We start from the raw sequence: 57671 nt of genomic DNA on the forward strand, positions 1-57671 counted from the left end.
TCCGCTTTTTACGGTAATATTTTTCCCAAAAGCATTATAATTTGTTCCTGAAATAATAGGGTCAATGGCAGTATCTGGAATAACAATACAGTTACTAGAAGTAGGTTTTCCAATTGGCTTCCAGTTGTTGTTATCGTCCCAAACAGAACTTCCGCCATGCCAAACTTTAGAATTATTTGTTACAGTTATTACTTGTGATTTTGTACAACCGTTATCTAATACTGCGTTGACAGTGAAATTAAAACTTCCAAGTTCTAATTGCGCAAATGTCGGCTTTACGTATATAGTTGAAGCAATATTATTAGAATCATAAGCAATAGTACAAGCAGCATCAGTAAATGCCGGAATAGTTGTTGTCCAGTTGAAATCAATATTCGGTCGATTACCAAATAAAATAATATCATCTACAGCGATCCCATCACACCAATTGTTATTATAATATTTTACTCTAACTTTAAATTGGCTCACTCCAACATAGGACGATAAATCATATGTTAAAGTTTCAAATCGTGTTCCAATACCAACATCTTCTGTAAATCGTTTTATTTCTATCCAATTTGTTCCGTTATTTGTAGAAACATCAATAGTAATGAATTCTTCAGCCGGAAAGTCACCGTCTTTAAAATATCTAGAATAATACAATCGTAAACTTAAACTTAAGTTCGTGAAGTTTAATGTGCTTACCGTTGAAGAAGCTATTTGATTGTGAACGAAAGGTATTGCATTTGCAAAATCAGAAGTTGCCATTACAAATTTATCACCATTTATTCCTGATGAAATAGCTGGATACCATGTGTTTACTCCTGAAATAGCAGTAGGAATGTAAGTACTTGTTCTATTTTGCCAAGCAGTATCGGTATCACGAACACTAGAAGAAATGTTAGTGTTCGTAAAGGTTCCTAATCCGCTATTAAACTTTTCATTAATTAAATAAACTTCTTCCAAATCTCCAGTTGCAGATAATTGAACTCCTACATCTTCTCCGCATGAAATTGGGTTTGTTGGCGCAAAAGAAACATTGGGTACAGGATTGACAAATGCATTAATAGGGGTTCTAACTAGTGATTCACAACCATTGAAAGCCGTTACAAAATAGGTAGTTGTAGCATTTAGAGATGGCGTAGTCCATGTTCCGGTTGATGTTGTGCCAAGAAGTGTTGACCCCGTTGGTGTTGAATACCATCTAAATTGGCTAACTGCTGGCACAACTACTGAGCTTGTTGCGTTTAGAACTACCGTGCCGCTTCCACAAGTTCTTCCATTAGTGATACTAGAAATTTGAGCATTGCAACTTGTAACAACTGTAAATAAATAATCTTCGGTCTCTCCTCCATTGTTAATGTTGCCACAAGAGGTAAATGAAGAAGATCCTCCAGCACTTGCATCAACTCGAATACGAATTCTATAACTTCCTAAGGCTTGCCCTGAGGGTATTACAAATCCAAACGTAGTTGAGGCTGTTGCAATACTTCCTGAATCATAAACTAATTCTTTTGTTGGTAAAGTGTCATTAAAATCACCATCTTTATTCCAATCTACCCAAGCTTTTGTATAAGAAGAGAAAAGAGCCTGAATAGAAACATTTACACCTTCACCTTGAGATTGACTAGATATATTTGTCAAACCAGTAAAATCTTGATACCCGAGCGGACTTGAAGAAAAAGTTGAAAAATTAGAAACATCGTTCAATGTTCCAATGAAATTGACTTCAGATAAATAGTTCTCATCTTCTCTACCATTAGTAACCGAAGCAGTACAATAATTGGATGCAATAGTAGCAATATTGCCAGTTAATGGACTTATGAGATTGTACTTTGTTCCTCCAGTACAAATGGAGTTATAGGAAAAAATAAAGAAATAATAAGTTGTTGAGATGGACAGTGAAGTTGCTGTAAATGAAGTGTTCGAATCAATGTCAACTACAGTTCCTCCAGTTATTGCACTTCCAATAGTATAATTTGTTCCATTTGTAGGTGAAGGTGTCGTTCCTGTTGTGTTGCTAACTACTAAATAATTATTTGGCACAGGTGATGCCGCGGTAAAACTTCCAGAAATAGTTGTCCCAGTCGAACTTAAAATCAGAGAGGTTGGCTGTGCAATTGGAGCAACACATACTACAGAATCTGCTATTGTTACAGTATAATCTTCAGTTTCGCCAAAAGATCCTGTCATAGCACAGGACATACTTGAAGTTAAGTTAATTTGACGACCATAACGAACTCTCATTCTAGTTGTTCCTAACGATGCTCCAGCTGGGATAGCAATGGCTACTGTATTGGTAGAGTTCGCAATAATATTATTGCCTATTAAAAAGTACTCCCCAGCATCTATAAAATCGCCATCTTGATTAAAATCAAACCAAACTGCGGCGCCATGTTTTTTGCTTCCTGGACCAGTTCCAAGATTTAAATTAAAAGTATTTCCTCTAATTAATGTTGTAGTTTGATTTCCTGATGCTGCATAATTTATATAGCCACCAGGAGAACAAGTGCTACTATTATTAAGGGTATTAATCGTTACATTACCAATATAATCTCCATTAGTAAAACAATCTAGACTTCCTGTCGGGATACAATAACTAGTTGTTAATGTACTAGTCGAACCATTTAAAGGACTTATGCTTAGGAATAAAGGCAATCCAGTACATAAAGAATTATAGGAAAATACAAAAATGTAATAAGTAGTAGAAACTGTCAATCCCGTTGCTACAAAGTTTGTGTTAGAATCAATATCTACTACTGTTCCTCCAGTTATAGCACTTCCTATTGTATAAGTAAATCCGTTTGTAGGAGTAGGGATTATTCCTGTAGTATTAATAACTACTAAATAATTATTTGGTGCAGGCGAAGCAGCAGTGAAACTTCCTGCTAAAGACGTTCCACTAGGAGATAAAACCAATGCAGTTGCTTGAGCATTAGGAGTCTTACATGCAGGTGGTGCAACAATATTGACTGTATAATCTTCTATCTGACCATACGTTATAGTACCACATACAGGAGCATATCCGGTTAATATTCTATTGATAACCCTCATTCTTGTTGCTCCAATGGTTGCCGAAATAGGAACATTTATTGTAGTGGTAAAAGCGTTAGTTGCTGTATTATTGCTGCCTAATTGTATTTCTTCACCAGCTTCAAATGTCCCATTGTTGTTCCAGTCAAACCAAATACTAGTATAGTGAGTATTCCCATTTAATCCAATTATTGAAACTGTTATTGTATAACTAGTTCCAGCAGTAAGGGTTGTAGAAATTGAACTAAAATTTTCATATCCAGTAGTTCCAACCACTGCATTATTTATAGTGTTAAAACTTACAGAAGAAATAGCGTAAACATTAGTTGCTGTCGAAGAACAATAATTCCAACAGCCTGTTCCAATTGGCGAAGTAATAACCACGTCGTCTGAAGTACTTCCACATCTTCCATTATCAATAGTCCAACGTAATGTTGCGGAACTTCCAATTGGTAATCCCGTAATTGTTGAGGTTGGGGAATTTGGAGAAGTTATAGTTGCAGTTCCTGATATAAGAGTCCAAGTTCCAGTTCCGAATGCCGGAGTGTTTCCAGCTAAAGTAGCAGTAGTTGCACAAGCAGTTAAGCTTTGATTTGACCCTGCGTCTGCTATTGTATTTGTTGGACAGGTGAAAGTTAATATTATGTACCCACCAGCACCATTTCCTCCTAAACTATTTTTAGTACCACCACCACCGCCACCACCATAATTTCCTCCAATTATTCCATCGGCAAAGTTTACGGTATTTCCAGCTCCACCAGAACCAGCATTTCCTCCTCCAGAAGCACCTCCAGGAGCTCCTGTAGTCGTACCGCCGTTTCCAGTTGTTCCAGCTCCTCCTCCACCTCCTCCACTATATGTTGTAGTTCCCGCAGCTCCCGTGCCTCCAGTTGATGTTCCGCCAGTACCACCTGCGCCACCGGTTGGAATGTTGTTATATCCTTTTCCTCCAAAACCAGGATTTGCAGTTATAGATGTGACTGCAAATACAGCTGTAGATGCTGTTCCGTTAGAGCCATTAGCTGTTGTGCCATTACTTGTAGTTCCGCCAGCACCTCCAGTTCCAACGGTTATTGTATATGAAGTGCCGGGTATTACAGCTACTGAAGTATTTTTAGTATAGGCGCCACCGCCACCGCCACCGCCACCGTATTTATTGGTACCTCCACCATATCCACCTCCACCTCCACCTCCATATGCTTCAACTTGGATAGAAGTTACTCCTTGAGGACAAATCCAAGTACCTGATGTTGTATATGTAGAAGGTGATTGTGCGTATAATGAATTTCCATAAAAAATAGAAATTAAAGCAATCAAAATTATTTGATATTGTAAAATTAATTTTATATTATTTATCAATACGCTATCGAAATAAATATAGATTTTTTTCATAATTTCTCTATTATGTTTTTGACTTACAAAAATATTTAAATAAAAGCCAACGGAATCTTTTATTAGATGACAAACCATAAAAATCGTTGAAATACATTTTGTTAAATTTATAATTGACAATCATGGTGTAAAGGCTTACAAATCTTCGAATTATGCTTAATTTAATATATCGATTTCGTAATTTTTTATTGCTTAAATAGTAGTTTTTTTGATTCATTTATATTGAATAAGTAAAATCAATCTTTATTTTACTACTTTTGAATTTCAATTTTTTAGAATGAAATATTTAATATTAAAGTTGTTTTTATTTCCACTATTGGTTGTGGCTCAAACTGATTTTGATAAAGCAGAAAAGTACTATGAGAAAGGACAAATTTCTCTAGCAAGGGTTCTTTTTGAAAATATTGTTAAAGAAAATCCAAATCACCTAAAAGCCTTAGAGTATTTAGGGGATATTCAAGGAAGTATAAAGAATTGGGACAAGACAATTTTTTATTACGAAAAAATAAAAAATCTAAAACCTACTGTAGCTAACTATCATTATAAATACGGTGGAGCATTGGGAATGAAAGCCAAAGAAAGTAATAAATTCAAAGCATTAGGAATGATCGGAGAGGTAAAAGCTTCATTCGAAAAAGCCATACAATTAAATCCTAAGCACATTGATGCCCGATGGGCATTGATAGAGTTATATTTGCAATTGCCAGGTATTGTTGGAGGCAGTGAATCAAAAGCAAAAAGATATTCAAATGAGTTGGCTTTAATTTCGCCAGTTGATGGTTCTCTTTCAAGAGGCTATATCTCAGAATATTTTGAAAGATACGAAGATGCTATAAAACAATATAAACTTGCCATTGAAATAGGGAAATCTAAAGTTTGCTATCAAAAATTAGCCGATTTATATAAGAATAAGATGAATCAACCTGAAAAAGCGAAACAAGTTTTAGAAGAGTTTGAGAAGAAAAAAGGGTAATTTATTTGTAATTTGAAAGACTTAAAAGAGAAAATAATAATGCGTACACATTTCATAGCCATTGGCGGAGCTGCCATGCACAATTTAGCTTTAGCGTTACATAATAAAGGATATCAAGTAACAGGTAGTGATGATGCTATTTTTGAACCATCAAAATCTCGATTAGATAAAAAAGGGTTGTTGCCACAAGAAATGGGCTGGTTTCCAGAAAAAATAACTGAAAATGTAGATGCAATAATTCTAGGAATGCATGCTAAAGCCGATAACCCTGAATTATTAAAAGCGCAAGAGTTAGGTCTAAAAATTTATTCGTATCCAGAGTTTTTGTATGAACAATCAAAAAATAAAACCCGAGTAGTTATTGGAGGTTCTCACGGAAAAACAACCATAACTTCTATGATTTTGCACGTCATGCATTTTCACGGCATCAATGTCGATTATATGGTAGGAGCACAGCTAGAAGGTTTTGATACCATGGTTCATCTTACTGAAAATAATGATTTTATTGTTTTAGAGGGTGATGAATATTTGTCCTCGCCCATAGATAGACGCCCTAAATTTCATTTATATCAACCCAATATTGCCTTAATTTCTGGAATTGCATGGGATCATATCAATGTTTTTCCGACTTATGATTTCTATGTAGAACAATTTCAAATTTTTATTAGTAAAATTACTAACGGAGGAATATTAGTATACAATGAAGATGATTCCGAAGTAAAAAGAGTAGCAGAGGCTGCGACAAATCCAATTCGGAAATTACCGTATTCAACGCCAAAGTATAAAGTAGAAAACGGAAAGACATTATTAGCAACTCCAGAGGGCGATATGCCAATTGAAGTATTTGGTGCCCATAACTTAAATAATCTTGCTGGTGCAAAGTGGATTTGTCAGAATATGGGAGTTGATGAAGCCGATTTTTACGAAGCAATAGCTACTTTTAAAGGGGCTTCTAAACGATTGGAAAAAATTGCTGAAAGTAAAACCAAAGTAGCCTATAAAGATTTTGCACATTCGCCAAGTAAAGTTTCAGCTACAACAAAAGCAGTCAAAGAACAATATCCAAGCCGAACGTTAATTGCTTGTCTAGAATTACACACCTATAGTAGTTTGAATGCCGAATTTCTAAAAGAATACCAAGGAGCATTAGAGTTCGCCGATGTTGCAGTTGTGTTTTATTCTCCTGATGCAGTCAAAATTAAACAACTAGACGAGGTGTCTTACGACCAAATAGCGAAAGCTTTTAACCGTGAAGATTTAATTATTTATACCAATCCAAAAGACTTTAAAGACTATCTTTTCAATATCAATTTTGAAAATTCTGCACTGTTATTGATGAGTTCAGGAAATTATGGCGGATTAAATTTTGATGAGGTAAAAGCATTAATCACTAGTTAATAATTATTTTAAATAAATCAGCAATGTCTGAAAGCGCATCATTTCCTATAACAAATTGGAACGAAGACGATAAGCCTCGCGAAAAGCTAATGCTAAAAGGCAAACAAGCGTTAAGTGATGCCGAGTTGATTGCAATTTTAATTGGTTCAGGAAGTCGAAATGAAAGTGCTGTTCAATTGAGCCAACGCATTTTGTCAAGCGTTGATAATAATTTGAATACCTTAGGAAAAATGTCCATTCAGCAGCTCATGACCTTTAAAGGAATTGGGGAAGCAAAAGCAATAGCTATTCTTGCTGCAATGGAATTAGGGCGAAGACGACGAGCTGAAGAAGCACTTGAGTTGCAAAAAATTACTTCTAGTAAATCTATTTATGAATTAATGCAACCTATTATTGGCGAATTAGCGCATGAAGAATTTTGGATTATTTATTTAAACAATTCCAATAAAGTGCTTTCAAAATCTCAATTGAGTAAAGGCGGAATTACAGGTACACTTGTTGATGTTCGTTTGGTATTTAAAACAGTTTTAGAAACAGGTGCTGTAAGTATTATTCTCTGTCACAATCATCCCTCAGGAATGCTAAAGCCGAGTGAAGCTGACAAGCAAATCACGCAAAAAATAAAACGAGCTGGAGAAAGTCTAGATATTAGGGTTTTAGACCATTTGATAGTTGCTGAGAATCATTATTATAGTTTTGCTGATGAAGGGATACTTTAAAAATAATACATTTAGTACAAAATAAATACACTTTGAAAACGATTATTACAGATGTTTTTTTTGATTTAGATCATACGCTTTGGGATTTTGAAAAGAACTCTGCATTGGCTTTTGAAACTATTTTCAAAAATTACCAGATTGAGATTGATTTAGATAAATTCCTCGTACATTATGTTCCAATAAACCTAAAATATTGGGAAATGTATCGTACGGAACAAATTACCCAAACCCAATTAAGATACGGAAGATTAAAAGATACTTTCGATTTAATACAATATCAAATTGATGATGATAAAATTAATTTTTTATCAGATAAATACATTTATTATTTGCCTAAATACAATCATCTTTTTGATGGTACTATAGAAATTTTAGAATATCTAAAACCAAAATACAAGTTACATATAATTACCAATGGTTTTGCAGAAATTCAAAACAACAAATTAAATAATGCGAATATCAATCATTATTTTCAAACCATTACAAATTCTGAAATGGCTGGTGTAAAAAAGCCAAATCCAATTATTTTTCAACATGCTTTAGTTAAATCAAAAGCTAAAAAAGAAAATAGTATTATGATTGGCGATTGTATAGAAGCTGATATTTATGGAGCCATTCATTCAGGATTTGACGCTATTTTATTTAATGAACATAAGAAAACCATTCCTGAAAATATTAAACAAGTACATCATTTATTAGAATTAAAAGAGCACTTATAAGCTATGAAAAAAAACGTTTTTATTATTTTATTTTCTCTAGCTCTAAACCTCTCTTTTTCGCAATCTGTTAATGAGTATAAATATGCTTTAGTTCCATCAAAATTCAGTTTTCTAAACGAAGTTGATCAATACAAATTGAATACGTTAACAAAATTATTAATGGGTAAATATGGATTCGTTGCTTTTTTAGACAATGAGGATTTTCCGGAGGATGTTTTAAAGAATAACTGTAACAAAGTATATGTAAATGTTTTAAAATCTGGCGGCGTCTTTACCACTAAATTGAGTATTGTTTTAAAAGACTGTAAAAATAATATTTTGTTTACAACTACCGAAGGAAAGAGTAGAGAAAAAGAATTTAAAGTCGCTTATAATGTAGCACTTCGTGATGCATTCAAATCGTTTGAAACTTTAAAGCATGAGTATTCTCCCAAAGATTCGTTGCCAATTGTAGCAAGCATAGAGAATCAAAAAAATAAAATAGAACAAAAAGATTATTCTTTGCAAGAAAATAAAGAGATGCTTTTAGCTCAACCTATTTCAAATGGTTTTCAGTTAATTGATGCAAGTCCTAAAGTAATTTTAAAGATATTTAAAACCTCATTGCCAACTACTTTTTTAGCAACAAAAGAACAAGTTCAGGGAGTTTTGATTCAAAAAGACAATCAATGGTTTTTTGAATACTACCAAAATGAAACATTGATTTCAGAATTAATTTATGTTAAGTTTTAAAAGGACTAAATATTTATTATCTATATGAATAGTTAAAAAACAATTGATTTAGTATATTTTGTTCTCAGTTTCTAAAATAATCACAGCAGATTATATCGCCTATTTCATCTTTTTTATTTTTATAGTTTCTTTAGAATTTGTGAATTTTCGGTTTAAAATTTTACTAATATAAAAACCGCAACATCACTGTTGCGGTTTCAAAAATATTTTCAAAGAATTTCTTATTCTACAATTTTTTTCATCGCAGTCATTGCAGCACGAAGTTCAGCACCGCAAATTTCGATAGAGTGGTTACGGATAGCCGCATTCACTTTTACCAATTCGAAATTGTCCACTTGTCCGTTACTAGTTGTATTGTAGTTTTTCCCAATGATGTTCGTTTCGACTGTTTTCATAAAATCAGTCAAAAGTGGTTTACATGCATGGTCAAATAAATAACAACCGTATTCAGCTGTATCAGAAATAACGCGGTTCATTTCGAACAATTTCTTACGAGCAATTGTGTTAGCAATAAGTGGTGTTTCGTGTAACGATTCGTAGTAAGCCGATTCATTTTTAATACCAGAGCAAGTCATGGTTTCGTATGCTAACTCAACCCCTGATTTTACGAAAGCAACCATCAAAGTAGCGTTATCGAAATATTCTTGTTCAGAAATTTCAACGTTCCCAGCAGGCGTTTTTTCGAAATCAGTTTGACCAGTAGCTTCACGCCAAGTCAATAAGTTTTTGTCTCCAGCCGCCCAGTCTTCCATCATTGTTTTAGAGAATTCGCCAGACAAAATATCATCCATGTGTTTCACAAACAACGGACGCATGATATCTTTTAATTCTTCTGAAATTTTGAAAGCTTCAATTTTAGCAGGATTAGAAAGACGATCCATCATATTCGTGATACCACCAATTTTTAAGGCTTCGGTAATTACTTCCCAACCGTATTGTACCAATTTTGAAGCATATCCGGCATCAATTCCTTTTTCAACCATTTTGTTGAAACTCAAAATAGAACCTGTTTGCAACAATCCACAAAGAATGGTTTGTTCTCCCATTAAATCTGATTTTACCTCAGCAACGAATGAAGAAAGTAAAACTCCAGCTCTATGTCCGCCAGTTCCTACGCAATATGCTTTTGCAATATCAAGTCCGTCACCGTTAGGATCGTTGTCTGAGTGAACAGCAATTAGTGTTGGCACACCAAAACCACGTAAATATTCGTGACGCACTTCAGAAGCTGGCGATTTTGGCGCAATCATTACCACTGTTAAATCTTTACGGATTTGAGTTCCTTCTTCAACGATATTAAAACCGTGAGAGTAAGAAAGACATGCCCCTTGTTTCATCAAAGGCACGATTTTGTTGATTACTGATGTATGTTGTTTGTCTGGAGCTAAATTAGATACTAAATCAGCAGTTGGAATTATTTCTTCGAAAGTTCCTACTTCAAAACCGTTTTCTACCGCATTTTGATACGATGCTCTTTTGTTATCGATAGCTTCTTGACGTAAAGCGTATGCTACATGAAGTCCGCTATCGCGCATGTTTTGACCTTGAGCCAATCCTTGAGCACCGCAACCTATGATTACAATTTTTTTTCCGATTAGTTTTTTAACACCATCTGCAAATTCGCTAGTTTGCATAAAATCACATTTTCCTAATTCCTGTACTTTAAGACGGTGTGGAAGTGAATTGAAATAATTTGCCATTTTTTTTGTTTTAATTTTAAGTATTTATTAATTCTATTGTCTTTTCTCTTTATTCTATTATCTATGCTCTTTTGAAGCTACATTTGAAAAATCATACTTTTATGATTCAAAAATTCGTTGTTTATAGGTTTTTTTGTTGGGTCATTTATCTCCATATTCAAAACCCTTTTATGAACACCTTCACTCGATTTAATAATGGCTATGCGAGAACTTTTTACAAATTCTATTAAACCATATTTATCTAATTCTTTCAATAAATTATCAATCTCTTCGTCTTGACCGGTAGTTTCAAAAACAGTATAATCTTCTCGAATTACTACTGTTCTAGCTCCATATTTTCTTAATAATCGTTCTACTTTTACTTCTTTCATGATTACAGAAGTAGGTACTTTATAGAGTGCTATTTGTTGCCAAATAATTTCATCATTCGTGTTGTAATTTACTTTGAATACATCAACCATCTTTTCCATTTGGCGCGCCAAATTTTTAACAACAACTTCGGTTTCTTCTACAACAATCGTAAATCGATGGATATTATCAATTTCGCTTGGGGATGTATTTAAGCTCTCTAAATTAATCTTTCTTCTAGAAAACATAATGGCTAATCTGTTAAGAAGACCCACCTGATTTTCAGTGTAAACGGTTAATGTAAATTCCTGTTTCATTTTGATTATTTTAGATTTCTTCTTTACTTAATACAATTTCAGCCACTCCTTTTCCTTGAGGAACCATAGGGAATACATTGTCTTCATGAATTACAGCTACTTCTAAAAGAAACGAACTTGGATGATCTAACATCTCTTTTACACTTTCTCTTAACTGGTCTCTTTCTGAAACGTGTTTTCCAGCTATGTTATAGGCATTTGCCACTTTAACAAAATCAGGACTTGTAATGTCAGTATAGGAATATCTTTTTTCATGAAAAAGTTCTTGCCATTGACGCACCATTCCTAAAAAGCTATTATTAAGAATTAAGATTTTTACATTAGGCTGAAATTGCATGATCGTTCCTAATTCTTGAAGATTCATTTGTGCGCCACCATCACCCATTATAGCAACCACATGTCTTTCTGGTGCTCCAAATTTAGCTCCAATAGCTGCTGGAAGAGCAAACCCCATTGTGCCTAATCCTCCACTAGTAATATTACTTCGTTTGATGTTTTGCTTGGTATATCTGCAGGCTACCATTTGGTGTTGCCCCACATCGGTTACAATTACCGCATCTCCACCTGTTAAGTCATTTAATACACTTATAACTTCTCCCATAGTTAATCCTCCTTCAGTAGGATTTAACTCTTTTTGGATTACTGTTTTTTCTTCTTTTTCTCTTTTTTTATCGAATTCGGCAAACCATTCTGGGTGCGATTTTTTTTCAATTAAAGCAGTAAGCAATGGTAACGTTTCTTTGCAATCTCCCCATACGGGTACTGTAGTTTGTACATTTTTATCTATTTCAGCTGGGTCAATATCAAGATGTACGACTTTAGCTTGTTTGGCATATTTGTCTAAACGACCAGTAACTCTATCATCAAAACGCATACCTACTGCAATCAAGACATCACATTCATTGGTTAAATAATTTGGCCCATAGTTTCCGTGCATGCCTAGCATTCCCACTGCTAACGGATGATCAGTAGGTATGGCGCTCATTCCCATAATAGTCCAAGCAGTTGGAATTCCTGATTTTTCAATAAAATCAATAAATTCTTGTTCGGCATTTCCTAATAAAACACCTTGGCCAAAAATGATAAATGGTTTTTTTGCTTGATTAATTAAAGCAGCGGCTTTTTCTATATATTCATTACGAATAATTGGTTTAGGTCTATAACTTCTTATATGTATGCAAGGTCTATAGCCAATGTAATCAAACAATTGCATTTGAGCATTTTTTGTTATATCAATTACAACTGGACCTGGGCGTCCGCTTTTTGCTATAAAAAAGGCTTTTGCTAAAATTTCAGGAATTTCTTTAGCATCAGTTACTTGATAATTCCATTTGGTAATAGGTGTAGTTATATTTATAATGTCAGTTTCCTGAAAAGCGTCGGTGCCTAAAAGATGAGCAAAGACTTGGCCCGTAATACATACTAAAGGTGTAGAATCAATAAGCGCATCAGCCAAACCAGTAACCAAATTTGTAGCGCCTGGACCACTTGTTGCAAACACGACTCCTGTTTTCCCGCTCACTCTAGCATATCCTTGTGCAGCGTGTATTGCCCCTTGTTCGTGACGTACTAATATGTGATTTAACTTATCACTAAAATCATATAGCGCATCATATATTGGCATAATCGCACCGCCAGGATATCCGAAGATAGTATCTACTTTTTCAGATAAAAGAGCATCAATTACAGCTAAACTTCCAGTTGTATTTACAACTTGTTTATTTGTGTTTTTTATATCAGAGCTTTGCAATATTTCCATTTTTGTTGAATTTATGATTCATCTGTAACGCATCCCTCAGAAGCGGTTTTAACCAATTGAGCATATTTATATAGAACTCCATTTGTAGCTTTAAGTTTAGGAGTAACGAATGATTTTCTTCTTTCTTCTAATTCTTTATCACTAATGTCAAGTTGTATTTTATTGTTTACAGCATCTAAGATTATAGTGTCGCCATCATTTATAAAGGCAATTGCTCCACCATCATAAGCTTCAGGTGTAATATGACCAACAACAAATCCGTGCGTACCACCACTGAATCTTCCATCTGTAATTAACGCGACACTTTTTCCTAATCCAGCACCAATAATTGCTGATGTAGGCTTTAACATTTCTGGCATTCCTGGACCTCCTTTAGGACCAACATAGCGAATAACTACAACATCTCCAGCTTTTATTTTTTTGTCTTCAATGCCTTGAATTAATTCTTTTTCGCCATCAAAAACTCTTGCAGGACCAACAAATTTTTCCCCTTCTTTACCAGTAATTTTTGCAATTGAACCTTTTTCGGCTATATTTCCGTATAAAATTTGAAGATGTCCAGTTTTTTTAATTGGATTTTCAATAGGACGAATTATGTTTTGATCTTCAAAATCAATGTCTTTCACGTGTTTTAAATTTTCTGCAAGTGTTTCCCCAGTAACTGTTATACAATTTCCGTGTAACATCCCTTTGCTTAACAAATATTTTAAAACCATAGGAACTCCACCTTTTTCATGTAAGTTTTGCATTAAATAATTTCCTCCTGGTTTAAAATCGGCAATTAATGGAGTTTTGTTACTAATTCTCTGAATGTCATCAATTGTAATATTAACTCCTACACTTTTTGCCATTGCAATCATGTGTAAAACTGCATTCGTACTTCCTCCAAGTGCAACAATAGCAGTAAGTGCGTTTTCAAAAGCTTCAAAAGTCATGATGTCTTTTGGGCAAATATTTTTTTCTAATAGAATTTTAATATAGTGAGAAGATCGTTTGCATTCTTCAATTTTTTCATCACTAATAGCTGGATTCGAGCTTGAATAAGGAAGACTCATTCCTAGTGTTTCTATTGCAATCGCCATGGTATTAGCAGTATACATTCCGCCACAAGCGCCAGCACCTGGACAAGAATTTTTTACGATATTCTTAAATTCCTCTTCAGATATTTTACCAGCAATTTTTTCTCCTAAAGCCTCAAATGCAGAAACGATATTTAAATCTTTTCCTTGATATTTTCCCGGAGCAATCGTTCCTCCATAAACCATAATTGATGGACGATTCAATCTTCCCATTGCGATAATTGCTCCAGGCATATTTTTATCGCAACCAGGCACTGCAATAACAGCATCATAATAATGTCCCGCAACAACACTTTCTATACTGTCAGCAATTATTTCGCGACTAACTAAAGAATAACGCATACCATCTGTTCCGTTTGTAATTCCGTCACTGATGCCAATTGTATTAAAAATAAGACCAACCATTTCCGCAGCATTAACCTCTACTTTTATATAGGAAGCCAAATGATTTAGGTGCATATTACAGGTATTTCCATCATAACCCATAGAAGCAATTCCTACAAAAGGCTGTGCTAATTTTTTTTCATCAAGTCCAATTCCGTATAGCATAGCCTGAGAAGCAGGTTGAGTTGGGTCTTGCGTTACTGTTTTGCTGTATCTATTTAATTCCATTTTTTTTAATCGTTTTTAACTGTTTTTTATAGAGAATGCAAAAATAGTGTTTTTTTATGCTTTTTATAAAGTTGTTTTTTATGCATTACAGTGTTAAACTATATGTAAATATTTATAAGCTATTGTTTTTTAATGTTTTACGTAAAGAAGTATTACGACGGTAAAATTTCCTGTAGGCTATTTTTATTCCAAATTTCTCTAAAAATAATTTCAAATAATCCCTGTTTTTTTTGCATTAATTTTAATATATTGAGATTATAAAAACAAAATCCCAACTTTTTAGTAAAAGTCGGGAAAGTATTGAGGATTTTATAATTATGCTATTATAATTACTTTTTTATAATTGGTGGGTATAAAACTAGAATTTTAGAAACGAAATTTTTAATATTTTCGTCTTTTTTATTGGTATCTTTTGTTAAATTTCCTTCACCCTCGCCTTGCCAAATAAGTTCTTTTTTCTTTGCATCAATTAAGTCTATGATAAGAATGCCTTCTATTGAAGTTGATACCATCGTATTTCCACCCCAAAAAGGACTCCAACCCCAACCCCAGCCAAATCCCCAACCATAATTAAATTGGTTCACATCAACATTTTTTTCTGCTTTAGTATTAATGTTGATGAGCATATCTGGAGTTTCACTTTTAGTAAATCCTTTTGAAGTCATTTCTTCATCAATAGAACGAAGAATCCTTTTTTTGTCTAAATCAGAAATCTCTACGTTATCAATTCCTGTTTTATAAAAAGCATAGGTCTTGTAAATTGAAAAGTCTACATTCTTATCGTAGTCAGAATACACTCTAACAGAGCTACATGAAGCTAGAAAAAGTATTAAAAAAAGAAGTGATGGGTGTTTTGTTTTCATGATTAAATTATTATGACTAATTTATATTTATTGGTCAATTATTACAATTTTAGTAAGTATTCTTAACAAACAATTCCCTAAAAGATTTATAAATCTTAAGGATAAATTTATTTGAAAAGTTAAATTATAAAACACAATAATCATACCAAATAACCCGCTTAAACATGCAAAAAAAATAGAGGTAAGACTTGTTTTTTAAGTATTTAAACTCGTATAATTTTAACACAAATCATATTTAATAATGCCAGACTAAACTATTAGATAATTCGATTGTTTAATGTACAAAAATATAGTTAAGTTATTTTTTTACTTCTCCAGTTTTTTTATCAAAACCATAGGGGCAATGTCTACAGCCACTTTTGCAACAATACCCTCTTTTTAGATGGTATTTTTCGGTAAAACATTTATAACCTTCGGGGGTATAATAGAAATCTTCTGTGTCAACTGAAATATTTTCTTTATTTTGCTCGTTCATATAACAAATTTATAAACTAAATAGATAATGTTGATTATTATTTCTAAATTTTTAATTCCGAAAGGGTTTAGAGCAATGACAATTTTTCCTTTTATAGTAATTAGAAAAGATTTAGACGCTAAAAATTTAGTTTTAATCAATCATGAAAAAATTCATCTTCGACAGCAATTAGAATTATTGTTTTTACCGTTCTATTTTATCTATATGTTAGATTATTTTCTAAAAACAGTTCGATATAAAGACAAGAAGATTGCTTATAGAAATATTATTTTTGAAAGAGAAGCCTATTCAAATGAAAGCGACATGAATTATTTAAAGAAAAGAGCATTTTGGAATTGGCGAAAATATTTATAAGGAATAGCTGTTAAATGAAAATGTTTTCAAGACTTTTTCTAAATTAATTTATATTCTTTTTCTTACATAATTATGTTTGCAAAATCTTAAAAATCAGATGAAAAACAAATTTAGTAGACGAATAAGCAAAAGTATCGATTTGTTTTAAAATTTTAAAATCTATATATATTTTTTGCTAACTTTGTGGCTTGTAGTACAATTATGAAAAAAATTATTTCCTATATATTTTTATTTTTTGCAGGCCAAACAATAATCGCACAACTTTATGTAAGTCCTAACAGTTATATGTATGTTGCAGATAACTATGTTTATGTAAATCAAGATATAAATATTCAAAATGCTGGAAACATTTACTTTAGAAATGAATCACAATTGTTACAAGGTACTACCAGTGTTTCAGCAAATCAAGGAACAGGAAAATTATCAGTTTTTCAAGAGGGAACTGAAAATAATTATGCCTATAATTATTGGTGCTCTCCTGTTGGAGAATTAGCTAGTTCAGGAAATGGCCTTTTTGGAGTTTCTATGTTACATAGACCAACTGATTTAACAGCTAGTACTCCTGCAATACTTATACCTACTTTAGACGGAGTAGCAACAAACTCAAGTTTGTCAATCGCTTCACGTTGGGTTTTTAAATTTTTATCATCTACAAATTATTCGCAATGGTTTCAAGTTGGTTCGGCTTCAACTATACAAGCAGGCGAAGGTTTTACAATGAAAGGAATTGGGGGTTCGGACAATACAACCGTACTAGATGGTAGACTTTTATCAGGATTGCCTTCAGGGACTGGAATTCAAAATAATCCTGGTTCTAAACAACGTTATGATTTTAGAGGAAAACCCAATGATGGGAATATCAATATAACTGTGGGTGCTGGAGGTTTACTAACTTTAACTGGTAATCCGTATCCATCAGCTATTAATTTAAACATGTTTTTACATGAAAATAGTGTTGGAACGGGAGTTATTTCAGGAGCTGCTTATTTCTGGGAACACGATCCGGGTGTTAATTCTCATGTATTAGTTGCCTACAGAGGTGGTTATGGCATTTATGTAGCGAATGGACCTGACCCAATTTTAGATCCTGGAACCTACACAGCAGCAACTTGGGTATATTATAACGGCGATGGTACACAAAACTTATCTCCTCCTGGTGCAACTCCTACTGGCGGTACTTACAAAAGAATGTTTTCTCCAATTGGTCAAGGGTTCATGGTTGATGGCACATCAGGTGGAACAGCAGTAATGAAAAATTCGTATCGTGTTTTTAGAAAAGAGGGTGTGGCTAATGATTCACAATTTCATAGAAGTGCTAAGCCAAGTGAGTTTTGGGATGAAATACCAAATGTAGCTGGAATAGATTATACCAAACATTCAAAAAAAGAATTACCTCAAATAAAAATTCATACTATAATTAACAATGATTTCGTAAAGCAAATGGTTTTGGCTTTTAATCCAAATACAACTGATGGTTATGATATAGGAAAAGATGCAAAATCTGCCGATAAAAATTTAGCAAGCGATACTTATTTTCCTTTAGACAATAAAAACGAGTATGTTATAAGTACTTTGCCTTTTGATGTCGAGAAAAGAATTCCTTTTGCAGTTAAATGTAAAGAAAGAACAATATTTAAGTTTATGGTCGGGAGTTTGCCAAATTTTGATTTAGCAGATGAAATCTACGTTTATGATAAAGTAACGGGTCTTTACCACGATATTATAAATGGGTATTACGAAGTAACTTTGGATAACGGTTCAGAAGACCGATTTGAAATTACATTTAAAAACGCATCTTTAAGTTCAGCAGATTTGTCTAATATTAAAAGTTGTATGGTTTTTCAAGATAATGACTCTGAATTGTTAACGATTGATAATCCGAAATTATTGGATTTAAAAACATGTTCCATTTATGATATTTCAGGAAAGTTAATCTTCAATACGAAACAATTAGGTTCAAATAATCGATATACTTTTACATCTTCATCTTTTAGTGACGGTGTTTATGTTGTAAAATTGAATACCAAGGACAATCTAGAAATTACTAAAAAAATTATTATTTCTAAAAAATAACTGTAGTATAAATTTGAAATCAAATCTCCTCGAAAGGGAGATTTTTTTTTTGAAATATATCCTGCTTAAATACTTAAATTTGCTTTATGCAATCCATCAATCAAAAGATAGAATTACCTTTTTCATCTAATTGTACCCTTTATATAAAAAGGGAAGATTTGATTCATCCAATAGTTTCAGGAAATAAATTCCGAAAATTAAAGTACAATATTCTTCAAGCGAAAGCAGAAAAGAAAACAAAAATACTCACTTTTGGAGGAGCCTTTTCCAATCACATTGCTGCCGTTGCCTTTGCAGCAAAAGAAAATGGTCTTCAATCGGTAGCAATAATAAGAGGTGATGAACTCGAAAATGAAGTTAGTGAAAACCCAACTTTATCATTTGCTCGAAATTGTGGTATGCATTTTGAGTTTGTTTCTAGAGAAAACTACAGAAAAAAAGCGGAGCTGGAATTTATCGAAAATCTAAAAGAAAAAAATGGTGATTTCTATCTTATTCCTGAAGGTGGTACCAATGAATTGGCGATTAAAGGCTGTCAGGAGATTTTGAATGAAGATGACAATGCATTTAATTATATTTGTTGTTCAGTAGGAACTGGAGGTACAATTTCGGGAATCATAAACAGTACAAATAAGCATCAAAAAGTTTTAGGATTTTCGGCTTTAAAAGGCGATTTTTTGAAAGATGAAATTCGTAAATTTGCAAATAATAATCGATGGGATTTAATTCCTGATTATCATTTTGAAGGGTACGGGAAAATAAATAATGAGTTAGTTGCGTTTATAAATACATTTTACAAACAAACTAAAATTCCTTTGGATTCCATTTATACAGGAAAAATGCTTTTTGGTGTTTTCGACCTAATAAAAAAAGGATTTTTCCCTGTGAATTCTAAGATTTTAGTCATTCATACAGGGGGAATTCAAGGAAACCAAGGAATGAATATTAAATTAAAATACAAAAATTTACCATTAATTCAGTATCATGATTAATAAAATTATAATTTTTCTTTTTGTTATTATGCTTGTAGGATGTTCAACTCAACAACCAATAGTTAGAACAACCAAGCCTCCGTATAAAAAGCCAACTGCAGTAGTTGTAAATACACCTAAAAAGCCAGTTCCTACAAAAACTGAAACTACTACAAAGTCTTCAACAACTAAAACATCTACAACTAACCAAAATACAAATCAGAATTCGCAGTCAGAAATTCTAGAAGCTACAACGCGAGTAAAAGTGACAACGGCTATGGTTTTAGACTATATTTCAAAATACAAGGATGTCGCTAAAAGTAATATGAAGCAATACGGTATTCCGTCAAGTATCATTTTAGGTCAAGGCATTCTTGAATCGGGTGCTGGAACGGGACCTTTAAGCTCATTAGCCAACAATCATTTCGGTATTAAATGTCATAAAGGATGGACAGGACCAAGTGTTAAGTATGATGATGATGAGGCTCAAGAGTGTTTTAGAAAATATGAATTACCTAACGAATCTTATAAAGACCACGCCTTATTTCTTACCAGTAGAGCGTGGTATTTACCCTTATTCGACCTAGAAAAAGACGACTATAAACAATGGGCAATAGGGTTAAAAAAAGCAGGTTATGCCACAGATCCTAAATATCCTGAAAAATTAATCGGAATTATAGAACGTTATCAACTCAATAAATACGATTCTGAAGTTTTAGGAACGGAGTATATTCCTTTAAACACTAAAGACCAGATTTCGTTAAAGTCTAATTTATATCAAGTTAGTCAAGGAGATACTTTGTATTCTATTTCAAAAAAATTCAATATAACTATTGAGGATTTAAAAAAGAAGAACAATATAGGTGAAAACACAATCTCATTAGGTCAAAATCTTATAATCAAATAATTGTATGTTGTATCAAAGAAGCAGTCAGCTTTTTGCTGAAGCTGAAAAAGTAATTCCCGGAGGCGTCAACTCTCCTGTTCGTGCCTTTAAAGCAGTAGGAGGAACCCCAATTTTCGTTAAAAGTGCTAAAGGAGCTTACCTTTATGATGAAGACGGAAACCGATTGATAGATTATATTAATTCTTGGGGGCCAATGGTTTTAGGTCATGCTTTTGAACCGGTTGTAGAATCGGTAATTAGTCGTGCTAAATTAGGAACTTCTTATGGAATGCCTACAGCTTTAGAGACAGAAATTGCTGCTTTGGCTGTTGCAATGGTTCCTAATATTGATAAGATACGATTTGTAAATTCAGGTACTGAAGCCTGTATGAGTGCAGTTCGTTTGGCTCGTGGTTTTACCAAAAAAGATAAAATTATCAAATTTGCAGGTTGCTATCACGGACATTCCGATTCATTTTTGATTCAGGCTGGCAGCGGAGCGGTTACTTTTGGAACTCCAAATAGTCCAGGAGTTACAGCAGGAACTGCGAAAGATACTTTATTGGCTCGTTATAATGATTTAGAAAATGTTACCCAGTTAATTGAAGCCAATAAAAATGAAATTGCCGCAATTATAATAGAGCCCGTTGCTGGAAATATGGGATGTATTCCTCCAAAAGAGGGGTTTTTAGAAGGATTAAGAAAACTCTGTTCTGCTAATGATATTTTATTGATTTTTGATGAGGTCATGACAGGATTTCGTTTGGCTAAAGGCGGTGTTCAGGAATTATATAACATTAAGGCCGATATTGTTTGCTTCGGAAAAGTTATTGGCGGTGGACTTCCAGTGGGTGCATTTGCTGCTCGTTCAGCAATTATGAATTATTTAGCTCCTATTGGTCCAGTATATCAAGCAGGAACGTTATCAGGAAATCCTTTGGCTATGGCAGCGGGATTAGCCATGTTACAAGCATTAAATACCGATGCTGCTGTTTTTCAAAGATTAGAAGATAAAACGGCTTATTTAGAAAACGGTATCCGAAAAGTGTTAACTAAAAACAAAGTAACTTTTACCATAAATAGGGTAGGCTCAATGATTTCTGTTCATTTTGATGAATCGCCTGTTGTCGATTTTCAAAGTGCTGCTAAGGGGGACAATGAAACTTTTAAAAAATTCTTTCACGGATTATTGAATGAAGGAATTTATATTGCACCTTCTGCATATGAAACATGGTTTATAACTGACGCTTTGACATATGAAGATTTAGATTTTACCATTCAAGCTATTGATAAAGTATCGAAAACATTTTAGAAGCAAAGGCTTTCTTCTTTCTCTCCTTCGGGAAGGGGCGGGTTGAGAAAAAAAACTTCCGGTACCAGCCGGAAGTTCTAATAAATAACCTATTTAATCTTGTCTTTTACTTTGAGGTTTCCCTTTAGATTTACCTTGACGATTCTGTTGATGCTCTTCCTTTAATGAAGCCCATTTTTCAAATTGTTTTGCATTCAGAATTTTTTCCATTCTTTTTTTAGTAGCAATTTGTTCGTCCAACATTTTCATTTGCATTGCAAATCGTTCGTCATTTGTAAGTTTAACCTCTTTATCTTTTTTTGATTTCATTTCGGACTTCATTGCTTCTTTTTTTGCTATTTTTTCCGAAATAATGGCACTCACTTCTTTCTGTTGAGAATCATTCAAATCCAATTCTAGTGTCATTTTTTTCAACATTAATTGGATTTGTTGTTCAGGAGAAAATTGTCCCATTTCATTTCCTTGCTGATTTCTGTTTTCTTCTTGCGCTATTGTAGTAATACCAACTATTAATAATGCCAAAACAAATAATTTTTTCATAATAAATATTTTTTAAGTTTTAATAATAAGACCTTTTTAAGTTTTAAAGGTTTAAATGTTAACAAAAATTTATTATTTTTAGTTTATTTCAAATGAGTAGTTAGGTATTGATTTTTACAAATCCACCACGGTTTTCATTTCTTTCTATAGATTGCTGTACAATTAGTGTTCCAATGGCAATCATGTTTTTTAATTCATAAATAGCTTTAGTGATTTGTTGGTCTTTACAAATTTCATCTATTTCAATTTGCCATTTAGAAAGTTGTTCCTTTGCTTTAAGCAAGTCAGTATCATTTCTTACAATTCCCGCATTTTGTCTCATCAAGAGTTGTAATTTCGATTTAAATTCAGAAATATACTTTGAATCAATCATTGGTTTTTCAATTATTTCCCAATCAGAAACAGTAGTTATTAAATTGATGTCATTTATAGGTTGATGCACTAAATATTCATAAATCTTGTCCGAATACACCAAAGCTTCTAATAAAGAATTTGAAGCTAGTCGATTAGCTCCGTGAAGCCCAGTTTGAGAACATTCACCACAAGCAAATAAATTGTGTATTGATGTTTTTCCGTTTTTGTCAACTACAATTCCTCCACAAAGATAATGTTGAGCAGGGACTACCGGAATCCAATCTTTTGAAATGTCTATTCCAACATTTTTACAATGTTTGTATATCATTGGAAAATGTTTCATAAATTCCTCTAAATTCAAATGAGTACAATCTAAATAGACGCAATCGTCTCCTGATTTTTTAAGCTCTAAATCGATACTTTGTGAAACAATATCTCTAGAAGCCAAATCACCCCGAGAATCATAATCTAGCATAAAACGATGTCCATTTTTGGTGCGTAAATAGGCTCCAAAGCCACGAACAGCTTCTGAAATTAAGAAGGAAGAAGATCCAGACTTGTTTTCGTATAATGCTGTTGGATGAAACTGAATAAATTCCATATCTTTTATAACGGCATGTGCGCGATACGCCATTGCAATTCCGTCACCAGTAGCAATAATCGGATTTGTGGTATGACCATAAAGATGCCCAATTCCACCAGTGGCAAGTATGGTAAAATCTGATTTATAAGTTAAAATTTCATTGGTTTTCTCATTCAAAGCATACGCACCGTAACAACAATTATTATCAGTAATTAAATCTAGTGCGAAATAGTGATCTAAAACAGTAATATTTTCTTTTTGACTTACTTGTTCTAAAATAGCTCGTTGAATTTCCTGACCAGTTTGGTCTTTATGATGCACCACTCGGTTTTCTGAATGTCCGCCTTCTTTTCCTAAATCTAGTGTTCCTTTGCCATTTTTATCAAATTTAGCACCCCATTCAATGAGTTCTTTTAATCGTTTCGGACCTTCAGTAACAACCATTTTAACCACCTCCTCATTGCATAGTCCGTCACCACAAATTAAAGTGTCTTCAATATGTTTTTGATAGGAATCTTCTATCTTGTCAGTTACTATCGCAATACCACCTTGAGCGTACTTAGTATTAGATTCGCCTGCATTTGATTTTGTAATAATAGTGATTTTCTTTTCGGGAAATTGCTCTGCAATTTTTATGGCAAACGTTAATCCAGCGACTCCTGAACCTATAATTAAATAATTGGTTTTTATCATTATTTAGATAATTCTAACATGCGTTCAATAGGTGCTAAAGCTCTTTTTCGTATGTTTTCAGGAACAGTTACTTCAGGAGTTTCATGTAACAAACAATTGTAAAGCTTTTGTAAGGTATTCATTTTCATATAGCCACATTCGCTGCAAGCACAGGTGTTATTTTCTTTAGCTGGAGCAGGAATTAATATTTTATGAGGCACTTCTTGTTGCATTTTGTGCAAAATTCCTGCCTCAGTAGCTACAATAAATTTATGATTTGGATTAGTTTTTACATAATCAATCATTCCTGAAGTAGAACCAATGTAGGTAGCTGTTTCTAAAATATGTGTTTCTGATTCTGGGTGGGCTATAATTTTCGCATCTGGATGCTCTTTGTAAACGGCAATTAATTTGTCTAATGAAAATGCTTCGTGTACCACGCAAGATCCATCCCAGAGTAACATATCTCTGCCAGTTTTGCTTATAATGTATTTTCCTAAATTCTTATCTGGAGCAAATATAATTGGTGTCTCTTTTGGAACGGATTCGACAATTTTTATTGCATTAGATGAGGTACAAACTATGTCGCTTAACGCTTTAATTTCAGCTGAGCAATTTACATATGTTATAACTATATGATCTGGATGTGCATCAGTAAATTTTTTAAATAAATCTGGAGGGCATGATTCAGCAAGCGAGCAACCTGCTTTTAAATCTGGAAGAATAACTTTCTTAGTTGGATTTAATATTTTTGCAGTTTCGGCCATAAAATGCACCCCAGCAAAAAGAATAATATCAGCATCGGTTTTAGCGGCCTCTATCGACAATCCTAAGCTATCACCAACATAATCAGCTACATCTTGAATATCAGCTTCTTGATAATAATGTGCTAAAATAACAACATTTTTCTTTTTCTTTAACTCTAGTATTTGCTCTTTAAGACTTTTCATTGTGGTGTATTAATAATAATTCGGATGTTTAATAAATTTTAAATTAACATTTCATTTTTCTAAAATAACAAACAACAACACAAAAATAATACAAAAACGTGTAATCCCCTTTTTATTTAAGATTATAAATGCACAAATATTGATTTTTTCTATCAATGTAAAGGCAATATGATATTTATCAGGTTTTAAATCATCTGTTTTTTTCAATTTTGTAGTTTATTTTAATTTGCTATAGCATGATGATTAATAAACCATTACATACCTTTCACATTCCTGTTATGGGATTGGCATATACAATAGATAGCCCGATTAGAGTTGCTAAGTACGGAATTTCATCAGTAATTTCGATCGCTGATGATGAACTTATCGAAAAAATGAGAGCTTTTTATAGCGAAAAATTCGATATTCCTTATCAAGAAATTAGTCAAAAAATTCACGATTATCGAGCAAAACGAATTACTTCCTATTTAAACTTGGTTGATACTATTGTAAAAGAAAAATTCGAAAGTTTCAAAAATGAACTCTCAGAAAGTAAAGAGGCCTTAGAAAGTTTTATTACAATGTTGCCTAATAAATCAGATGTAAAAAAAAGGCTGCAAAACATACTACATGAAGGTCTTGTTATTAAAGAAAATATAAAAAACTTTCTAGAAAATCATCTACATCCAGGAGATATTGATGTTAATATCATGACCAAATTGGACAAAGATAATTTTAATAAAAATAAGCAATTACCTGTAGAGTTTAATGATGCGCATGCGGCGCTTCGTGGTTTTGCAAATAGTAATTTAACTTCTTCAATAGTTCTTTCAGCGGGAATGAATCCTAGATTGTTCAGTTATTTTGAAAACTTTGATGCTTTTTTTCCAGATTCAAGTAGTAAATTGAAAAAGAAAATCATCTTAAAGGTTAGTGATTTTAGATCGGCAATGATACAAGGGAATTTTTTAGCAAAAAAAGGTCTTTGGGTGTCAGAATATAGAATAGAATCAGGCTTAAATTGTGGTGGACATGCATTTGCAACAGATGGGTTTTTACTTGGTCCAATTTTACAAGAATTCAAAGATAAAAAAGATCAATTAATTGAATCAGCACACGGTTTAATGGCAAAGGCTTTAATGCAAAAGGGATTGCCAATTCCCTCTGCGCCATTAGCATTGAAAATTACAGTTCAAGGTGGAGTAGGAACGGCAGAAGAACACGATTTCTTACTAGACTTCTATAATTTAGATTCTGTAGGGTGGGGAACTCCATTTCTTTTGGTTCCTGAAGCCACGTCTGTTGATAAAGAAACACGTGAATTATTGATTAAAGCCAAAGAAGACGATTTGTACTTAAGTAATATTTCACCTCTTGGAGTACCATTCAATACACTGAGAGGAACTACAAATGAGATTTTTAAACAAAAAAGGATTAACGAAAGTAAAGCGGGAAGTTCCTGTCCGAAACGGTTTTTAGCACTAAGCAAAGAATTTGGTGCGGACGGAATTTGTACATCTTCTAAGAAATACCAAGATATAAAACTGGAGGAATTAGAAGGAAAAAGAGAACAAATTTCGGCTCAGGAGTATGAAAAAATGAAGTTTGTTATTACTGAAAAAGCCTGTCTTTGCGTGGGTCTTGCCAATGCCTCTTATTTAGAAAACGACATTAAAATAAAAGGTCAGTCACAGGGAGTTGTTATTTGTCCGGGTCCAAATATGGCTTATTTTGATAGGGAAATTTCGCTATCTGAAATGGTGAGACATATATATGGAAACACCAATGTTATGACCGATACCAATCGTCCGAATCTTTTTATTAAAGAATTGAAAATGTATATTAACTACTTGAAGAACGAAATTGCTGAAACAACGACTGATTTGACCACAGGACACGTTAAAAAATGGAATGCATTTAAAAATAATTTGGTAGACGGAATTGTATATTATGAAAATCTATTTGCAACCATTTCTTATTTTGAAGACTTAAAAAAAGAAATTTATAATCAACTTAAATTTTATAAAAATGCAATCAATGAAATCGAAATTCCAACTTTAACAACGGAATTTACACATTAATATCTTTAAAATTCTGATGTTTTGCATGCCGAATCATATTAGTAAACTCTTCTTGGTCTAATTCTGGAATTTCAAGAATAGAACTTAGTAAAGTAGTATCGTACTCATTGGCATCAGAGATGAAATATGGATTTAGATGCTTGCCAATACTTTCGTAATACAATTTCTCAATGGTGTTTTTGTACTTAAATTCTAAGGGATTTTGTAAAAGTGTAAAATTAGTATAGCCCACTTCTTTCAATATTACTTGCAATCCATTTGCCATATTGTAACTTTTGTTGTGAACAATATTTAATTGTTCAATGTCATCTTTTCGAAAAACTGTAGCTATGATTTTCGCAACATAATCTACTGGAATAACGTTTAGTACGGTGTCTTCATTAACAATAAATCGCACCTCTTCTTGTTCGCCTTTTCTCAAAGCGGAAAAGTGAAAAAACTTAGCCAGTAGATAAAAAACCATATATTTCTGAATAAAATATCGGTTTTCCTCACCTAACATTTTTCCTCCTATAACACTAGGTCTCAAAATTTGAAACGGTAAACCAACTTTTTTACATTCGCTAGCAATAAAATTTTCAGAGTAAAATTTAGCTGCTTCATAGGCATTTCGATGTTGAGGTTTGAAATCTAGATTATGAAAATCATTTTCAATTAGTCCTTTTCGTATTCCTGAGGAAAAAGCAGTGCCTATATAGATGAATTTTTTTATAAATGGATGAAAAGCAGTAAAAATCGCTTTTGTAATTGTAGTGTTTTCGTCAAAAATTATTTCTTTTTGATCCTCATCTGTAGATAAATTTACATACCCAGCAGAATGAATGAAATACGAATCTTTAATTTCATCTGTAAAGTCTACATTTAAAGTGTCTAAATCAGAATCTATTACTTTTATATACGAATGCAGTTTTTCAAGACCTTGTTCTTTAAGAATTTTAGGCGTATAATGACTTGATAGTAATATGTTTATTCTTTCTTTTGCCGAATTCTTTCCTATATTTCTGGCAATGAGAAATAATTTCCCTTTTATATTTTCAAGTATAAAAAGTTCTAAAATTTCATACATGATATGAGAACCCAAGACTCCAGTAGCTCCAGTAAGTATAATTTTCATTATTGTTTTCTTCTAATAGCAAATATAGATTTTAATAAATGAAGACAATGATTAAAATTATAAAACATTGTTTATTTTATTGAAAGGAATGAAGTCCGAAAATTTTTTCTAAACAAGATCGTTTTCTTATCGACAAACGACACTAAATATGTTAAATTTTGATGTTCAAAGACAATTCATCCCTTTAAACGATTTTAATTTTTTAATATATATTTAGTAATTAATTTTGACCATTATTCTTTAAAAAAAACATAAAATTATGGACGATATTTACAATCAAGTGTATAGGAAAGATTATTTTGAAGGATATGAAAACGGGTTAAATCCTTTTGTTCAATTGTTAAGCTGTAAACAAAAAAGTTTAGCATTTACTTCTGGATTTACAAACGGTAGAACAGAGTATGAAAATATAAATGGACTTGTCATCAATGGCATTCCTGAAAGAATAGTTACCGATAAGATTTTAGAAGAGTTTCTTCTTGCAGGAATTTTAGGGATGAAGATAGACGCTGAAGGATATACCGATACTCAATTACAAGCAATTCAAAAATGGTATGAAAGCGGTATTGAAAAATATGACCCCAATCAAAATATTTATCTTTTGGCATTGTTAGAGAAAAACGGTATAACATTAAGCTAGAAATAAAAAAAGTGTAAAAATCGTCACTAAAATTAGCAGATTTTTATTTGATGTTTTATCTTTGCGCCGTGAGAAAAATTGTCTTCATAGTAGCAATAGTCCTATTTTTAAAACCAGTTCTTCCTGTTTTGGAATATGTCGTTAATTATGAATACATTTCAAAAGTACTTTGTGTTAACAAAGACAAACCAAAGATGCAATGTAATGGAAAATGCCATTTGATGAAGGAACTCGCAAAATCTTCTGAAAACGAAAAACCTATTTCAGATAAAAAAATAATTACTCCAGAATTTGAAGTTTTGTTTTTTCAAGAAATCAAATCAATAAAAATTTGTAACTTTTTCTTCAAAAATCAAGAAAAAGAAAATGATAACTATTCTAATTTGTACACCTTTTTAAAGAATAGTTCCTTTTTTCGTCCTCCCAATTTTATTTCTTAAAATCGTATAAAAACAATTTGATTTTCCCTTTTTTAATTCTTACAATAGGGCGTATTTCTGTTGTTTAGTATGTTTGAAAAATAGTTTCGAACATAATTCTTTAATGCATTTTAATTAATAATAATATAAATAATGAAATTTCAATTAAAACACACAATTGCTATTTTAGCAATAGCTTTTCTATTTACTTCTTGCTCTAATGATGACAATAATGAAGAAACAATTTCTGGAAATGGAGCCATTACACTCGAGTTTGACAATGTTTTTAAAACTGCAAATTTTGCATTTAATACAAATTACACGAATTCAAACGGAGAAGTTTTAAATGTTACAAAACTTAAATATATAGTTAGCAATATTGTTTTAACTAAAGAAGATGGGTCAACTTTTATAGTGCCTAAAAGCGAAAGTTATTTTATTGTAGACGAATCAATAGAGGAATCTCAAGACATTACATTGCTAAATATCCCAGCGGGTAATTATAAATCAGTTCAATTTGGAATTGGTGTCGATAGAGCGCAATGGGAATTAGGGGCTGATGGTCAGGGAGATTTTTTAGCAAAAGCACAAACTGCAGGTATGATGTGGGCTTGGACAGGAGGTTACAAATTTGTAAACTTTGAAGGCACTTTTACAACACCAACAAATACAACACCTACGAATTTTAAAGTTCATACTGGAAAAACTATGGTTTCTGGAGTAGAGAACTACAATTATGCAACCGTTACTTTAAATTTTCCTGAAAATGAAAAAGCATTGGTTAGAACTTCAATTACTCCTGAAGTACATTTATTTGTTGATGTTTCTAAAATTCTTGATGGGAATACTGTGATTAACCTTGCTGATGCAATTGGTGGGAACATTATGGGTGGCGCAAAATTGGCTACTATAACTGAAAACTTGAATGCTATGATAAGTGTAAATCATATTCATAACGATTAACACAATGAAAAACTGTCAGTACATGTACCGACAGTTTTCATTATAAATTATAAAAATGAAAGCAAAATATATACTATTGCTCATTTTTCCGTTTTTTTGGAGTTGCTCTTCTGATGATTCGCAAGAGTATCAAAATATTCCAATTGATTTTAAAGTTCCGAGTAATTTTCCACCATTGGCTTATAATTTACAAAACAATCCAATTACAGAAAAAGGATTTGAACTCGGTAAAAAGCTATTTTATGACGGTAGATTAGCCTCTGACGGAGTAGTTTCGTGCGGATTTTGTCACGAACAATCATCTGCATTTACGCATCACGGGCATTCTTTTAGTCATGGAGTAGAAAATGCAATTGGAACGCGAAATACGCCCCCCATTCAAAATTTAGCTTTCCAAACTGCTTTTATGTGGGACGGAGCTGCAACGCATCTCGAGTTGCAATCCATTCTGCCTATTACAAATCCTATAGAAATGAATGGTGATTTTGCAAAATCGATAAGTATGATGAAAGCAGATCCCGTTTATCAAAAATTGTATCGACTTGCTTTTGCTGACGGAAAAATCAATTCTGAAAACATGTTAAAAGCATTAGCACAATTTATGGTTATGGTTACCTCATCTAATTCTCGATTTGATAAATATTCAAGAAAGGAGTCAGGAGGGATATTAACACAAGAAGAACTTGATGGTTATTCTTTGTTCAGTCAAAAATGTGCTTCCTGTCATTCAACTGCAATTTTCACTGATAATTCTTTCAGAAATAACGGATTGTCAATAGACCCAAAATTAAATGACGTAGGTAGGTATAGAGTAACTGAAAGCAAAGAAGATTTATATAAATTTAAAGTTCCTAGCTTGAGAAACATTGAAAAAACTGCACCATATATGCACGATGGCAGGTTTTTTACTCTAGAAGCCGTTTTAGATCATTATTCTAAAGGTGTTATTAATTCACCTACTTTAGATCCCATTTTAAAAAATGATAACGAAGTAGGAATTTTTTTGACGCCTTCAGAAAAAACAAAAATCATAGCTTTTCTAAAAACATTAACAGATAATCAATATCTTACCGATAAACAATTTTCAGAATTTTAAAAAATGAAAAACTTAGTTCTTATCTTGTTTTTTGTATTTCAATTATCAAATGCAACCGAAAGTGATTCTGTACATAACGTGAATACTTTTCTAAAATTTCCACTATTACTAGTGGATGATTGCGATGGTTGTGGTTCTGCAAGTGGAGGCGGCATGGGATTTGCCTCTATGCTAAACTCTAATTTTATAGGCATTCGATATTTTAATCAGCTGTACAAATCAAATGACGGATTGTATAGTAATTCGCCTTGGAATAAAGAGATCTTCAACACAACACAAATTTTGGGTAGAATTCCTGTTGGTAAAAACATTCAAATTTCGACTTTAATTCCCTATCATTTTCACGAAAGAGCAGTGACAAATGGCAAACAAAGTATAAACGGATTAGGAGATGTTACCCTATTGGTTATGTATCAATTGTATCAAACCCATAAGGACAGTACTTTTTTTACCCATACTTTGCAAATGGGAGCGGGAATAAAAGCGCCAACAGGAAAATTCAATGAGTTGAATGCAGCAGGAAGTGCAAACCCAAGTTTTCAAGTTGGAACAGGAAGTTGGGATTATCTTTTAGCAACAGAATATATTATTAGAAGAAAGCAGTTTGGATTAAACACTATGTTTAATTATGTTATTAAAACAGAAAACGAGAAAATGTATCGTTTTGGAAATCAAATGAATTATGCTGGAACTTTTTTCTATTTGTATGAAAGAGATACTTTTTCTTTGGCTCCGCAGCTGGGTTTAGCTGGCGAAGTCTATGAAAGTAATATTCAGCACGGTCAAGAATTAAAAAATACCGAAGGAAACATCCTTTTTAGTAAAATAGGTTTCGAAATGGGTAAAGATAAATTCTCATTGGGAGCCAATATAATGTTACCTATTCATCAAAATCTTAACGGAGGCAATTTAGACGCTAAATACCGTTGGAGTTTGAATTTGAATTATAGTTTATAAAAAAGAGTCCCCTAAAGGACTCTTTTTTATTATAAATAGTTACACCATTTATTCTTTCAATCGGCAGGCTTTTACATCGCCATCAACAACAACTTCGGTCATTCCTAATGCAGATAGATTCTTCATGGCTTTATCCCATTTTTTGCCACTCAATTCTGATTTTATTTTTAGCAAACCAAATTCCATTTGATTGTCATTAGATTGTAAAATAGATACAATAACTTTCTCTTCATCTTCTAATTCAATTTGAACTTGTTTTTTCTCTGGTCGCATTTGTGGAAAAAATAATACTTCCTGAATAGACGAATTGTTAGTTAGAAACATCATTAAACGGTCCATTCCAATTCCTAATCCAGATGTTGGCGGCATACCATATTCAAGAGCTCTCAAGAAATCTTCATCAATGGTTCCGTTGGCTTCATCATCTCCTTTTTCGGCTAGTCGCATTTGGTCTTCAAAACGCTCTCTTTGATCAATTGGGTCGTTCAATTCGGAATAGGCATTGGCAACTTCTTTACCGCAAACCATTAATTCGAATCGTTCTGTCAATTCTGGATTGTCACGGTGTTGTTTGCAAAGTGGCGACATTTCTTTTGGATAATCGGTGATAAAGGTAGGTTGAATATAATTTCCTTCACATTTTGCTCCAAAAATCTCATCAATCAATTTTCCTTTACCCATTGTAGCATTTACATCAATTCCCATACCTTTCGCAGCATTAAAAAGCTCGTCTTCACTTTTTCCTGAAATATCAAAGCCAGTAAAATGTTTGATAGAATCGGTCATTGTTACACGTGCATAAGGCGCCTTAAAATTAATTTTATGTTCACCAAAAGTAGCTTCGCTTGTTCCGTTTACACCAATGGCACAATGTTCCAAAAGGTTTTCAGTAAAATTCATCATCCAGTTGTAGTCTTTGTAGGCTACATATATTTCCATTGCAGTAAATTCGGGGTTGTGTGTACGGTCCATTCCTTCGTTACGAAAGTTTTTAGAGAACTCATAAACACCCTCAAATCCGCCTACAATTAATCTTTTTAGATATAATTCATTCGCAATACGCATATATAGCGGAATGTCGAGTGAGTTGTGGTGCGTAATAAAAGGTCTTGCTGCAGCGCCTCCCGGAATGGGTTGCAAAACAGGCGTTTCTACTTCTAAATAGCCTTTATCATTAAAAAAGGAACGCATTGCATTAAACAATTTGGTTCTTTTTATAAATGTTTCTTTTACATGATCGTTTACAGTCAAATCTACATAACGACGACGGTATCTTTGTTCAGGATCTGAAAAAGCATCGTGTGCTTTACCCTCGGCATCTATTTTTACAACTGGAAGAGGTTTTAAAGCTTTAGCCAATACAGTTAAACCATAGATATGAACGGAAATTTCTCCTACTTGTGTTTTAAAAACAGTACCCCGAACTCCTATAAAATCGCCGATGTCTAATAGCTTTTTGAAAACCACATTGTACATGGTTTTCTCCTCGTCACTAGAAATATCGTCTCTAGAAACATATACTTGAATTCGACCTTCAGCATCCTTTAATTCTGCAAATGAAGCTTTTCCCATGATGCGTTTTCCCATCAATCTTCCGGCTAAAACAACTTCTTTACCTTCGAATTTTTCGAAATTAGCAAGTATTTCGCTAGAATAAGCTGTAGTTGTAAATTCGGCTGCTGGATAAGGTTCAATACCTAAATTTCGTAATTCTGTAAGTGCTTCTCTACGTAAGATTTCTTGTTCGGATAAGGCCATGTATTCTGATTTTAAGAGTGCAAAGATAAAGTTTTTGTTTCAAGTTTCAAGTGTAAGATTTAAGGTTTTTTGAAGCTGAAAATTTCGTCTTTTCAATAAACAGTCGTCCCGCTATTCGCTACAATCTTTTTTGTTTAAAAAAAACAAAAAAGGATTTTCACTGCTATCGGGGCTAGGCTATAAAATTCGATTTTCATATAACAATTTTCAAAAAAACAGTAGTTATCCATATTAATAGCTGTCTTAATTAGTTTTATCCGTTTCATCAGTGTCCCATTTTATTTTATAGCAATAGTCTCAATAAGTATAATGATTAAAATCTTTGTAACTTTGCAACTCACAAATAATTAGAACGAAAAAGATTGCTGTGCTTCGTGCCTTGCAACTTATCGCAATGACAAATGAACAAAGCCATCCAACTTCAAGATTTAGGTTTAAAAGACTACAAAGCGACTTGGGAGTATCAAGAATCACTTTTTAAAGAAGTTGTCGATATAAAAATTAAAAACCGAAATTCAAACTCCCATCTTCCAACTCCTAACTTCCTACTTTTTGTAGAACATCCTCATGTATATACTTTAGGGAAAAGTGGCGATTTAGAAAATCTATTATTAAACGAAAAACAACTAGAAGCTAAAGGGGCGACTTTCTATAAAATTAATCGTGGTGGAGATATTACTTACCATGGTCCTGGACAAATCGTGGGTTATCCAATTTTAGATTTAGAAAATTTCTTTACAGATATTCATAAATATTTGCGTTTTTTAGAAGAATCTATTATTCTCACTTTACAAGAATACGGATTAGAATGTGGCAGAAGCGATGGAGAAACTGGTGTTTGGCTGGGAGTAGGGACTCCATTTGCACGTAAAATTTGTGCTATGGGTGTTCGTGCTTCCCGTTGGGTAACGATGCACGGTTTTGCCTTAAACGTCAATGTCGATTTGGGTTATTTTGATAATATTATTCCCTGCGGTATTCGTGGCAAAGCAGTCACTTCTTTACATGTAGAACTCGGAGTTGAAAACGTAGATGAAGCTGAAGTGAAAGCTAAAATTTTAAAACATTTTAGTCAATTGTTTGAAGCAAAGTTCGAGGCTTTTTAATAGGCCACAGATTAAAATGATAGAACAGATTGTCACGGATTTTATCTTGGTGACCTTCGTGACTTCTTCGTGAACTTTGTGTTTAAATTTTAAATCTCCAGTTTCAACTGATCTGGCAATAATCGAAACGTCATCCTGTGGTATTTAGTTACACCATGTTTTCGTATTGCTTCACGATGTTCTTTTGTTGGATAGCCTTTGTTTTGTTTCCAATTGTACATCGGAAATTCTTCGTGAATGGCATTCATATATTCGTCTCTGTGGGTCTTTGCTAAAACCGAAGCTGCAGCAATACTTAAATATTTAGAATCTCCTTTGATAATACTTTGATTTGGAATTGATTTTAATAACTCGATTTCAGCCTTTGAAAACTGTTTTCCAAAAGTGCTTTTCAATCCTAATTTTGCGTTTAATGAACGATTGCCATCAACAATAATAAATTCGGGAGTTGTGTTTAGTTTCAAAATGCATTCCTGCATCGCTTTCATCGAAGCATTTAGGATGTTAATTTCGTCAATTTCTTTAGGATGTAAATGTGTTACAGCAAATGAAACGGCTTGCAGTTCAATGATGGGTTTTAGTTTTTCTCTTATTTTTTCTGATAACTGTTTAGAGTCATTTAATAATTCATTCTGAAAATTCTGAGTAAGAATAACTGCTGTTGCTGTTACAGGACCAGCAAGGCATCCTCGTCCTGCTTCATCGGTGCCTGCTTCAAATAACAATTGGGAGAAGTTAGGTTTTAGCATGTTTTTAAATAAAATACAAATAACCGAAAATGTATTTAATTTAAAAAGGTTGCCTTGAAAAATACAACCTTTTAAAAAAATTTATTTATTTACTGAAACGCATAAGTAGTTATTCTAAATGGTGTTGTTGTACTTGTAAATGTATAAATGTCATTAGAAAAAGCAATATTAAAGTTTTCTTTTTTAACATAAAGTCCAGACGGATTCATTATTTGGTCATCTAAATTCTTTAAATATGCAGGTCTATTAATTCTAGTTCCATTTTGGTCAGTCCATCTGCCTGAAGTTAAAATTATGGACTTCTTTACTTTGTCTTCGGTAGTTGTGAAAAAATGAAAAATTGGGGCTCTTCCTCCTGTAAAAGTATAAACAACATAATTTGATGAACCGTCATTAAAAGTAAATTGTACTCTATCAATTGCTACGCCTTGAGGTAAGCCAGTATTTATTTCATTAAGTAGGTATAAAAACAAGCCTGAATTAGTTGGTGCAAACTCTAAGTATTCAGCAATATATGCAAAACCTGTTTCTGGTTTGCCTCGCAATAAATCTTTATAATCATCTGTTAAAAGCGGCGGAATATCGGTACTGCCAATTGTTGCAGTAACACCACTTGTTCCTGTTGCTACAAAGTTTCCAGTTCCTGCATCATAAGTAAAGACAGATAATTTCTGATCGTTGACAGTTAGGGCTGGTTTTACAATAATTCCAGTTGGAGTATAGGCAATTGCTAAAGATATAGTTTCTTCTGATGAAACATCAGTAGAAGTTGCAATTGAAAATCGTGAGGCAGAATCATAGTTGAAATCGAATTTTTCAATAGTACTACCATCATTTGTTTCTAATAATTTAAATAGAGAGGAATCTATTGTACCAGTTAAATTTGCACGCATCGTTGTGTTTTTCGCCAAATCGGACCAATCTAGTGCGGTCGCTTTTTCAAAACGTAATTCTTCAAAACTTCTGTTGGTTCTGAAAATAATTTCTCCATTTTCCTGCCCGTAATATAAAAATTGGAAATCACCTTTATATCCTTGTCCTCTTAATTCTGCTGTAGGGTAGTTGTCTGAATCAGAAAGTAGATGTATTCTATTTCTTGTAGTAAATAATAAACTTATTGTACTTCCTAATTCTATTTTATACTCACTACTAATTATAGAGGTATCTTCATCAAAATCAGAAGCCATGTCTACATTTTTCAAATCTTTAAATTTGAATAGATGCGTAAAGCCTCCTAGTTGAGTGCTATCTGTAAAATAAACCGCTTTCCAACCATACTCTGAGGAAAGTAAAATATCTGATAATTCTTTAGAACGCTCATTTAATCGTTCCGTAGCATTTTGATTAAATAGAGTGATGTCTTCCTTATTTTCACAGGCTACAAATTGTAAAAAAACAGCAACAATTAAAAAGACTTTTATTAATTTTTTCATTTTTATTAATTTTTTATTTTCAGTATTATTTTAGCACAAGATTTAATTAGTTATTTACAACTTTATCTGTATTCCTTTCTGCAGCATCTCTTAAAGCATAAAAATCGATATTAAATGCTTGCTTGAAATAACTTACAACTAATGCCTCTTTGGCTTTAATATCAAAATAGGCTTCGTCACTAACAATACTATCTAGTATAGCTTGGTATTCTTCTTTAGAATAGGTAAGCATTATAGAAGCCATTTCGGCAAAATCTTCAATAACGCTTGCTCTAGCATAATCAGTTATAAAGCCTTCTTCTCTAGCTTGTTCTATTGAAGATTCATACCAACTACTTGTATATCCTGTTGGTGTTATTTTTTCAAACGCTTGTTCGTCAAATGGCTTGGTTTGATTTAAAATATGAATGTATTCGTGTTGAATAGTTGCTATAAATCGTTGAACGTTTTCTCTGTCTTTTTTGTTAACGTTATCGGTTTCAAATAGCGTAATACGTTGTCCTGCCTCTGCTAATCCTAAGGTAACGGTTCCTGTGGTGTTCAAATTAATTCCGCCTACAAGGACTATTTCTCTAGGAGCAATTTTTTTTACAAAATCAGTACCGCCAAGTTCGGTATAACTGTCTAACCATATTGTTTTAACAATTTCTAAAACAGGTTGTACTTTGTTTTGAAAAGGTGGAAATAAAAAACGATTGTTATCTACTTTATTCTGATTCCAAGAGTAATATACTGCAATATTATACGGATTTACATAATTGGTATCAATCCAATTGTCTAATGCTGAATTTTCTGGATTAGTATCTGGCAATTGACTGCTTGTTAGTTTGTCATCACTTGAACAACTAATCATCACTGAAATTAGTAGTATTGCGACGATTTTAAATAAATTATTTTGTGTTTTCATACTGAATATTTTAAAATAATATTTTGTTAATTAACGTGGGTTTTTTTCTATTCCTTGATTACTGGCGTTTAAAGGTATTTGTAATACCTGTCGCTTATCTCCTTTTTGTAATATATTAGGTGGTGCATCAAAAAACCGGTGTGTAATTTTTAGATCAAAACGGCGGATATCAAACCATCGTAATCCTTCGTGAATAAAATCTCTTTTTCTCAAATCAGCAACAGCTTTGATATAAGATGCTTGTTTAGGTGTTAGTCCATAAAAAGGAGTAAATTCATCAGCAATGACTGGGTATTGATCAAGAATTAATTCTTCGGTAACAATATCGGTTGATGGGTCGTAATCTTCTGTTCTTGTACCAATGAAATATTGCAATTCAGCATTTGCCAAATCAAATTGATTAGTCATGATGTGCGCTTCGATTCTATTTAAGAAAAATTCATCATTGCTCAATAAAACTAGAGTGTTATAAGGTTCTCCTATGCCGGCATTGGCATTCGTAATTTTAAAATATTCATAAACTTTAGGAACAAACTTAGTTATGGCTCCATTGTAGGATAAGGTAAAGTAAAGCCAACTTTTACCAAAAACATTGGTTTGACTGCCAAAAATTTGATCTTCATCGGCACCCGTTAACTGATATCTATTAGAGTAAAAACTTCTAGAATAAATAGAGTTGACAGAGACAAGTAATAAATTAGTTGCTTCATCCTTGCTTGCATATTTCATTATAGCGGCATCAAGATTAGAAGTGAGATTAAGATAGGATTGATAATCTCTTAATTTTCCTTCAGGGTTTGACCCTAACTCTGATGAAACCGAAATAACTTTTTGCCATTCGCCTTTGATGAGATAAAACCGACTTGCAAAACAGTTTGCGGCTGATTTGTTAAAATGGAATTTTTGGTGTTTATATTCATTTGTAACATATTTTAACCCTTCTTCTAAGTCTTTTTCTATAAAATTAAACACTTCGGCAACCGTGTTACGCTTGTATTTTTTTAATAAGACTGTTTCAGGTTCAAATACATAAGGAATTCCTAAATCAGTGACAGCTGTTGCTGGGTTATAGGGTTTAGACCAAAGCGATACCAGCATAAAATGAGCATAGGCACGGCATAGCAATGCTTCTCCTTTTTGTGGTTCTAATTGTTTCGTATCTCCTAATTCTTTTATGGCAGCTAATGCTTGATTGGCGTGTGCTATGGCTTTGTAACAGGCTTCCCAATAGCTAGCAGGTGTGTCAAAATCTACTCTTGTGGGTACATCCCAATTGTAATTTTGAGTATTGTACAGAACCGTAAGATTTCTCTGGCCGCTATCAAAAACGTTGTCCGTCATTGTTTCGGTAAACTCCATGTAATTTGCTGGAGGGTAGGCATTTACTAGAAGCTCTGAAATTTTTTCTGGTGAGTCAATCTGTGTTCTGTTATCAGGAATTTCCGAAAGAAAATCTTCACAACTACTTAATCCTAGTGCAATCAAGAAATAGAAGGTTAGTTTTATAGTTTTCATATTTTTTTAAATGGATAAATTTATTACAAATGTATATTGACTCGTTATAGGTAAAGAAACACCGCCAGATCTAAAAAATTCTGGGTCTTGACCGTTTAGTTTTTTGTCTGAATAAATCAATAACGGGTTTGTACTTACTAGTTTAAAGTTGAAAGACGATACCCCAAGTTTTTTCTTAAAATCTTTAGAAAATTCATAGCCTAACGAAATATTTTTTAGCCTTACAAATGACCCATCGGCTACTCTTGCATCTGAATAATTATAGGTATTGTAGGCTATACCTAAATTAGTTCCTACTTCATTATAATTTCTTATTAAAGCTTTATCAGCAATAACAGGAATAGAGGTAAAGTTTTCGTCTCCAGCGTTTAACCAGCGGTTCTTAAATTCTTTAGTAAATACAGTTAAGTCATTATAATCTGAAGAATAAATTGGGTTTAGTCTAATTTTATTTCCTCCAGATGCTACTATAAAAATATTTAAATTCCAGTTTTTGTAGGTAAATGTATTTGAGATACCTGCCGATTTGTTAGGCTCTATCGATCCTTCGTATTTTAAATACTTGGTAATATCTTCATTGTCTTGGAAATTTGCACCTCCTACATTGTCGATTATTCCATCAGCCATAATAAAAGTTGGAACTCCTTGCGTATTTAGTCCTGTAAATTGATAAGAATATAAAGCATTTCTAGGTCTTCCTATTGTATTTCCACCAGTTCCATCAACAAGTCCTAGTACACTTGGCTGATTTTGTAGTTTTGTAATTTCTTGGTTAAAAACAGAAGCAGTAAATGTGGTTGACCATTTTAATTCAGTGTTTTTTAAATTTTGTGTGGTGATAGAAACTTCTAGTCCTTTGGTTTCCATATTTGCATTATTACCTTGTTTGATAGATTGACCTCCTATCCCTGAAGTGACTACAAAATCAACTAAATCAAATGCTTTTCGACTATAAACATCAGTTGTTAATTGTACTCTGTTGTCAAACAATCCTAAATCCATACCTATATTGGTTTCAAATTGTTTTTCCCAAGTTAAATCATTGTTTTGTAAATCCTGAATGTTTAAGCCGTTTTCTCGATCTCCTAAATTTAATCTATCGGTAATAAAACTTTGATAAATTGCTAATGAATTAGTAGCAGGACCTGCTGTAGCAGTAAGACCGTATGAAGCTCTAAATCCTAAAGTGCTAATAGTCTCAATTTTTTTTATGAATTCTTCTTCGCTTGCATTCCATTTACCACTAAAAGTGTAGGTAGGCAACCATCTTGAGGAATTTGTATTTCCTTGTCTGTTAGACCCATCATATCTTCCAGTTATAGACCCAGTATATCTTCGGTCATAGGTATAGCCAATTTTACTAAAAAAACCTACAGTTCTTTCTCTCTCCTCATTAACTCCAAAATAAGAATTTCCACCCTCAAGTAATTTTGCCAAAATTTTAGGATCGGTAAAGGAAGTTAAACCTCTATCGTATTGCAACCCGAATGCTGTAAAATTATCACTACTTCTGTCAACAGATCGTAACTCTTGACCAAATAAGGCATCCAATTCGTGTAAGTCTTTTAATGTCTTTTTATAACTAAAACTGTTTCTTATATTATATGAAGTCAAATCGTTGGTAAATTTTCTTAAAATACCTCCGCTTGGCAAAACAGATACAGGTGGCTTTGTGATATTATCGGGGTCTTTATATAAAAAGATGTTTGCATCTCTAACAATAGTAGTTTCGTCTGCATTATAAGCTCCAACAACATTAGAATTCTCAAGGATATTATGCTCTCTTATGGTATTTGCATACCTTGAAGAAGCTGTAAAATTATAGGTTAATTCAGGACTAATTTTGTAACTCAAGTCAGCTTGAAACTTTATATCTTTAACTTGTATCTCAATATAATTATTCTTTAATTCATTGATGATGTTTATTGGAGCCCAGTTGTTTCTATAGTATTCTAAATTTCCGTTTTCGTCATAAGGTCGTAAGGCACGATTGGTATTAAGAACATAATTAAATGGATTGATGTCAAAATCTCTAGTTGTGCTTCCTGTAACATTATCTTTTTGACTATCATAAGATCCTGGAGCGCCTTGATCTCTTACAGAGGCTTGTGTTTGGAGAGTTAAATTAAGTTTGTCATTAATATAAAAAGTATTTTTTATATCGGAAGTAATCCTTTTAACATTATCAGCTATAGTCCAGCCTGGGTCACTATAATATCCTAAAGAAGCAAAATAACTGTTGTTTTTTCCACCACCTGAGAAACTCAAGGAATGATTCTGAGATATAGACGGTCTAAACAATACTTTAAACCAATCAGTGTTAGCTAATTCGTATTTTCTTAGAAATCTATTTTTACTTGCAGGATCGTTTCTCACTCCAAATTGCCCAGAAGTCTCATCATATCTATTTAATTCTTTAGCAAGTATATTGTACACACCGCCATATCGACCCTGAGCTATCGTAGGCAGTTCTAGAAACCCTTTTGATTCTAATTCTTTTAGAACAACCATTGTTTCTTGAGAATTTAAAATATTATATTGACTATAATTAGGAATCGTTCTCAAAGCTTGTTCATAAGAATAATTAATACTTAATGGCGTTTCTTTCTTTCCTTTTTTAGTAGTTACTACTACCACTCCATTTAAAGATCGTGACCCGTAAATAGCAGTAGCGGATGCATCCTTCAAAATTTCAATACTCAAAATATCATTAGCATTTAGTCCAGCTACAGAAGAACCTAAAAGTGTTTCTGAATTTCCAGAAGCTAAATCGGCAAACGAAAGATTAACAATGTCTTCTTGTACAATACCGTCGATAACCCAAAGGGGTTTTGTATCTCCAAAAATAGAAGAAGACCCACGCACAACTATTTTAGGAGCAGCTCCAAAAGTACCACTAACATTTTGCACGGTAACTCCGGCAGCCTTACCTTCTATCATTCTACTTACATCAACTACACCTTCTACCTTTAAATCTTTTTCAGAAATTTTACTACTTGCTCCAGTAAACGTTCTTTTTGAAGTTGTTTCGTAACCGGTAGTAATTTTTACCTCATTCAATTCTTCTGCACTTTCTTCAAGAGCAACATTAATAGAAGTTTTATTGAGAACTTTTATTTCATTTTTTTTGTATCCAATGGAACTAAATATTAAAACCGCTTCGTCATCTTTAACTTTTATAGCATATTTTCCGTCAAAGTCAGTAGAAACACCTAATTTGCTGCCTTTAATAGTAACACTTACTCCAGGAAGTGGTAATTTATCAGATTTAGAAGTTACAGTTCCAGCTATTATCCTTTCTTGTGTATATCCTTGTTGGCTTAAAGCTGAAAACAAAAAGAAAAAGAAATAAAAAAATACATTTTTTGTCATAATCGTTTAATTACATTTTGCAACAAAATTAAATAAAAAAACAAAATAATAATAATTTATTTGTTTTTTGTGAATTATTTTTTTGTGTAGGCTCATTTTATTAACAATAAAGTAAAATTTAGTTTTTCGATGGTTTAATTAAAAGTCAATTATTTTTCGAGTCTTTTCAGGTTTAATTTTTTTTAAATTACAAGTTTTACTCTTGCTAGATACTTTTTACAAACAAATACCTATTTTTGTAACTTATAAAATAGGTATGAGAATTGTATTTTCGGTTGTGTTTTCTCTTTTTTCTCTAATTGTTTTTTCACAAGAAACTACAAATGAGAAACCAAAAAAAAGTCTTGTAAAGACTGAAGAACAGAAAGCCAAAGAGCGTTCTCAGAAAGCACCAATAACTTCCTATAAGATAATCACTTTAGATCGTGACACTACTTTTGTAGATACGTCACTCTCCATAAAAAAAGAGTATGATTACAATTATCTTCGTAAAGATAATTTTGGTCTTTTGCCTTTTGCTAATGAGGGTCAAACCTACAATACTTTGCAATATGGTTTAAATAAATTATCAGCTTTTCCTGAGTTTGGTTATAAAGGAAAGCATTTTAATTATCTAGAAGCTCATGATATTAAGTATTACTCAGTTGCAACACCTTTAACTGAATTGTATTTCAAAACAGTAATGACTCAAGGTCAAAGTTTAGATGCTTTCATTACCCTTAATACTTCTGAACGATTTAATTTCTCTATTGCTTACAAAGGATTACGATCTTTAGGAAAGTACATCAATCAACTTTCAAGCACAGGAAATTTCAGGTTTACTACAAGTTATCATACTAAAAGCAAACGTTATTTTGTAAATGCACATTTCACCAGTCAGGATTTTCTTAACGGAGAAAACGGTGGGATTACAACAATTGATGACTTTGAAAGTAAAAGTCCGGAATTTATAGAAAGACAACGATTAGAAGTTTATTTGACTGATGCAAAATCGTTTATAAAAGGGAAAAGAATATTTTTAGATCATAATTTCAGAATTAACTCTAAAGAGGGTAATAATAATTTGTTGCTAACGCACCAATTCAATTATGAAAATAAATTTTTAGAATACAATCAAAAAACGGTTTCCTCAACTACAGGAGATAAAATAATCAATAGATTTGGAGAAGCATTTGCTACTGGCGGGATAAATGATCAGGTTCGATACAACCGAATGTATAATAAAATAGGCGCTGCATATGAAAACGAAACTTTAGGAAAGTTTCAGTTTTTTATTGATGATTTCAGATTTAACTATTACTACAATACGATTTTTATAGTATCAAATGTAGTTGCGCCAAATTCGTTAAACGATGCCATTAATTCTTTTGGAGGTCAATATGAGTATCAAAAAAACAAATGGAAAGGCTCTTTTTTATATTCAAATTCAATTACCAATCAATCGTTAACAACTATCGATGGAAGTATAAAATATAAAATTGATGATAAAAATGAGTTTTCATTTCAGTATCAAAATTTAAATAAACTTCCTGATCATATTTATAATTTACATCAAAGCAGTTTTTTAAACTACAATTGGTTTAATAATTTTAAAAATGAGAAAATAAATTCGATACAAATTAATGCCAAAACAAAATGGTTAAATGCAAGCTTATTTGCCACTACTATTAATGATCATCTTTATTTTATGGATGAGAGTACAACAGAAAATGTTCAATTAGTTATTCCAAAACAATACGATAGCACTATCAAATTGTTATCGTTAAAAGCAAGTAAAGAAGTAAAATTTTGGAAATTGGCTCTCGATAATACAATTCTTTTTCAAAAAGTTGATCAACAAGATGCAATTTTAAATCTTCCAGAATTGGTTACCAGGAACACACTTTATTTTACGAATTATTTCTTTAAAAAAGCTTTGTATTTGCAAACAGGAGTCATATTTAATTATTTTACAAAGTACAATGCTAATGACTATAATCCTGTGCTTTCAGAATTTTTTGTTCAGAATAACAAAGAAATAGGCAATTTTGCAAACATGGATTTCTTCATAAATGCTAGGATTAAACAAACTCGAATTTTTATTAAGGCTGAGCATTTCAATTCGGCGCTTTCTGCCACAAATTCTTTTTATGCGGCTCCTAATTATCCGTATCGCGATTTCTTAATTCGATTTGGATTGGTTTGGAATTTCTTTCAATAATTTTCTGTTACAACAAAACGGAATTCAAATAAGAAGTTTGTACAAGTTATAAAATCTTAACATAATTTTGAATTGTCTTTTTGTAACTAATCCATACATTTGATTGTTGTTCGATTTATTTCAACAACCAGAAAAAACTATGATATACTCTAAAAATATTTTAGGAACTATCGGAAACACTCCTTTAGTAAAATTAAATAAAGTTACTTCTGAAATAGATGCATTAGTTTTAGCTAAAGTAGAAACGTTTAATCCTGGAAATTCTGCAAAAGACAGGATGGCTGTAAAAATGGTCGAAGATGCCGAAGCTGATGGGCGATTGCAACCTGGAGGAACAATCATTGAAGGGACTTCTGGAAATACAGGAATGGGCCTTGCGTTAGTTGCTATTATAAAAGGATACAAACTCATTTGTGTTATTACTGATAAACAATCCAAAGAAAAAATGGATATTCTCCGTGCGGTAGGAGCCAAAGTAATTGTTTGTCCAACAGATGTAGAACCAACAGATGCTCGCTCTTACTATTCAGTTTCGAAAAGATTAGCTCAGGAAACGCCTAATTCTTGGTACGTAAACCAATATGATAATCCATCAAATTCTATTGCTCATTACGAACAAACAGGACCAGAGATTTGGGAACAAACCAATGGGAAAATAACGCATTTTCTGGTAGGAGTAGGCACGGGAGGAACTATTTCAGGAGTAGCCAAATATTTAAAAGAGAAAAATCCTAAAATAAAAGTATGGGGAATCGATACCTATGGTTCGGTTTTTAAGAAATACCATGAAACGGGAATTTTTGATGAAAATGAAATCTATTCCTATATCACAGAGGGAATCGGCGAAGATATAATTCCTAAAAATGTTGATTTTTCCTTAATTGATGGTTTTACAAAAGTTACCGATAAAGATGCTGCGGTTTATACTAGAAAAATAGCTTTAGAAGAAGGTATATTTGTAGGTAATTCGGCTGGAGCCGTAATTAAAGGATTGTTGCAACTCAAAGAGCATTTCAAACCTGAAGATGTAATTGTAGTTTTATTTCATGATTCAGGAAGTCGTTATGTAGGCAAAATGTTTAATGATGATTGGATGAGAGAAAGGGGTTTTCTTGAGGAAGATTTAACCAAAGCAGAAGATGTAATAAAAGATCATTTGGACAAACCTTTAATTGTTGTGCGAACTGAAGAATTGGTATCACATGCTATCGAAAGAATGCGAAAATATAAAATTTCTCAAATTCCAGTTGTTGATATTACGGGTTTTGTAGGCTCAGTTGATGAAAGCGATTTGTTTCAAAGTTATGTTGCTGATAAAAACGTTGCCGATAAACCCATCAAAGAGATTATGGGAAAACCATTCCCAATTGTAAAATTAAATACACCAATAGAAGAGCTTTCTAAATTGTTTACTAAAGAAAATGATGCAGTTTTGGTAGATTTAGAAAATGGGAATCATCACATTATTACAAAATCAGACATTATAGGTTCTATAAAATAATTCATATAAATAAAATGACTTTCGTTGCTATAGATTTTGAAACTGCCACAGCCTATCATCCTTGTTCCGTAGGGATTGTTACAGTTGAGAATGGTGTTATTGTAGATGAATATGTAAGTTTGATTAAGCCTCCTAAAAATGAATATTCACCATTCACCATAAAAGTTCACGGCATTTATCCTAGAGATACCATAAATGCAAAATCATTTATACAAGTGTTTCCCGAAATTAAAAAAAGGTTACAAAATAAAGTTGTAGTAGCACATAACGAAAGTTTTGATAGAAATGTTCTTGCTAAATCTATGGCAATGCATCAATTGAATTATGAAGATTTAAATATTAGTTCACGCTGGGAGTGCACTGTAAAAATATACAAAGCCAAAGGATTTGTTCCTGCCAAATTAAGCGATTGTTGCAAACGAATGAATATACAACTCAATCATCATGAGGCCTTATCTGATGCAAGGGCTTGCGCTAAATTGTATTTATTGCGGTAAATTCAGATAGAAGTTATTTTGATTTAATTTATTTTTCAAATTGTTTTTTTACTACTTTAGTCTTTCATCTCGTGTTTGTTATTTATAAGCCAAAATAAATGAAAGAAGATTTTCTCCATTACCTCTGGAAATTCAAAAAGTTCGATACTACAAATTTAAAAACTTCAAATGATGAAGATATCACTATTGTAAATGCAGGACAGTATTTACAAATGGCCGGGCCTGATTTTTTTAATGCACAAATCACTATCGCAAATCAAAAATGGGCTGGTAATGTTGAGATTCATATAAAGTCTTCTGATTGGTATATACATCATCACGAGCGAGATGAAGCCTATGATAGCGTTATACTTCATGTGGTTTGGGAACATGATACCGAAGTTTTTAGAAAAAACAATACTGAAATTCCTGTTTTAGAATTAAAAAACTATGTTTCAAAAGAAACTTTAGAAAAATACCAGTCTTTACTAACGCCAAAATCTTGGATTTACTGCGAAAAACAACTGGAGGAAATTAATGAATTTACACTAAACAATTGGAAAGAGCGTTTGTTTTTTGAGCGTTTAGAGAGAAAATCAATAAAAATTCAGGAATTGTTGGTTCAAACCAATCAGGATTGGGAAGCAGTTTTGTTTTGTCTGTTAGCAAAGAATTTCGGACTTAATACTAATGGGGAATTGTTTTTAAAAATTGCACAGTCAATACCATTTTCAGTATTTAGAAAAGAAAGTTTTGAATTAGAAAATATCGAAGCATTGCTATTTGGAAAAGCGGGTTTGCTAAACATAGAAAAAGAAGATACATATTATAAAAATTTGCATACAAGATTCAACTATTTACAACATAAATTCCAATTAGAACAATCTGTTTTCGAACCGGTACAGTTTTTTAAACACCGTCCAGATAATTTCCCAACAATTCGATTGTCGCAATTAGCAAATGTATATCACAGTCAACATAATTTATTTTCAAAAGTAATTAATGCGAATTCGATTGAAAGTATTTATGATTTTTTTAGAGTTTCAGTTTCTAATTATTGGCAAAACCATTATCAATTTGATAAAGAAAGTCCAAAAAAGAACAAAATGCTTTCAAAATCATTTATAGACTTGATTATCATAAACACCATTATTCCTATTCAATTCGCTTATGCAAAAAGTCAAGGCAAAGATATTTCAGAAGATTTAATTCGTTTGATGCAAAATGTAGCTCCCGAAAGCAATACCATCATTCAAAAATTTAGTTCTTTTGGTGTTAAATCTAAAAATGCATTTGATACGCAATCATTGTTGCAACTCAAAAATGAATATTGCAACAAGAGCAAATGTTTAGATTGTGCTATTGGAATAGAATTATTGAAAAAAAGTTAATTTGTTGATTCTAAAATTTTGTAATTTTACCCAAAACCTAAAACCTCTTTACAAGAAAAGATGTCTTTTATAATCCAACTCAAATATTTCTTCGAAAAACATGGCTTTCATGTGTCCTCTCGATTGGCAGATAGTCTAGGTATGCGTGCAAATAGTGTTAGGTTGTTTTTTATTTACATTTCCTTTGTAACAGCCGGATTATGGTTCGGGGTTTACTTAACATTAGCTTTTTGGTTGCGATTAAAAGATTTAATTCGGGCAAAACGAACTTCAGTATTCGACTTATAATATGACTTCAAATACTTTAAAATCGTATTTCAAATATACTTCTTCGCAACGAAACGGAATATTCTTGTTGTTGTTTCTAATTATAGTTTTTCAATTAGTTTACTTTTTTGGTGATTTTAAATGGCTCCAAATCATTGAGAATAATAAAGAGAAACAACAATGGCTTTCTTTGCAATCTCAAATTGATGAAGCAAAGCAAGAAAAACAGGATTATACTCCTAAAATATATCCGTTTAATCCTAATTTTATAACCGATTTTAAAGGCTATAAACTCGGTATGTCTACTCAAGAAATCGATAGGTTGCTTGAATTTAGAAAAACAAATAAATACGTCAATTCTGCGCAGGAATTTCAAGCAGTAACAAAAGTTTCCGACTCTTTATTAAATAGTATTTCTCCTTATTTTAAATTCCCGGATTGGGTTACTAATAAAAAAGAATTCAAATCTTTTTCAAAACAAAATTTCGACAAAAAAGAAAAAACAGTTGTTTTAGATATTAATCAAGCGACCAAAGAAGATTTGAAAAAAGTGTACGGAATTGGCGATGGATTGTCTGATAGAATTCTGAATGAAAAAGAAAAACTTGGAGGTTTTGTTACAATGAATCAAATGAATGATGTATGGGGGTTGTCGTCCGAAGTTATTGTTAAATTGAATGAACAGTTTAAAATAACTACGCTACCTAATATTAAAAAGATAAACATTAACAGTGCCTCAATTAAAGAGTTGATGCAATTCCCTTATTTTAGTAAATATCAACTAGCAAAATCTATTGTTACTTACAGAAGCATGAACGGAGAAATTAAAAGCACTGAGGATTTAATAAAAATTAAGGACTTTCCTGTCGAAAAAGCCAATACAATTGTCTTATATTTGGAATTCTAAAAATAATAAACGATGAATTTCGAATACAATGAAACTCAATTCATGATTGCACAATCTATTAAAGATTTTGCAGAAAAAAATATTCGCCCATTTATTATGGAATGGGATGAAGCTCAAATTTTTCCAATTGATTTATTTAAAAAGCTAGGAGAAATGGGTTTTATGGGCATTTTAGTTCCAGTAGAATTAGGTGGTTCAGGTTTAGGTTACCATGAATATGTTACCATTATTGAAGAACTTTCAAAAGTTGACCCATCTATTGGATTGTCGGTTGCTGCTCATAACTCATTATGCACCAATCATATTTTAACTTTTGGTAACGAAGAACAAAAGAAAAAATGGATTCCAAAATTAGCATCAGGCGAACATATAGGCGCTTGGGGTTTGACAGAGCATAATACAGGATCGGACGCAGGCGGAATGAATACAACTGCTACTAAAGACGGAGATCATTGGATAATAAATGGCGCTAAAAACTTTATTACTCACGCTATTTCTGGTGATATTTCCGTGGTAATTGTTCGTACAGGAGAAAAAGGAGACTCTAAAGGAATGACCGCTTTTGTATTCGAAAAAGGCATGTCAGGATTTACTTCAGGAAAAAAAGAAAATAAATTAGGGATGCGGGCTAGCGAAACGGCAGAATTAATTTTTGATAATTGTCGAATTCCAGACGCAAACCGATTAGGAGAAGTAGGACAGGGATTTATTCAGTCTATGAAAATTTTAGATGGCGGTCGAATTTCCATCGGAGCCTTATCGTTAGGAATTGCAAAAGGGGCTTATGAAGCATCATTAAAATATTCAAAAGAAAGACATCAGTTTGGCAAAGCAATTTCTGAGTTTCAAGGGATTTCCTTCAAATTGGCCGATATGGCAACTGAAATCGAAGCCTCAGAATTATTAATTCACAAAGCAGCCTATCTCAAAGAACAAAATAAGCCAGTTACTACAGCTGGTGCGATGGCAAAAATGTATGCTTCGGAAATGTGTTGTAAAGTTGCTAATGAGGCCATTCAAATACATGGAGGTTATGGATATACCAAAGATTTTCCTGTTGAAAAATTTTACCGAGATGCTAAATTATGCACTATTGGCGAAGGAACTACTGAGATTCAAAAAGTGGTGATTTCTAGAAATTTGCTTAGATAGTAGTCATTAAAAGGGGTTTCGAGACATTAAGCAAAGCAATCTGATTTTTCATATTTGTTTTATTTTATTAAAATAATTCGCATTTCATATCTCATAATTCAAAAAAATAGTTACTTTTGCACCCTTAACGAGAGGAGGTGTCTATATTATGTTAATTATACCAATTAAAGACGGAGAAAATATCGATAGAGCATTAAAGCGCTATAAAAGAAAATTTGATAAAACAGGAACTGTTCGTCAGTTACGTGCACGTACCGCTTTTATTAAACCTTCTGTTACCAATAGAATGAAAATCCAAAAAGCGGCTTACATTCAAAACATGAAAGACAGTTTAGAAAGTTAAATAATAATTTTCTCAGCATATACTAACCGTTAGTTATTAAAGTTTAATACCTTTGATACTAACGGTTTTGTTTTTTATGAGGATTTGCGAGAAACCGAAGCAAACCAATCTTTATTATATGACGAATTACTTACAATCATTTAAAGATTATCTACAACTGGAGAAAAATTATTCTCCACATACTGTAAATGCTTATTTGAATGATATTTGTTTTTTTGAAAAATTCATAAAGGAAGAGTTTAATCAAGAAAATCTTTTAGAGGTCAATTACAGTCAAATTAGAAGCTGGATTGTGTGTTTAGTGGATGATACAATTTCAAATACCTCCATCAATAGAAAAATGGCATCATTAAAGTCTTTTTACAAATTTTTATTAAAGACTAAACAAATAGAAGTAAGCCCTTTAATTAAACATAAAGCTTTAAAAACAGCAAAAAATCTTCAAATTCCATTTTCAGAAAAAGAATTAGACGCTGTACTACATCAAATAAAATATCCTGACGGTTTTGAAGGCGTTAGAGACAAGTTAATTATTGATTTGTTTTACACAACTGGTATACGTAGAACAGAATTAATACATTTAAAAGTTTCAAATATCAATCATTCAAACAATACACTTAAGGTTTTAGGCAAGAGAAACAAAGAACGAGTACTCCCAATTTTGCCAATTGTTTCACAACAAATCAATCTGTATTTTTCTGAAAGATCTAATTTAGAACAAATTAAGGATTCCGATTTTTTTTTCGTTACAAAAAAAGGGTTAAAATTGAATGATTCGCTTGTTTATCGTTTAATAAATAACTACTTTAGTAATGTCTCCGAGAAGGTAAAAAAGAGTCCTCATATACTTAGGCATACTTTTGCGACTCATTTACTCAATAACGGAGCAGATATCAATTCAGTAAAAGAATTATTAGGACATTCTAGTTTAGCATCTACTCAAGTGTATACGCACAGCAGTTTAGCAGAACTAAAAAAAGTATACGGAAATGCGCATCCTAGAAGTCGTGATTAGTTCATAATTATAACCATTAAAAAATGTTAATCATGAAGGTAAATGTAAATGCTGTTAACTTTGCTGTTGACGGGAAGCTGGTAGATTTTATTCAGCAAAGAATGGATAAGTTAGAAAAATACTATGATAAAATTGTGTCATCAGACGTTTTTTTAAAAGTAGAAAAAACAAGTGACAAAGAAAATAAGGTTGTAGAAGTAAAGTTACATGTGCCAGGAGATGATTTTATGGTAAAGAAACAATGTAAAACTTTTGAGGAAGCCGTTGAGTTAGCGGCGGAATCTTTAGAGCGATTGTTAGTAAAAAGAAAAGAAAAAATCAATGCACATATTTAATATAAATTTTTCGTAAAATTGTTTTGATTAAAAAACAAAAAGATATACATTTGCAGTCCGTTAGAAATAGCGGGCTTTTTTTATTGAATTTGCCAGCGTAGCTCAGTTGGCTAGAGCAGCTGATTTGTAATCAGCAGGTCGTGGGTTCGAGTCCCTCCGCCGGCTCAAGGCAAGTTGATAATTATTAATTATCAATTATCAATTTAAAAAGAGGGGAGATACTCAAGCGGCCAACGAGGGCAGACTGTAAATCTGCTGTGTGAACTTCGCAGGTTCGAATCCTGCTCTCCCCACAAACTTTTTAAAAAGAATTTTCTGAAAGCTTGCTTTCGAGAAAATTAAATATAAAAAGTTTGATTCCGATTTATCGGAATCTCAGGATCATCAACCATAGGGAGATAATCCTAAAAATTAATTTTAGAAATTATATTTAGAATTTTTGTAAATCTGAATTCAAATATCTTAAATCTAAAATAAATTTCTCTGCCGACTTAGCTCAGGGGTAGAGTGCTTCCTTGGTAAGGAAGAGGTCACGGGTTCAATTCCCGTAGTTGGCTCAAAATTGTAAAATTTGAACACTAATATATTATATAACTAAGATTAAAAATTAAGTAAAATGGCAAAAGAAAATTTTAATCGTTCCAAACCGCACTTAAATATAGGTACAATTGGACACGTAGATCATGGAAAAACTACTTTAACTGCTGCAATCACGAAAGTATTATCTGATGCTGGTTACTGTCAAGCAAAATCGTTTGATCAAATCGATAACGCTCCTGAAGAAAAAGAAAGAGGTATTACAATTAATACTTCACACGTAGAGTATGAAACAGCTAACCGTCACTATGCTCACGTTGACTGTCCAGGTCACGCGGATTACGTGAAAAACATGGTTACTGGTGCTGCTCAAATGGATGGTGCAATTCTTGTAGTTGCTGCTACTGATGGTCCAATGCCACAAACACGTGAGCACATCCTTTTAGGTCGTCAAGTAGGTATTCCTCGTATTGTTGTATTCATGAATAAAGTGGATATGGTTGATGATGAAGAGTTGCTAGAATTAGTAGAAATGGAAATTAGAGATTTGCTTTCTTTCTATGAATATGATGGAGATAATGGACCAGTTATTCAAGGTTCAGCTCTTGGAGGATTAAATAATGATCCAGCTTGGACTCCAAAAATTCTTGAATTAATGGAAGCTTGTGATTCATGGATTGAAGAGCCACTTCGTGATACAGCAAAACCATTCTTGATGCCAGTTGAAGACGTATTTACAATTACAGGTCGTGGAACTGTTGCTACAGGTCGTATCGAAACAGGTATTTGTAATACAGGTGATCCAGTTGAAATCATTGGTATGGGTGCTGAAAAATTAACTTCTACAGTAACTGGTATCGAAATGTTCCGTCAAATCCTTGATAGAGGTGAAGCTGGAGATAATGCAGGTATCTTGTTAAGAGGTGTTGCAAAAGAAGATATTAAAAGAGGAATGGTTATTATTAAGCCAGGATCTGTAAAACCTCACAAAAACTTTAAAGCTGAGGTGTATATCTTGAAAAAAGAAGAAGGTGGTCGTCACACACCATTTCACAATAACTACCGTCCGCAGTTTTATGTACGTACAACTGACGTAACTGGTGTTATTACTTTGCCAGCAGGCGTAGAGATGGTTATGCCTGGAGATAACTTAACTATTACTGTAGATTTGTTAAGCCCAATCGCAATGAGCGTTGGTTTACGTTTTGCAATCCGTGAAGGTGGTAGAACTGTAGGTGCAGGACAAGTAACAGAAATACTAGGTTAATCCTATAAAATAATTTTTTAAAGCCAGTGTTGTTTTTTACAACACTGGCTTTTAACACGAACGGGCGTAGTTCAAGGGTAGAATAGCGGTCTCCAAAACCGTTGATGGGGGTTCGAATCCCTCCGCCCGTGCAAAAAAACAAATAGATAATGAAAGTTGTTAATTATATATCAGAAGCATTCGAGGAATTAAAATCAAATACTACTTGGCCAGAATGGGCTGAAGTACAGCGTTTAACGATTGTTGTTGCTGTTTTTTCAGTATTATTCGCTTTGGCAACTTGGGGAGTAGATGAAGTTTTTGCAAAATCATTAGAAGGTTTTTTTAATTGGATTAAAGCTTAATTTTTTTGCAATGACAGAGACTAATCTAAAAAAATGGTACGTTGTAAGAGTGGTAAGCGGTCAAGAGAATAAAGTTAAGGCTTATATCGAAACCGAAATTAATCGACTAGGAATGGTAGACTATATTTCTCAGGTACTTGTGCCTACTGAGAAAGTAGTTCAAGTACGTGATGGTAAAAAAATCACTAAAGATAAAGTATACTTTCCTGGCTATGTAATGATAGAAGCTAATCTTGCTGGAGAAATTCCGCATATTATAAAATCTATTACCAGTGTAATTGGTTTTTTAGGCGAAACTAAGAGTGGTGATCCAGTTCCTTTACGATTGTCAGAAGTAAATAGAATGTTAGGAAAAGTGGATGAGTTGGCTGTTAAAACAGATACTCATGCTATTCCATTCAATATAGGTGAAACTATCAAGGTAATTGATGGTCCTTTCAATGGTTTTAACGGAACAGTTGAAAAAATTAATGATGAAAAGCGTAAGCTAGAAGTAATGGTTAAAATTTTCGGAAGAAAGACTCCATTAGAACTTGGTTTTATGCAAGTTGAAAAAGTATAATTTTTGTTACACTATAATAAACCACATCTATCGCTTCCAATGAAGATGTGTTAAATTTTTAAAAAATGGCTAAAGAGATTAGTAAAGTAGTTAAACTACAAGTTAAGGGAGGTGCAGCGAACCCATCGCCACCGGTTGGACCTGCTTTAGGTGCTGCTGGTGTTAATATCATGGAGTTCTGTAAGCAATTTAATGCGAGAACACAAGATAAAGCCGGCAAAGTTTGCCCAGTGCAAATAACAGTGTATAAGGACAAATCTTTTGATTTTGTCGTGAAAACTCCACCTGCTGCTATTCAATTAATGGATGCTGCAAAGCTGAAATCAGGTTCTGGCGAACCTAATCGTAAAAAAGTAGCTAGCGTTACTTGGGAAGTGATTAGAACTATCGCAGAGGACAAAATGGTTGATTTAAATGCATTCACTGTCGAAGCTGCTATGAGCATGATCGCAGGAACCGCTAGGTCTATGGGTATAACAATATCAGGAGATTCTCCTCTAAAACAAGCGTAAGACATGGCAAAATTGACAAAAAAACAAAAAGAAGCTGCTTCAAAAATTGAAAAGAACAAACTATATACTTTAAAAGATGCATCTGCATTAATTAAAGTAGTTGCTTCTGCGAAATTTGATGAATCAGTAGATATTGCTGTTCGTTTAGGTGTAGATCCAAGAAAAGCAAATCAAATGGTAAGAGGGGTTGTAACATTACCTCACGGAACTGGTAAAGATGTAAGAGTACTTGCATTAGTTACTCCAGACAAGGAAGCTGAAGCTAAGGCTGCTGGAGCCGACTATGTAGGTCTAGATGACTATTTACAAAAAATTAAAGACGGTTGGACAGATGTTGACGTAATAATCACGATGCCAGCAGTTATGGGGAAATTAGGTCCATTAGGTCGTATTTTAGGACCAAGAGGTTTAATGCCTAATCCTAAAACTGGTACGGTAACTATGGATGTTGCAAAAGCTGTTCAAGAAGTGAAAGCGGGTAAAATTGACTTTAAAGTTGATAAAACAGGTATCGTACATGCGGGAATCGGAAGAATCTCTTTTGATGCTGATAAAATTGTAGATAACGCTCACGAAATTATTCAAACATTAATCAAACTTAAACCAACTGCGGCTAAAGGAACTTACATTAAAAGTATTTACCTAACTAGCACAATGAGTCCTGCAATTGCATTGGATCCTAAAGCAGTATAATTGGTAGTTAAAAATTTTTAGTATGACTAGAGAAGAAAAATCAATCGCGATTGAAGATTTAACTGCACAGTTAGCCGGTTCAAATATTGTTTATTTAGCAGATATTTCTGGACTAAATGCAGAAACTACTTCAAACTTAAGAAGAGCTTGTTTTAAAGCAGGCATAAAATTAGAGGTTGTTAAAAACACCTTGCTTGCAAAAGCAATGGAAGCTTCTGAAAATAATTACGGTGAATTGCCTGAAACATTAAAAGGTAATACCTCTATTTTTCTTGCAGATGTAGCAAATGCTCCTGCGAAAATTATGAAGGACTTCCGTAAAAAATCAGCTAAGCCCATTTTAAAAGGTGCTTATATCAATTCTGAAATTTACATTGGAGATAACTTATTAGATTCATTAGCATCGCTTAAATCTAAAGAAGAAGTTATTGGAGAAATCATAGGATTACTTCAATCTCCAGCACAAAGAGTTATTTCGGCTCTTTTAAACCAATTCAAAGAAGAAGAGGTTGCTTAATTTTTAATTTTTAAAAATTAAATAAAAACGCGCACATTAATAAATTATATTTTTTACAAATCATTTTAAAACGATAGAAAAAATGGCAGATTTGAAACAATTCGCAGAACAATTAGTTAACTTAACAGTAAAAGAAGTTAATGATTTAGCAACAATATTAAAAGATGAGTATGGTATCGAGCCAGCTGCTGCAGCTGTAGTAGTTGCTGCTGGAGGAGACGGTGGTGCTGCTGTAGAAGAGCAAACTGAGTTTACAGTAGTATTAAAAGAAGCTGGTGCTTCTAAATTAGCTGTAGTAAAAGCAGTAAAAGAATTAACTGGTTTAGGTCTTAAAGAATCTAAAGATTTAGTTGATGCTGCTCCATCAAACATCAAAGAAGGTGTAACTAAAGATGAAGCTGAAGGGCTTAAAAAATCTTTAGAAGAAGCTGGAGCTGTAGTTGAATTAAAATAATTCGACTCGCTTTAGAGAATAGGTTTAGGTCTTGAATACACATTCAAAGACCTAAACCATTTTTCGTATAATAAAATTATAGTACATTTTACTATAAATTAGTTTAAAATACAAAAGTGTTTTTAAATCAATACGATGAAAGAAAATAAAATAAAGAGCCTTGCTCTGACATTATTTTTAAAGAGGTATTGATTAAAAAAGAAAGTATTGATTAAACTGTGTTTTACACAAAAATTACTTTTTTTTAATCAAAATTTTGTCCATTGATGATAACAAATCAGACTGAAAGATTGAATTTTGCCTCAACTAAAAACAT

General features: G+C 32.7%; 52 protein-coding genes and 4 tRNA genes (2 of these 56 cut by a window edge). 39 read left to right on the forward strand and 17 right to left on the reverse strand.

Annotated features, from left to right (window positions below):
- Positions 1-4404, reverse strand: partial view of a GEVED domain-containing protein gene (locus ACFQ0S_RS07640; RefSeq protein WP_379753229.1) — the 5' portion only. 1482 nt of this gene lie to the left of the window's left edge; 4404 of the gene's 5886 nt are visible here — the first part of the coding sequence; the start codon lies at positions 4402-4404; its stop codon lies beyond the left edge, outside the window.
- Between the two features lie 277 nt (positions 4405-4681).
- On the opposite strand from ACFQ0S_RS07640, the gene ACFQ0S_RS07645 reads away from it, so the two are divergent.
- The 5 genes from ACFQ0S_RS07645 to ACFQ0S_RS07665 are packed head-to-tail and all read left to right on the forward strand — an operon-like array spanning position 4682 to position 8945.
- Entirely contained in the window at positions 4682-5377 is a 696-nt protein-coding gene (locus ACFQ0S_RS07645; RefSeq protein ID WP_379753226.1) for a tetratricopeptide repeat protein, read from the forward strand.
- Positions 5378-5416: 39 nt separating this feature from the next.
- Positions 5417-6775, forward strand: coding sequence for a UDP-N-acetylmuramate--L-alanine ligase (locus tag ACFQ0S_RS07650; protein ID WP_379753223.1), 1359 nt, complete (start codon positions 5417-5419; stop codon positions 6773-6775).
- A 23-nt stretch (positions 6776-6798) separates the two neighbouring features.
- Complete coding sequence (radC, locus tag ACFQ0S_RS07655; RefSeq protein ID WP_379753220.1) at positions 6799-7494, forward strand: RadC family protein; 696 nt, start codon at positions 6799-6801, stop codon at positions 7492-7494.
- A 32-nt stretch (positions 7495-7526) separates the two neighbouring features.
- Complete coding sequence (locus ACFQ0S_RS07660; RefSeq protein WP_379753216.1) at positions 7527-8213, forward strand: YjjG family noncanonical pyrimidine nucleotidase; 687 nt, start codon at positions 7527-7529, stop codon at positions 8211-8213.
- Positions 8214-8216: 3 nt separating this feature from the next.
- A complete protein-coding gene (locus ACFQ0S_RS07665; protein WP_379753213.1) occupies positions 8217-8945 on the forward strand; it encodes a hypothetical protein in 729 nt (242 codons plus the stop codon).
- A gap of 221 nt (positions 8946-9166) precedes the next feature.
- On the opposite strand, the gene ilvC is transcribed toward ACFQ0S_RS07665, so the two are convergent.
- The 6 genes from ilvC to ACFQ0S_RS07695 all read right to left on the reverse strand — a co-directional run bounded on the left by ilvC (position 9167) and on the right by ACFQ0S_RS07695 (position 16098).
- Entirely contained in the window at positions 9167-10645 is a 1479-nt protein-coding gene (gene ilvC, locus ACFQ0S_RS07670) for a ketol-acid reductoisomerase (RefSeq protein WP_379753210.1), read from the reverse strand.
- Between the two features lie 77 nt (positions 10646-10722).
- Positions 10723-11310, reverse strand: a complete 588-nt coding sequence (gene ilvN, locus ACFQ0S_RS07675) for an acetolactate synthase small subunit (RefSeq protein ID WP_379753207.1) — start codon at positions 11308-11310, stop codon at positions 10723-10725.
- A gap of 10 nt (positions 11311-11320) precedes the next feature.
- Positions 11321-13069 (reverse strand): biosynthetic-type acetolactate synthase large subunit, encoded by a 1749-nt coding sequence (gene ilvB, locus ACFQ0S_RS07680; RefSeq protein ID WP_379753204.1) that lies wholly within the window; start codon positions 13067-13069, stop codon positions 11321-11323.
- Positions 13070-13080: 11 nt separating this feature from the next.
- The gene (gene ilvD / locus ACFQ0S_RS07685) at positions 13081-14760 is read right to left on the reverse strand and encodes a dihydroxy-acid dehydratase (RefSeq protein ID WP_379753202.1); all 1680 of its coding nucleotides are present in this window, start codon (positions 14758-14760) and stop codon (positions 13081-13083) included.
- Positions 14761-15089: 329 nt separating this feature from the next.
- Entirely contained in the window at positions 15090-15623 is a 534-nt protein-coding gene (locus ACFQ0S_RS07690) for a DUF4136 domain-containing protein (protein WP_379753199.1), read from the reverse strand.
- 298 nt (positions 15624-15921) lie between these two features.
- Positions 15922-16098 (reverse strand): DUF5522 domain-containing protein, encoded by a 177-nt coding sequence (locus ACFQ0S_RS07695; RefSeq protein WP_379753196.1) that lies wholly within the window; start codon positions 16096-16098, stop codon positions 15922-15924.
- A gap of 27 nt (positions 16099-16125) precedes the next feature.
- Between ACFQ0S_RS07695 and ACFQ0S_RS07700 the strand changes: the two genes are divergently transcribed.
- The 5 genes from ACFQ0S_RS07700 to hemL all read left to right on the forward strand — a co-directional run bounded on the left by ACFQ0S_RS07700 (position 16126) and on the right by hemL (position 21694).
- Positions 16126-16452 carry a hypothetical protein gene (locus ACFQ0S_RS07700; protein WP_379753193.1) on the forward strand — a complete coding sequence of 109 codons (327 nt, stop codon included), beginning with the start codon at positions 16126-16128 and terminating at the stop codon, positions 16450-16452.
- A 201-nt stretch (positions 16453-16653) separates the two neighbouring features.
- Complete coding sequence (locus tag ACFQ0S_RS07705) at positions 16654-18525, forward strand: T9SS sorting signal type C domain-containing protein (RefSeq protein WP_379753190.1); 1872 nt, start codon at positions 16654-16656, stop codon at positions 18523-18525.
- Positions 18526-18611: 86 nt separating this feature from the next.
- The gene (locus ACFQ0S_RS07710) at positions 18612-19517 is read left to right on the forward strand and encodes a 1-aminocyclopropane-1-carboxylate deaminase/D-cysteine desulfhydrase (protein WP_379753187.1); all 906 of its coding nucleotides are present in this window, start codon (positions 18612-18614) and stop codon (positions 19515-19517) included.
- Complete coding sequence (locus ACFQ0S_RS07715) at positions 19510-20403, forward strand: glucosaminidase domain-containing protein (protein WP_379753184.1); 894 nt, start codon at positions 19510-19512, stop codon at positions 20401-20403. The genes ACFQ0S_RS07710 and ACFQ0S_RS07715 overlap by 8 nt, the downstream gene beginning before the upstream one ends.
- Positions 20404-20407: 4 nt before the next feature.
- Complete coding sequence (gene hemL / locus ACFQ0S_RS07720; RefSeq protein WP_379753181.1) at positions 20408-21694, forward strand: glutamate-1-semialdehyde 2,1-aminomutase; 1287 nt, start codon at positions 20408-20410, stop codon at positions 21692-21694.
- Positions 21695-21787: 93 nt separating this feature from the next.
- Here hemL and ACFQ0S_RS07725 read toward each other — a convergent pair whose 3' ends face one another.
- The 3 genes from ACFQ0S_RS07725 to nadA all read right to left on the reverse strand — a co-directional run bounded on the left by ACFQ0S_RS07725 (position 21788) and on the right by nadA (position 24793).
- Positions 21788-22234 carry a hypothetical protein gene (locus ACFQ0S_RS07725; protein WP_379753177.1) on the reverse strand — a complete coding sequence of 149 codons (447 nt, stop codon included), beginning with the start codon at positions 22232-22234 and terminating at the stop codon, positions 21788-21790.
- 100 nt (positions 22235-22334) lie between these two features.
- Entirely contained in the window at positions 22335-23864 is a 1530-nt protein-coding gene (gene nadB / locus ACFQ0S_RS07730; protein WP_379753174.1) for an L-aspartate oxidase, read from the reverse strand.
- The gene (nadA, locus tag ACFQ0S_RS07735; protein WP_379753171.1) at positions 23864-24793 is read right to left on the reverse strand and encodes a quinolinate synthase NadA; all 930 of its coding nucleotides are present in this window, start codon (positions 24791-24793) and stop codon (positions 23864-23866) included. The genes nadB and nadA overlap by 1 nt, the downstream gene beginning before the upstream one ends.
- Before the next feature lie 239 nt (positions 24794-25032).
- On the opposite strand from nadA, the gene ACFQ0S_RS07740 reads away from it, so the two are divergent.
- Complete coding sequence (locus tag ACFQ0S_RS07740; protein WP_379753387.1) at positions 25033-26853, forward strand: hypothetical protein; 1821 nt, start codon at positions 25033-25035, stop codon at positions 26851-26853.
- On the opposite strand, the gene ACFQ0S_RS07745 is transcribed toward ACFQ0S_RS07740, so the two are convergent.
- The gene (locus tag ACFQ0S_RS07745) at positions 26843-27967 is read right to left on the reverse strand and encodes an SDR family oxidoreductase (protein ID WP_379753167.1); all 1125 of its coding nucleotides are present in this window, start codon (positions 27965-27967) and stop codon (positions 26843-26845) included. The genes ACFQ0S_RS07740 and ACFQ0S_RS07745 overlap by 11 nt on opposite strands.
- Before the next feature lie 259 nt (positions 27968-28226).
- Here ACFQ0S_RS07745 and ACFQ0S_RS07750 point away from each other — a divergent pair, with 259 nt between their 5' ends.
- From ACFQ0S_RS07750 to ACFQ0S_RS07770, 5 genes are all read left to right on the forward strand, one after another.
- On the forward strand, positions 28227-28607 hold the full coding sequence (locus ACFQ0S_RS07750; protein WP_379753164.1) for a hypothetical protein: 381 nt from the start codon (positions 28227-28229) through the stop codon (positions 28605-28607).
- A 68-nt stretch (positions 28608-28675) separates the two neighbouring features.
- Positions 28676-29047: a hypothetical protein gene (locus tag ACFQ0S_RS07755; RefSeq protein WP_379753161.1), complete on the forward strand. Its 372-nt coding sequence runs from the start codon at positions 28676-28678 to the stop codon at positions 29045-29047.
- Positions 29048-29179: 132 nt separating this feature from the next.
- Positions 29180-29989 (forward strand): MbnP family protein, encoded by an 810-nt coding sequence (locus tag ACFQ0S_RS07760; RefSeq protein WP_379753158.1) that lies wholly within the window; start codon positions 29180-29182, stop codon positions 29987-29989.
- Between the two features lie 55 nt (positions 29990-30044).
- Positions 30045-31085, forward strand: coding sequence for a cytochrome-c peroxidase (locus ACFQ0S_RS07765; RefSeq protein ID WP_379753155.1), 1041 nt, complete (start codon positions 30045-30047; stop codon positions 31083-31085).
- Between the two features lie 3 nt (positions 31086-31088).
- Positions 31089-32042 (forward strand): transporter, encoded by a 954-nt coding sequence (locus ACFQ0S_RS07770; protein WP_379753152.1) that lies wholly within the window; start codon positions 31089-31091, stop codon positions 32040-32042.
- Between the two features lie 48 nt (positions 32043-32090).
- On the opposite strand, the gene lysS is transcribed toward ACFQ0S_RS07770, so the two are convergent.
- Entirely contained in the window at positions 32091-33800 is a 1710-nt protein-coding gene (lysS, locus tag ACFQ0S_RS07775; RefSeq protein ID WP_379753149.1) for a lysine--tRNA ligase, read from the reverse strand.
- Between the two features lie 401 nt (positions 33801-34201).
- Between lysS and lipB the strand changes: the two genes are divergently transcribed.
- Positions 34202-34906 (forward strand): lipoyl(octanoyl) transferase LipB, encoded by a 705-nt coding sequence (gene lipB / locus ACFQ0S_RS07780; protein ID WP_379753146.1) that lies wholly within the window; start codon positions 34202-34204, stop codon positions 34904-34906.
- Between the two features lie 89 nt (positions 34907-34995).
- Here lipB and ACFQ0S_RS07785 read toward each other — a convergent pair whose 3' ends face one another.
- The 5 genes from ACFQ0S_RS07785 to ACFQ0S_RS07805 form a co-directional block, all read right to left on the reverse strand.
- Positions 34996-35655, reverse strand: coding sequence for a ribonuclease HII (locus ACFQ0S_RS07785; protein ID WP_379753143.1), 660 nt, complete (start codon positions 35653-35655; stop codon positions 34996-34998).
- A gap of 89 nt (positions 35656-35744) precedes the next feature.
- A complete protein-coding gene (locus tag ACFQ0S_RS07790) occupies positions 35745-37088 on the reverse strand; it encodes a DUF4302 domain-containing protein (protein ID WP_379753140.1) in 1344 nt (447 codons plus the stop codon).
- Positions 37089-37134: 46 nt separating this feature from the next.
- Positions 37135-37995: a zinc-binding metallopeptidase gene (locus ACFQ0S_RS07795; protein ID WP_379753137.1), complete on the reverse strand. Its 861-nt coding sequence runs from the start codon at positions 37993-37995 to the stop codon at positions 37135-37137.
- A gap of 30 nt (positions 37996-38025) precedes the next feature.
- Positions 38026-39510, reverse strand: a complete 1485-nt coding sequence (locus tag ACFQ0S_RS07800) for a RagB/SusD family nutrient uptake outer membrane protein (RefSeq protein ID WP_379753134.1) — start codon at positions 39508-39510, stop codon at positions 38026-38028.
- A 6-nt stretch (positions 39511-39516) separates the two neighbouring features.
- Positions 39517-42882: a SusC/RagA family TonB-linked outer membrane protein gene (locus ACFQ0S_RS07805; RefSeq protein WP_379753130.1), complete on the reverse strand. Its 3366-nt coding sequence runs from the start codon at positions 42880-42882 to the stop codon at positions 39517-39519.
- A 256-nt stretch (positions 42883-43138) separates the two neighbouring features.
- Here ACFQ0S_RS07805 and ACFQ0S_RS07810 point away from each other — a divergent pair, with 256 nt between their 5' ends.
- The 22 genes from ACFQ0S_RS07810 to rpoB all read left to right on the forward strand — a co-directional run.
- Positions 43139-45082 carry a putative porin gene (locus ACFQ0S_RS07810; protein ID WP_379753127.1) on the forward strand — a complete coding sequence of 648 codons (1944 nt, stop codon included), beginning with the start codon at positions 43139-43141 and terminating at the stop codon, positions 45080-45082.
- Positions 45083-45221: 139 nt separating this feature from the next.
- Positions 45222-46583: a pyridoxal-phosphate dependent enzyme gene (locus ACFQ0S_RS07815; RefSeq protein WP_379753124.1), complete on the forward strand. Its 1362-nt coding sequence runs from the start codon at positions 45222-45224 to the stop codon at positions 46581-46583.
- Between the two features lie 14 nt (positions 46584-46597).
- Entirely contained in the window at positions 46598-47080 is a 483-nt protein-coding gene (locus tag ACFQ0S_RS07820) for a 3'-5' exonuclease (RefSeq protein ID WP_379753121.1), read from the forward strand.
- 98 nt (positions 47081-47178) lie between these two features.
- Entirely contained in the window at positions 47179-48450 is a 1272-nt protein-coding gene (locus ACFQ0S_RS07825; protein WP_379753118.1) for a DUF2851 family protein, read from the forward strand.
- Positions 48451-48510: 60 nt separating this feature from the next.
- Positions 48511-48738: a PspC domain-containing protein gene (locus ACFQ0S_RS07830; RefSeq protein WP_379753115.1), complete on the forward strand. Its 228-nt coding sequence runs from the start codon at positions 48511-48513 to the stop codon at positions 48736-48738.
- A 1-nt stretch (position 48739) separates the two neighbouring features.
- Positions 48740-49624, forward strand: coding sequence for a ComEA family DNA-binding protein (locus ACFQ0S_RS07835; protein ID WP_379753112.1), 885 nt, complete (start codon positions 48740-48742; stop codon positions 49622-49624).
- Between the two features lie 12 nt (positions 49625-49636).
- On the forward strand, positions 49637-50776 hold the full coding sequence (locus tag ACFQ0S_RS07840) for an acyl-CoA dehydrogenase family protein (protein ID WP_379753110.1): 1140 nt from the start codon (positions 49637-49639) through the stop codon (positions 50774-50776).
- Positions 50777-50924: 148 nt separating this feature from the next.
- Entirely contained in the window at positions 50925-51119 is a 195-nt protein-coding gene (gene rpsU, locus ACFQ0S_RS07845; protein ID WP_379753107.1) for a 30S ribosomal protein S21, read from the forward strand.
- Positions 51120-51237: 118 nt separating this feature from the next.
- Entirely contained in the window at positions 51238-52134 is an 897-nt protein-coding gene (locus ACFQ0S_RS07850) for a tyrosine-type recombinase/integrase (RefSeq protein WP_379753104.1), read from the forward strand.
- A gap of 32 nt (positions 52135-52166) precedes the next feature.
- Positions 52167-52469 carry a ribosome hibernation-promoting factor, HPF/YfiA family gene (gene hpf, locus ACFQ0S_RS07855; RefSeq protein WP_379753101.1) on the forward strand — a complete coding sequence of 101 codons (303 nt, stop codon included), beginning with the start codon at positions 52167-52169 and terminating at the stop codon, positions 52467-52469.
- A 91-nt stretch (positions 52470-52560) separates the two neighbouring features.
- Positions 52561-52634, forward strand: a tRNA-Thr gene (locus tag ACFQ0S_RS07860).
- A 47-nt stretch (positions 52635-52681) separates the two neighbouring features.
- Positions 52682-52762 (forward strand) — tRNA-Tyr (locus tag ACFQ0S_RS07865).
- A gap of 192 nt (positions 52763-52954) precedes the next feature.
- Positions 52955-53026: transfer RNA gene (locus ACFQ0S_RS07870), tRNA-Thr, on the forward strand.
- A gap of 59 nt (positions 53027-53085) precedes the next feature.
- Positions 53086-54273: an elongation factor Tu gene (gene tuf / locus ACFQ0S_RS07875; protein ID WP_379753098.1), complete on the forward strand. Its 1188-nt coding sequence runs from the start codon at positions 53086-53088 to the stop codon at positions 54271-54273.
- Between the two features lie 60 nt (positions 54274-54333).
- A tRNA-Trp gene (locus ACFQ0S_RS07880) sits at positions 54334-54404 on the forward strand.
- Positions 54405-54419: 15 nt separating this feature from the next.
- Positions 54420-54617, forward strand: a complete 198-nt coding sequence (gene secE / locus ACFQ0S_RS07885; RefSeq protein ID WP_379753384.1) for a preprotein translocase subunit SecE — start codon at positions 54420-54422, stop codon at positions 54615-54617.
- A gap of 10 nt (positions 54618-54627) precedes the next feature.
- Positions 54628-55179, forward strand: coding sequence for a transcription termination/antitermination protein NusG (gene nusG / locus ACFQ0S_RS07890; RefSeq protein ID WP_379753095.1), 552 nt, complete (start codon positions 54628-54630; stop codon positions 55177-55179).
- Between the two features lie 65 nt (positions 55180-55244).
- A complete protein-coding gene (gene rplK / locus ACFQ0S_RS07895; RefSeq protein WP_379753092.1) occupies positions 55245-55691 on the forward strand; it encodes a 50S ribosomal protein L11 in 447 nt (148 codons plus the stop codon).
- Between the two features lie 3 nt (positions 55692-55694).
- A complete protein-coding gene (gene rplA / locus ACFQ0S_RS07900) occupies positions 55695-56384 on the forward strand; it encodes a 50S ribosomal protein L1 (RefSeq protein WP_379753089.1) in 690 nt (229 codons plus the stop codon).
- Between the two features lie 22 nt (positions 56385-56406).
- The gene (rplJ, locus tag ACFQ0S_RS07905; protein WP_151106564.1) at positions 56407-56901 is read left to right on the forward strand and encodes a 50S ribosomal protein L10; all 495 of its coding nucleotides are present in this window, start codon (positions 56407-56409) and stop codon (positions 56899-56901) included.
- Between the two features lie 82 nt (positions 56902-56983).
- Entirely contained in the window at positions 56984-57355 is a 372-nt protein-coding gene (gene rplL, locus ACFQ0S_RS07910) for a 50S ribosomal protein L7/L12 (RefSeq protein ID WP_379753086.1), read from the forward strand.
- 266 nt (positions 57356-57621) lie between these two features.
- Positions 57622-57671: the beginning of a DNA-directed RNA polymerase subunit beta gene (gene rpoB / locus ACFQ0S_RS07915; RefSeq protein ID WP_379753083.1), read on the forward strand. 3763 nt of this gene lie beyond the right edge of the window; only the first 50 of its 3813 coding nucleotides appear in the window; the start codon lies at positions 57622-57624; the stop codon falls past the right edge of the window.

This window comes from Flavobacterium myungsuense (assembly GCF_042677265.1).
Classification (GTDB): Bacteria; Bacteroidota; Bacteroidia; order Flavobacteriales; family Flavobacteriaceae; genus Flavobacterium; species Flavobacterium myungsuense.

Excerpts from the sequence above, each read along its gene's own strand:
- ACFQ0S_RS07645 (WP_379753226.1), top strand. The coding sequence starts at position 4,682 with ATGAAATATTTAATATTAAAGTTGTTTTTATTTCCACTATTGGTTGTG.
- ACFQ0S_RS07650 (WP_379753223.1), top strand. The coding sequence starts at position 5,417 with ATGCGTACACATTTCATAGCCATTGGCGGAGCTGCCATGCACAATTTA.
- radC (WP_379753220.1), top strand. The coding sequence starts at position 6,799 with ATGTCTGAAAGCGCATCATTTCCTATAACAAATTGGAACGAAGACGAT.
- ACFQ0S_RS07665 (WP_379753213.1), top strand. The coding sequence starts at position 8,217 with ATGAAAAAAAACGTTTTTATTATTTTATTTTCTCTAGCTCTAAACCTC.
- ilvC (WP_379753210.1), bottom strand. The coding sequence starts at position 10,645 with ATGGCAAATTATTTCAATTCACTTCCACACCGTCTTAAAGTACAGGAA.
- ilvN (WP_379753207.1), bottom strand. The coding sequence starts at position 11,310 with ATGAAACAGGAATTTACATTAACCGTTTACACTGAAAATCAGGTGGGT.
- ilvB (WP_379753204.1), bottom strand. The coding sequence starts at position 13,069 with ATGGAAATATTGCAAAGCTCTGATATAAAAAACACAAATAAACAAGTT.
- ilvD (WP_379753202.1), bottom strand. The coding sequence starts at position 14,760 with ATGGAATTAAATAGATACAGCAAAACAGTAACGCAAGACCCAACTCAA.
- ACFQ0S_RS07690 (WP_379753199.1), bottom strand. The coding sequence starts at position 15,623 with ATGAAAACAAAACACCCATCACTTCTTTTTTTAATACTTTTTCTAGCT.
- ACFQ0S_RS07695 (WP_379753196.1), bottom strand. The coding sequence starts at position 16,098 with ATGAACGAGCAAAATAAAGAAAATATTTCAGTTGACACAGAAGATTTC.
- ACFQ0S_RS07700 (WP_379753193.1), top strand. The coding sequence starts at position 16,126 with ATGTTGATTATTATTTCTAAATTTTTAATTCCGAAAGGGTTTAGAGCA.
- ACFQ0S_RS07705 (WP_379753190.1), top strand. The coding sequence starts at position 16,654 with ATGAAAAAAATTATTTCCTATATATTTTTATTTTTTGCAGGCCAAACA.
- ACFQ0S_RS07710 (WP_379753187.1), top strand. The coding sequence starts at position 18,612 with ATGCAATCCATCAATCAAAAGATAGAATTACCTTTTTCATCTAATTGT.
- ACFQ0S_RS07715 (WP_379753184.1), top strand. The coding sequence starts at position 19,510 with ATGATTAATAAAATTATAATTTTTCTTTTTGTTATTATGCTTGTAGGA.
- hemL (WP_379753181.1), top strand. The coding sequence starts at position 20,408 with ATGTTGTATCAAAGAAGCAGTCAGCTTTTTGCTGAAGCTGAAAAAGTA.
- ACFQ0S_RS07725 (WP_379753177.1), bottom strand. The coding sequence starts at position 22,234 with ATGAAAAAATTATTTGTTTTGGCATTATTAATAGTTGGTATTACTACA.
- nadB (WP_379753174.1), bottom strand. The coding sequence starts at position 23,864 with ATGATAAAAACCAATTATTTAATTATAGGTTCAGGAGTCGCTGGATTA.
- nadA (WP_379753171.1), bottom strand. The coding sequence starts at position 24,793 with ATGAAAAGTCTTAAAGAGCAAATACTAGAGTTAAAGAAAAAGAAAAAT.
- ACFQ0S_RS07740 (WP_379753387.1), top strand. The coding sequence starts at position 25,033 with ATGATTAATAAACCATTACATACCTTTCACATTCCTGTTATGGGATTG.
- ACFQ0S_RS07745 (WP_379753167.1), bottom strand. The coding sequence starts at position 27,967 with ATGAAAATTATACTTACTGGAGCTACTGGAGTCTTGGGTTCTCATATC.
- ACFQ0S_RS07750 (WP_379753164.1), top strand. The coding sequence starts at position 28,227 with ATGGACGATATTTACAATCAAGTGTATAGGAAAGATTATTTTGAAGGA.
- ACFQ0S_RS07760 (WP_379753158.1), top strand. The coding sequence starts at position 29,180 with ATGAAATTTCAATTAAAACACACAATTGCTATTTTAGCAATAGCTTTT.
- ACFQ0S_RS07765 (WP_379753155.1), top strand. The coding sequence starts at position 30,045 with ATGAAAGCAAAATATATACTATTGCTCATTTTTCCGTTTTTTTGGAGT.
- ACFQ0S_RS07770 (WP_379753152.1), top strand. The coding sequence starts at position 31,089 with ATGAAAAACTTAGTTCTTATCTTGTTTTTTGTATTTCAATTATCAAAT.
- lysS (WP_379753149.1), bottom strand. The coding sequence starts at position 33,800 with ATGGCCTTATCCGAACAAGAAATCTTACGTAGAGAAGCACTTACAGAA.
- lipB (WP_379753146.1), top strand. The coding sequence starts at position 34,202 with ATGAACAAAGCCATCCAACTTCAAGATTTAGGTTTAAAAGACTACAAA.
- ACFQ0S_RS07785 (WP_379753143.1), bottom strand. The coding sequence starts at position 35,655 with ATGCTAAAACCTAACTTCTCCCAATTGTTATTTGAAGCAGGCACCGAT.
- ACFQ0S_RS07790 (WP_379753140.1), bottom strand. The coding sequence starts at position 37,088 with ATGAAAAAATTAATAAAAGTCTTTTTAATTGTTGCTGTTTTTTTACAA.
- ACFQ0S_RS07795 (WP_379753137.1), bottom strand. The coding sequence starts at position 37,995 with ATGAAAACACAAAATAATTTATTTAAAATCGTCGCAATACTACTAATT.
- ACFQ0S_RS07800 (WP_379753134.1), bottom strand. The coding sequence starts at position 39,510 with ATGAAAACTATAAAACTAACCTTCTATTTCTTGATTGCACTAGGATTA.
- ACFQ0S_RS07805 (WP_379753130.1), bottom strand. The coding sequence starts at position 42,882 with ATGACAAAAAATGTATTTTTTTATTTCTTTTTCTTTTTGTTTTCAGCT.
- ACFQ0S_RS07810 (WP_379753127.1), top strand. The coding sequence starts at position 43,139 with ATGAGAATTGTATTTTCGGTTGTGTTTTCTCTTTTTTCTCTAATTGTT.
- ACFQ0S_RS07815 (WP_379753124.1), top strand. The coding sequence starts at position 45,222 with ATGATATACTCTAAAAATATTTTAGGAACTATCGGAAACACTCCTTTA.
- ACFQ0S_RS07820 (WP_379753121.1), top strand. The coding sequence starts at position 46,598 with ATGACTTTCGTTGCTATAGATTTTGAAACTGCCACAGCCTATCATCCT.
- ACFQ0S_RS07825 (WP_379753118.1), top strand. The coding sequence starts at position 47,179 with ATGAAAGAAGATTTTCTCCATTACCTCTGGAAATTCAAAAAGTTCGAT.
- ACFQ0S_RS07830 (WP_379753115.1), top strand. The coding sequence starts at position 48,511 with ATGTCTTTTATAATCCAACTCAAATATTTCTTCGAAAAACATGGCTTT.
- ACFQ0S_RS07835 (WP_379753112.1), top strand. The coding sequence starts at position 48,740 with ATGACTTCAAATACTTTAAAATCGTATTTCAAATATACTTCTTCGCAA.
- ACFQ0S_RS07840 (WP_379753110.1), top strand. The coding sequence starts at position 49,637 with ATGAATTTCGAATACAATGAAACTCAATTCATGATTGCACAATCTATT.
- rpsU (WP_379753107.1), top strand. The coding sequence starts at position 50,925 with ATGTTAATTATACCAATTAAAGACGGAGAAAATATCGATAGAGCATTA.
- ACFQ0S_RS07850 (WP_379753104.1), top strand. The coding sequence starts at position 51,238 with ATGACGAATTACTTACAATCATTTAAAGATTATCTACAACTGGAGAAA.
- hpf (WP_379753101.1), top strand. The coding sequence starts at position 52,167 with ATGAAGGTAAATGTAAATGCTGTTAACTTTGCTGTTGACGGGAAGCTG.
- tuf (WP_379753098.1), top strand. The coding sequence starts at position 53,086 with ATGGCAAAAGAAAATTTTAATCGTTCCAAACCGCACTTAAATATAGGT.
- nusG (WP_379753095.1), top strand. The coding sequence starts at position 54,628 with ATGACAGAGACTAATCTAAAAAAATGGTACGTTGTAAGAGTGGTAAGC.
- rplK (WP_379753092.1), top strand. The coding sequence starts at position 55,245 with ATGGCTAAAGAGATTAGTAAAGTAGTTAAACTACAAGTTAAGGGAGGT.
- rplA (WP_379753089.1), top strand. The coding sequence starts at position 55,695 with ATGGCAAAATTGACAAAAAAACAAAAAGAAGCTGCTTCAAAAATTGAA.
- rplJ (WP_151106564.1), top strand. The coding sequence starts at position 56,407 with ATGACTAGAGAAGAAAAATCAATCGCGATTGAAGATTTAACTGCACAG.
- rplL (WP_379753086.1), top strand. The coding sequence starts at position 56,984 with ATGGCAGATTTGAAACAATTCGCAGAACAATTAGTTAACTTAACAGTA.